Origin of the sequence: Micromonospora sp. LOL_025 (assembly GCF_048060285.1) — a bacterium.
GTDB lineage: Bacteria > Actinomycetota > Actinomycetes > Mycobacteriales > Micromonosporaceae > Micromonospora.
On sequence record NZ_JBHMIR010000012.1, the window covers coordinates 114974 to 159144 of the forward strand.

General features: G+C 73.4%; 34 protein-coding genes. 18 read left to right on the forward strand and 16 right to left on the reverse strand.

The features are described from left to right. The first annotated feature begins 247 nt into the window (after positions 1–247). Together ACFHW0_RS17470 and ACFHW0_RS17475 are read left to right on the forward strand one after the other, a co-directional pair. Positions 248–916 carry a DUF899 domain-containing protein gene (locus ACFHW0_RS17470; protein WP_416608897.1) on the forward strand — a complete coding sequence of 223 codons (669 nt, stop codon included), beginning with the start codon at positions 248–250 and terminating at the stop codon, positions 914–916. Between the two features lie 30 nt (positions 917–946). Continuing rightward, on the forward strand, positions 947–2548 hold the full coding sequence (locus ACFHW0_RS17475) for an MFS transporter (protein ID WP_416608899.1): 1602 nt from the start codon (positions 947–949) through the stop codon (positions 2546–2548). A gap of 250 nt (positions 2549–2798) precedes the next feature. Here the strand turns inward: ACFHW0_RS17475 and ACFHW0_RS17480 are convergent, their stop codons facing one another. The 9 genes from ACFHW0_RS17480 to ACFHW0_RS17520 form a co-directional block, all read right to left on the reverse strand. Then, a complete protein-coding gene (locus ACFHW0_RS17480) occupies positions 2799–3785 on the reverse strand; it encodes an NAD-dependent epimerase/dehydratase family protein (protein ID WP_416608901.1) in 987 nt (328 codons plus the stop codon). Continuing rightward, positions 3782–5128, reverse strand: coding sequence for a nucleotide sugar dehydrogenase (locus ACFHW0_RS17485; RefSeq protein WP_416608903.1), 1347 nt, complete (start codon positions 5126–5128; stop codon positions 3782–3784). The genes ACFHW0_RS17480 and ACFHW0_RS17485 overlap by 4 nt, the downstream gene beginning before the upstream one ends. Before the next feature lie 51 nt (positions 5129–5179). Further along, positions 5180–6484 carry a lipopolysaccharide biosynthesis protein RfbH gene (rfbH, locus tag ACFHW0_RS17490; RefSeq protein ID WP_416608904.1) on the reverse strand — a complete coding sequence of 435 codons (1305 nt, stop codon included), beginning with the start codon at positions 6482–6484 and terminating at the stop codon, positions 5180–5182. Positions 6485–6542: 58 nt separating this feature from the next. Continuing rightward, complete coding sequence (locus tag ACFHW0_RS17495; protein ID WP_416608906.1) at positions 6543–7604, reverse strand: glucose-1-phosphate thymidylyltransferase; 1062 nt, start codon at positions 7602–7604, stop codon at positions 6543–6545. A gap of 63 nt (positions 7605–7667) precedes the next feature. Beyond that, entirely contained in the window at positions 7668–8822 is a 1155-nt protein-coding gene (locus ACFHW0_RS17500) for a DegT/DnrJ/EryC1/StrS family aminotransferase (RefSeq protein WP_416608908.1), read from the reverse strand. A 182-nt stretch (positions 8823–9004) separates the two neighbouring features. Next, positions 9005–10348, reverse strand: coding sequence for a nucleotide disphospho-sugar-binding domain-containing protein (locus ACFHW0_RS17505; RefSeq protein WP_416608910.1), 1344 nt, complete (start codon positions 10346–10348; stop codon positions 9005–9007). A gap of 57 nt (positions 10349–10405) precedes the next feature. Continuing rightward, positions 10406–11206: an SAM-dependent methyltransferase gene (locus tag ACFHW0_RS17510; protein WP_416608911.1), complete on the reverse strand. Its 801-nt coding sequence runs from the start codon at positions 11204–11206 to the stop codon at positions 10406–10408. Between the two features lie 71 nt (positions 11207–11277). Next, on the reverse strand, positions 11278–11763 hold the full coding sequence (locus ACFHW0_RS17515; protein ID WP_327028756.1) for an SgcJ/EcaC family oxidoreductase: 486 nt from the start codon (positions 11761–11763) through the stop codon (positions 11278–11280). A 36-nt stretch (positions 11764–11799) separates the two neighbouring features. Further along, positions 11800–12267 carry an SgcJ/EcaC family oxidoreductase gene (locus tag ACFHW0_RS17520; RefSeq protein WP_416608914.1) on the reverse strand — a complete coding sequence of 156 codons (468 nt, stop codon included), beginning with the start codon at positions 12265–12267 and terminating at the stop codon, positions 11800–11802. A gap of 449 nt (positions 12268–12716) precedes the next feature. On the opposite strand from ACFHW0_RS17520, the gene ACFHW0_RS17525 reads away from it, so the two are divergent. From ACFHW0_RS17525 to ACFHW0_RS17535, 3 genes are all read left to right on the forward strand, one after another. After that, positions 12717–13898 carry an acyl-CoA dehydrogenase family protein gene (locus ACFHW0_RS17525; RefSeq protein ID WP_416608915.1) on the forward strand — a complete coding sequence of 394 codons (1182 nt, stop codon included), beginning with the start codon at positions 12717–12719 and terminating at the stop codon, positions 13896–13898. 106 nt (positions 13899–14004) lie between these two features. Next, a complete protein-coding gene (locus ACFHW0_RS17530) occupies positions 14005–15597 on the forward strand; it encodes a GMC family oxidoreductase (protein WP_416608917.1) in 1593 nt (530 codons plus the stop codon). Between the two features lie 131 nt (positions 15598–15728). Next, positions 15729–16184: an SgcJ/EcaC family oxidoreductase gene (locus tag ACFHW0_RS17535; RefSeq protein WP_416608919.1), complete on the forward strand. Its 456-nt coding sequence runs from the start codon at positions 15729–15731 to the stop codon at positions 16182–16184. 416 nt (positions 16185–16600) lie between these two features. Here ACFHW0_RS17535 and ACFHW0_RS17540 read toward each other — a convergent pair whose 3' ends face one another. The 6 genes from ACFHW0_RS17540 to ACFHW0_RS17565 all read right to left on the reverse strand — a co-directional run bounded on the left by ACFHW0_RS17540 (position 16601) and on the right by ACFHW0_RS17565 (position 24344). Then, positions 16601–17395, reverse strand: a complete 795-nt coding sequence (locus ACFHW0_RS17540; protein ID WP_416608921.1) for a TIGR03084 family metal-binding protein — start codon at positions 17393–17395, stop codon at positions 16601–16603. Positions 17396–17558: 163 nt separating this feature from the next. Next, the gene (locus ACFHW0_RS17545; RefSeq protein ID WP_416608922.1) at positions 17559–19364 is read right to left on the reverse strand and encodes a DHA2 family efflux MFS transporter permease subunit; all 1806 of its coding nucleotides are present in this window, start codon (positions 19362–19364) and stop codon (positions 17559–17561) included. After that, complete coding sequence (locus ACFHW0_RS17550) at positions 19348–20442, reverse strand: hypothetical protein (RefSeq protein WP_416608957.1); 1095 nt, start codon at positions 20440–20442, stop codon at positions 19348–19350. Before ACFHW0_RS17550 ends, ACFHW0_RS17545 begins: the two co-directional genes overlap by 17 nt. 100 nt (positions 20443–20542) lie before the next feature. Beyond that, positions 20543–22177: an FAD-dependent oxidoreductase gene (locus ACFHW0_RS17555; RefSeq protein ID WP_416608924.1), complete on the reverse strand. Its 1635-nt coding sequence runs from the start codon at positions 22175–22177 to the stop codon at positions 20543–20545. After that, on the reverse strand, positions 22174–22743 hold the full coding sequence (locus ACFHW0_RS17560; protein ID WP_416608926.1) for a DUF5987 family protein: 570 nt from the start codon (positions 22741–22743) through the stop codon (positions 22174–22176). The genes ACFHW0_RS17555 and ACFHW0_RS17560 overlap by 4 nt, the downstream gene beginning before the upstream one ends. Positions 22744–23282: 539 nt before the next feature. Then, on the reverse strand, positions 23283–24344 hold the full coding sequence (locus ACFHW0_RS17565) for an SDR family NAD(P)-dependent oxidoreductase (RefSeq protein ID WP_416608928.1): 1062 nt from the start codon (positions 24342–24344) through the stop codon (positions 23283–23285). Between the two features lie 195 nt (positions 24345–24539). Here ACFHW0_RS17565 and ACFHW0_RS17570 point away from each other — a divergent pair, with 195 nt between their 5' ends. The 9 genes from ACFHW0_RS17570 (at position 24540) to ACFHW0_RS17610 (ending at position 37434) form a co-directional block, all read left to right on the forward strand. Further along, positions 24540–25613: a carboxymuconolactone decarboxylase family protein gene (locus tag ACFHW0_RS17570; RefSeq protein WP_416608930.1), complete on the forward strand. Its 1074-nt coding sequence runs from the start codon at positions 24540–24542 to the stop codon at positions 25611–25613. A gap of 112 nt (positions 25614–25725) precedes the next feature. After that, positions 25726–26304: a hypothetical protein gene (locus ACFHW0_RS17575; protein ID WP_416608932.1), complete on the forward strand. Its 579-nt coding sequence runs from the start codon at positions 25726–25728 to the stop codon at positions 26302–26304. Continuing rightward, positions 26301–26900: a copper resistance protein CopC gene (locus tag ACFHW0_RS17580; protein ID WP_416608934.1), complete on the forward strand. Its 600-nt coding sequence runs from the start codon at positions 26301–26303 to the stop codon at positions 26898–26900. Before ACFHW0_RS17575 ends, ACFHW0_RS17580 begins: the two co-directional genes overlap by 4 nt. 142 nt (positions 26901–27042) lie before the next feature. Continuing rightward, positions 27043–28038 (forward strand): DUF1702 family protein, encoded by a 996-nt coding sequence (locus ACFHW0_RS17585; protein ID WP_416608936.1) that lies wholly within the window; start codon positions 27043–27045, stop codon positions 28036–28038. Positions 28039–28219: 181 nt separating this feature from the next. Further along, positions 28220–29182, forward strand: a complete 963-nt coding sequence (locus tag ACFHW0_RS17590; RefSeq protein ID WP_416608959.1) for a DUF1702 family protein — start codon at positions 28220–28222, stop codon at positions 29180–29182. Between the two features lie 73 nt (positions 29183–29255). Beyond that, complete coding sequence (locus ACFHW0_RS17595; protein ID WP_416608938.1) at positions 29256–35078, forward strand: type I polyketide synthase; 5823 nt, start codon at positions 29256–29258, stop codon at positions 35076–35078. A 3-nt stretch (positions 35079–35081) separates the two neighbouring features. Next, complete coding sequence (locus ACFHW0_RS17600) at positions 35082–35522, forward strand: acyl-CoA thioesterase (RefSeq protein ID WP_132238187.1); 441 nt, start codon at positions 35082–35084, stop codon at positions 35520–35522. 20 nt (positions 35523–35542) lie between these two features. Beyond that, entirely contained in the window at positions 35543–36076 is a 534-nt protein-coding gene (locus tag ACFHW0_RS17605; RefSeq protein ID WP_416608940.1) for a flavin reductase family protein, read from the forward strand. After that, the gene (locus tag ACFHW0_RS17610) at positions 36073–37434 is read left to right on the forward strand and encodes a cytochrome P450 (RefSeq protein WP_416608942.1); all 1362 of its coding nucleotides are present in this window, start codon (positions 36073–36075) and stop codon (positions 37432–37434) included. Before ACFHW0_RS17605 ends, ACFHW0_RS17610 begins: the two co-directional genes overlap by 4 nt. Before the next feature lie 289 nt (positions 37435–37723). On the opposite strand, the gene ACFHW0_RS17615 is transcribed toward ACFHW0_RS17610, so the two are convergent. Further along, a complete protein-coding gene (locus tag ACFHW0_RS17615; RefSeq protein ID WP_416608944.1) occupies positions 37724–38500 on the reverse strand; it encodes a helix-turn-helix domain-containing protein in 777 nt (258 codons plus the stop codon). 459 nt (positions 38501–38959) lie between these two features. On the opposite strand from ACFHW0_RS17615, the gene ACFHW0_RS17620 reads away from it, so the two are divergent. The 4 genes from ACFHW0_RS17620 (at position 38960) to ACFHW0_RS17635 (ending at position 44041) form a co-directional block, all read left to right on the forward strand. Then, positions 38960–39637 (forward strand): MerR family transcriptional regulator, encoded by a 678-nt coding sequence (locus ACFHW0_RS17620; RefSeq protein WP_416608946.1) that lies wholly within the window; start codon positions 38960–38962, stop codon positions 39635–39637. Between the two features lie 413 nt (positions 39638–40050). Next, positions 40051–41958, forward strand: coding sequence for a CRTAC1 family protein (locus ACFHW0_RS17625; protein WP_416608948.1), 1908 nt, complete (start codon positions 40051–40053; stop codon positions 41956–41958). Continuing rightward, positions 41955–43010 carry an enediyne biosynthesis protein gene (locus ACFHW0_RS17630; protein WP_416608949.1) on the forward strand — a complete coding sequence of 352 codons (1056 nt, stop codon included), beginning with the start codon at positions 41955–41957 and terminating at the stop codon, positions 43008–43010. The genes ACFHW0_RS17625 and ACFHW0_RS17630 overlap by 4 nt, the downstream gene beginning before the upstream one ends. A gap of 59 nt (positions 43011–43069) precedes the next feature. After that, the gene (locus tag ACFHW0_RS17635) at positions 43070–44041 is read left to right on the forward strand and encodes a hypothetical protein (RefSeq protein ID WP_416608951.1); all 972 of its coding nucleotides are present in this window, start codon (positions 43070–43072) and stop codon (positions 44039–44041) included. Positions 44042–44171 lie beyond the last annotated feature (130 nt).

A 44171-nucleotide genomic window follows, 5' to 3' on the forward strand; every position in this document is an offset into this window, starting at 1 on the left:
GACGCGAGGGAGGCACACCGGATGTCGCAGCGCGACCGCAAGCGCGCCCCGGGTCGGCCGATGCCGGTCGACCGCCGCGAGCCGGCCGGAGGGCCGGACGACACCGGCGCGGGAGCGTGCCCAGGGCGTCGGTCGGCGTCCGTGCCGTGCGGCGGCCCGCGCCACCTCCGTACGCCGGAGAGCCCGCGCCCGTCGCCGCCGCTCCCGGGCAGGGGGCGGCGTCCGTGACCACGAATGGAGAGACCACATGAACCTGCCGACGATCGTGTCGCAGTCGGAATGGGAGACCGCCCGAAAGCGGCTGCTGGCCAAGGAGAAGGAGGCGACCCGGGCCCGGGACGCGCTGGCCGCGGAGCGCCGCAGGCAGCCCATGACACGGATCCACAAGGAATACGTCTTCGAGGGCCCGGGCGGCAAGGCCAGCCTGGCCGACATCTTCGACGGCCGGCGTCAGCTGATCGTCTACCACTTCATGCTCAGGCCGGGCGAGTCGCACTACTGCGAGGGGTGCTCGATGTTCGTCGACAACCTCGGCCACCCCGCCCACCTGAACGCCCGGGACACCACCCTGGCGCTCATCTCCCGGGCGCCGCTGGCGGAGATCACCCCGCTCAAGGAGCGGATGGGCTGGACGCTGCCCTGGTACTCGTCCCACGGCACCGACTTCAACACCGACCTCGGGCTCACCACGAAGGCGGGGGAGGCGTTCGGGCTGAGCGTCTTCCTGCGCGACGGCGACGAGGTGTATCGCACCTACTTCACGTCGGAGCGGGGCGTCGAGGCGCTCGGCAGCAACTGGTCGCTGCTCGACCTCACCCCGCTCGGCCGGCAGGAAACCTGGGAGGACACCCCGGACGGACGCCCGCAGGAGGAGCCGTACGGCTGGTGGCGGCTGCACGACGAGTACGACAACTAGTCGCCGCACCGATACGGAGGAAGGACCACGATGGATGTGAACGCGAGCGAGGCGGAACCGAGAGCGAGCCGGCGCGAGTGGATCGGCCTGGCCGTACTCACGCTGCCCACCCTGCTGCTGTCGCTGGACCTCAACGTTCTCTACCTGGCGCTGCCGCAGCTGAGCGCCGACCTGGCGCCGGACGCCGCCCAGATGCTCTGGATCATGGACATCTACGGCTTCATGATCGCCGGATTCCTGGTGACCATGGGGACCCTCGGTGACCGGATCGGCCGCCGCCGGCTGCTCATGATCGGCGCGGCGGCCTTCGGCGTGGCGTCGGTGATCGCCGCCTATTCGAACAGCGCCGAGATGTTGATCGCCACCCGGGCGCTGCTGGGCGTGGCCGGGGCGACCCTGATGCCCTCCACGCTGTCGCTGATCAGCAACATGTTCCGCAACCCGCAGCAGCGCACCATGGCCATCGGCCTCTGGATGAGCTGCTTCATGATCGGCGCGATCATCGGACCGCTGGTCGGCGGCGTGCTGCTCGAGTCGTTCTGGTGGGGCGGGGTCTTCCTGCTGGGCGTACCGGTGATGGTCGTGCTGCTGGTGGCCGCGCCGCTGCTGCTGCCCGAGTACCGCAATCCGGAGGCCGGGCGGCTCGACCTGTTCAGCGTGGTGCTCTCGCTGGCCACCATTCTGCCCTTCGTCTACGGTCTCAAGGAGCTGGCGAAGGACGGCTTCGGCGTCCGGCCGGTCCTGGCGATGGTCGCCGGTGTGGTGATCGGCGTGATCTTCGTGGCGCGGCAGCGCCGCCTCACCAGCCCGCTGCTCGAGGTACGGCTGTTCGCCAACCGGACCTTCAGCGCGGCCCTGGGCATCATGCTGCTCGGTGGGTCGACCATCGGTGGCATCGCGCTGCTCTTCGCCCAGTACGCCCAACTGGTCGAGGGCCTCTCCCCGCTGCGGGCCGGGCTCTGGATGCTGCCGTACGCGGTGTCCATGCTGGTCGGTTCGATGCTCGCGCCGGTGATCGCGCAGAAGTTCGCCCCGGGCTACGTGGTCGCCGGCGGCATGGCGATCGCCGCGGTCGGCTTCGCGCTGCTGAGCCAGGTGGGCACCGCCGGTGGGCTCGGCCTCGCGGTGACCGGTCTGGTGATCGTCTATCTCGGCTTCGGGCCCGGTGCCGTGCTGGGCACGGACCTGATCATCGGGGCGGCGCCGCCCGAACGGGCCGGCTCGGCGTCGTCGATGTCGGAGACGAGCACCGAGCTGGGGGTGGCGCTCGGCGTCGCCGTACTGGGCAGCGTCGGCACCGCCGTCTACCGCAGCGAGATCGCTCCGGCCCTCCCCGCCGACCTGCCCGCGCAGGCCAGGGAGGCGGCCGGCGATTCGCTGGCCGGCGCGAGCGCGGTGACCGGGCAGCTCTCCGAGCAGACCGGCAGCGCCCTGCTGGAGGCCGCCAGGACGGCGTTCACCAGCGGGTTCAACATGGCCGGGTTGGTCAGCGCGGTGATCGCGGTGATCCTGGCCGTGGCCTCGGCGCTGCTGCTGCGCCGAGTGCGCCCGGCGGCCGAGGAACCGGTCGTCGATGCCCCGGCGGTCCCGGCCGGTGGCACCGACGAGACGCCCGCGTCGGCCCGGCGCTGACGGGTCGGTCGCGGCGCGACCGTGCGGCCGGGGTGGAGCGCTCCACCCCGGCCGCACGCCGTTCGCGTACATCCGGGCGGCACCCGGAGCTGCCGCGGGTCGCCCGGCGGGCCCGCGTCCTCCGTAGGCGGCGCCGGCACTCATCGGGCCCGCCCCATCGTGGCAGCGTGAGTGTGGTCGGCGGACCGGGTGCGCGCACGACGGCGCCGCCCGACCCCGGCGGGTCGGGCGGCGTCTCCGTGTCGGTACGTCAGTTCGCGCCGGTGTCGGGCAGGGCCAACCACCACGGGTTCTCCCGGGCCCAGTGCACCGTCCGCTCCAGGCCGGTACGCAACGGCACCTCGCACTTCCAGCCCAGCAGCGTGCGGGCCTTCGTGGTGTCCGGGATCCGCCGGGCCAGGTCCTCGTACGCGCTGCCCAGGGCCCGGCTGGTGTCCACGTCGGTCACCGCGGCGGTGCCGGTGAGCGTGCCGATCATCTCCGCCACCTCGCCGATGGTGTTCTCCACCATGCTGCCGATGTTGAACGACTCGCCGAGCGCCGCCGGGCTGGTGGCGGCGGCGAGCGTACCGGCGACGGCGTCGTCGACGAAGGTGAAGCAGCGGGTCTGCCGCCCCTGGTCGTAGACCACCACCGGGCGCCCGTTCAGCGCCCGGTGCACCGAGCGGCTGACCAGGTACGCCGGGCGCTGCCGGGGGCCGTAGACGTTGAAGTAGCGGACGATGGTGGCCGCCAGCCCGTGTTGGCGGGCGAAGGCGTACGTCAGGTGCTCGGTGAGGGCCTTGCTCGACGAGTACGTCCAGCGGTCGGCGGACGTGGCGCCGAGCACCCGGTCGTCCTCCTCCGCCCACGGCACCGCCGGGTTCTTGCCGAAGACCTCGCTGGTGCTGGCCAGCACGACCCGGGCGCCGGCCCGGCAGGCCAGGTCCAGCACGTTGCGGGTACCGGTGAAGTTGATGTCGACGACGTCCAGCGGGCGGGACAGGTACTGGTCGACGCCCACCACGGCGGCCAGGTGGTAGACGACGTCGACACCCGAGGTGATCGCCTCGGCCAGCCGGCCCGGGTCGCGCACGTCGCCCTCCACCAGCCGGGCGTGCGCCGCGGCCGGCGAGCGTCCCACCGGCGGCGCCGGGCCGTCGAAGACGGTGACGTCGTCGCCGCGCTCCAGCAGCCGGTCCACCAGGTGCCCGCCGATGAAGCCGTGCCCGCCGGTCACCACCACCCGCGCGCTCACCGGCCGATCCCCCGGTAGTGGTACCCGGCGGCCCGCAGCCCGGCGATCCTGTCCTTCGGGAAGTACGCGCGCCCGTCGAGCACCAGGCAGGGCCGGGCCACCGGCAGCGCGGCGTAGTCGATCCCGGCGAACCGCCGGTGGTGGGCCAGGACGGCCAGGCAGTCCGCGCCCCGCACCGCCTCGTCGAGGCTGGCGACCGGCCGCAGGCCGAAGAGCTTCTCCGCCTCGTCCGGGTCGACCAGGGGGTCGTGCAGGCGGACCTCGCAGCCGGCCTCGCGCAGGGCCGCGACGGCCGGCAGCGTCGGGGTGGCCCGCAGGTCGCCGGTGTCGTTCTTGAACGCCAGGCCCAGCACGGTCACCGTCGCCGTCTCCGCCGACCTGCCGAGAGCGGCCAACTCGTCCAGGACCAGCCGCGCCGTGTAGGCCGGCATCCCCGCGTTCACCTGCCGGCCGGCCGGCGCGGTGAGGATCTCCAGCCCCCGCTCCCGCGCCGAGTGCCAGACCATCCAGGGGTCCTTGGTCAGGCAGGAGCCGCCCACCCCGACGCTGGGCAGCAAAATGTTGATGTTGCTCTTGCCCTTCGGGATGCTGTTCGCGGCGGCGATCACGTCCAGCACGTCGACGTCGAACAGCGCGCTGAACTTGGCCAGCTCGTTGGCGAGCGCGATGTTGAGGTCGATCCACCAGTTGTCGGCGAGCTTGACGATCTCCGCCGCCTCCAGCGAGTCCACCGGGATCACGTCCACCCCCAGCGCCCGCTGCCAGAACCCGCCGGCCGCCCGGGTGCTGTCGGCGTCCAGGCCGCCGGCGACGATGGGGAAGGTCCGCAGCTCCCGCAGGGCCGTGCCCTCGGCGAGCCGCTCGGGGGTGAAGGCGATGCCGAAGTCCCTCCCGCCGCGCAGCCCGCCGCGCTCCAGCAGCGGCAGGACGAAGTCCCGGGTGGTGCCCGGCGGCACCGTGCTCTTGATCACGACCAGTTGGCCGGGTCGCAGGTGGCGGGCCAGCTCGACGCAGGCGCCGCGGAGCTGCTCGTCGGCGAGCGAGCCGTCGCGGCGCACCGGCGTACCGACGGTGACGAGGACGACGTCGGTCTCCGCCAGCGCCGCGTAGTCGGTGGTCACCCGCAGCCGGCCGCCCTCGATGCCGTCGCGGACCAGCTCCGGCAGGCCGGGCTCCTCGAACCGGCAGTGCCCGGCGCGCAGCTCGTCGACCAGGTGCGGGTCGACGTCCACGCCCACCACGTCCAGGCCGCGTTCGGCCAGGACCGCGGCGATGCAGGACCCGACGTAGCCGAGCCCGATGACCGCCACCCGAGGATCTCGTCGGTCGGACAGAACACCCATCTGTGCTCCAATCAGGGAAGCTGCCGGGTCCCAGGTCCGGGACCCCGCCGGTCAGCCGTAGGTCTTGACGAACTCGCGGATGGACGAGACGACGTAGTCGATCATCTCGTCGGTGAGCCCGGGGAAGACCCCGACGTGGAAGGTCTGGCTGGTCACGATGTCGCTGTTGGTCAGCTCGCCGACGACCCGGTACTCCTGGTCGGCGTACGCGGGATGGCGGGTCAGGTTGCCCGCGAACAGCCGCCGCGTGCCGATCTTGCGGTCCTCCAGGAAGCCCACCAGTTCGGGCACGTCGAACGGCGCCCCCGGCTCCACGGTGATCACGAAGCCGTACCAGCTCGGGTCGCTGCGCGGCGTGGCGTGGGGCAGCAGCAGGTGCGGCACCCCGTCCAGGCCCTCGCGCAGGCGCCGCCAGTTGTGCCGCCGGGCGGCGCAGAACTCGTCGACCCGGGCCAGCTGGGCCAGCCCCAGGGCGGCCTGCAGGTCGGTGGTCTTCAGGTTGTACCCGACGTGCGAGTAGATGTACTTGTGGTCGTAGCCCTCCGGGAGGGTGCCCAGCTGGTGCTCGAACCGCTTCATGCAGGTGTTGCTCTTGCCCGGGTCGCACCAGCAGTCCCGGCCCCAGTCGCGCAGCGACTCCACGATCCGGGCCATGGCCAGGTTGGAGGTCACCACGCACCCGCCCTCGCCCATCGTCATGTGGTGCGCCGGGTAGAAGCTCGCCGAGGCCAGGTCGCCGAAGCTGCCGGTGGGTCTACCGTCGTAGAAGGACCCCACGGCGTCGCAGTTGTCCTCGATGAGGAACAGGCCGTGATCCTTGGCGAGCTGCGCCATCTCGGCCACCGCGAACGGGTTGCCCACCGCGTGGGCCAGCATGATGGCCCTGGTCTTCGGGCCGATCGCGGCGGCCACCCGCTCGACGGTGGCGTTGTAGGTGCCCAGCTCGATGTCGACGAAGACCGGCACCAGCCCGTTCTGCAGGATCGGGTTGACCGTGGTGGGGAACCCGGCCGCCACCGTGATCACCTCGTCGCCCCGGCGCAGCCGCCGGTCGCCGAGCTGGGCGGAGGTGAGCGCGGAGACCGCCAGCAGGTTGGCCGAGGACCCGGAGTTGCACAGGTGCGCCTTGCGGACCCGCAACTTGCGGGCGAAGGCCGACTCGAACCGGCGGGCGTTCTGCCCGGACGCGATGCGCAGGTCCAGCGCGGCCTCGACCAGCGCCACCCGCTCCTCGGCGCCCAGCACCGCGCCCGAGGGCCAGATCTCGGTCTCGCCCGGGACGAACGGCCGCTCCTCCTGGACCTCCTGGTGGTACTTGCGGACGCTGTCCAGCAGCAGTGCCTTGGGGTCGCTCATCCCATCTTCCTCTCGGATCGTGCCCGGCAGCGGGCGTATGTCGGCGGCCGTACGGGCGTCATGCGGCGAACTCGATCCGGCTGTGGTCGCCGACCACGAGCCGGCTTCCGGCCGCCGGACTGAGGCTGACCGTGGCGGAGCGGCCGATCAGGCAGCCGCGCAGCCCACGGACGGCGGTGATCGAGGCGTCCGCGAGCACGATCGAGTCGGCCACCTCGGCGTCGACGAGCCGGCAGCCGGGCCCGATCGCGGTGTGCGGGCCGATCCGGCAGCCCTCGACCACGGCGCCCGCGCCGATGACCACCGGTCCCTCGACGCGGCTGGCGACGATGCGGGCGCCCGGCTCCACGACCACGGCGCCGGTCAGCTCGCTGGCCGGATCGACGGTGCCGGCGATCGCGCGCGGCTGACCGTCGAGCAGGTGCCGGTTGCAGGCCAGCAGGTCCGCCACCTGGCCGGTGTCGCGCCAGTACCCGTCGTACTCGCTGGCGCGCACCTCGGCGCCGCTGGTGACCAGCCACTGCACCGCGTCGGTGATCTCCAGCTCGCCGCGCGCGCTGGGCGTGATGGCGTCGACGCCGGCGTGGATGGCCGGGGTGAAGAAGTAGACGCCGACCAGGGCGAGATCCCCGCGTGGCTGCCGGGGCTTCTCCACCAGGCGGCGTACCGTGCCGTCGGGGCCCAGCTCGACGATGCCGAAGGCGCGCGGATCGTCCACCTTGTGCACGAGCACCTGGGCCGCCGGTCGGTGGCGGCGGAACTGGTCGGCGTACCGGGCCACGCCGTCGGGCAGCATGACGTCGCCGAGGTACATGACGAAGTCGTCGTCGCCGAGGAACGGCCGGGCCAGCCGGACGCAGTCGGCCAGCCCGCGGGGCCGGTCCTGACGCAGGTAGGTCAGCCGCACCCCGAGGCGGGAGCCGTCGGCGAGGACCTCGCCGATCTGGTCGGCCCAGGCGCCCACGATCACGCCGATCTCGGTCACGCCGGCGTCGCGGACGTTCTCCAGCACGTGCTCCAGGACCGGCTTGTTCGCCACCGGGACGAGCTGCTTGGGCATCGAGTGGCTCAGCGGGCGCAGCCGGGTGCCGGCGCCGCCGGAGAGCACCAGGGCCTTCATCGCGTCCCCCCGGCGTCGGCGCCCCGTCGCCCGGGCGGGCCGGCCACCGGCCGTGGCGTCCGGTCAGTCACCGGTGCCGCCCTGCCGCTGCTCGACGGACTTGCGCAGGCCGTCGACGACCGTTCGTACGTCTGCATCGTCCAGTCCCTGGTGGAGCGGTAGGAGGAGGGTGGTCCGCGCCGCCTCGTCGGCGCCGGGCAGGTGCCGGCCGCCGCCGTACGCGGACACCTTGTGCAGCGGCGCGTAGCGGAACGTGGTGTAGATCCCGACGTCGAGCAGATCGGCGGCCACCTGGTCGCGGATCGCCGGGTCGAGCTGCACCCAGTAGAAGTAGTGCGAGCTGCGCTGCCCGGCGGGCAGCGGCGGGGGGAGCCGGACGCCCTCGACGTCGGCGAGCAGCCGGTCGTACTCCGCGGCGATCTCCCGCCGGCGCGCGACGAACCCGGGCAGGCGGCGCAGCTGGACCAGGCCGATCGCCGCGGTGAGGTCGTTGCCGACCACCCGGCGGCCGAACTCCCGCACGTCCAGCTCCCACCAGCGGTGCGGCACGCCCTTGCCGGCGGCGGAGAAGCCGCTGGCGTGCTCCAGGCCGTGGTACGCCAGGCGGTGGGCCCGCCGGGCCAGTTCCGCGTCGCGTACGTGCAGCATCCCGCCGTCGCCGGTGACCAGGATCTTCATCGCGTCGAAGCTCCACATGGCGATGTCGCCGAAGCTGCCGCAGGGACGCCCGTCGACGGTCGACGCGACGGCACACGCCGCGTCCTCCACCAGCGCGACCCCGCGCCGGCGGCACAGCTCGGCGATCTCGGCCACCTCGCCCGGAACGCCGCCGTAGTGCAGCAGGATCACCGCCTTCGTGGTGGCGGTCAGGGCCCGCTCCACGTCGGCGACGGACGGGTTGAGCGTGCGCGGGTCGACGTCGCAGAAGACCGGCCGGGCACCGGCCGAGGCGATGGCGTTGGCGGCGCCGACGAAGCTGATCGAGGGCAGCACCACCTCGTCGCCGGGCCCCAGGGCCAGCAGCTCCACGGCGAGGAAGAGCCCGGCCGTGGCCGAGTTGATGAAGATGGTTCGCTCGGGCACCAGCCCGGCGTGCGCGGCGAACTCCTGCTCGAACTCCCTGGTACGCGGCCCGTGCCCCAGCCAGCTGCTGTCGAAGACGGCGCGCACGGCGTCGAGCTCCTCGGCGCCGAGGGTCGGCTGGAAGACGTTGATCATCGCTTCTCCTGTGGTCGAGGACGCCCGTGCACCGGCGGCGACGCGGGGCGGCGGCGGGCAGCCGGCAGCGGGGCGGCGCGGGGCGCGCCACCCGGGTGGGCCGCGGGCGGGCGGTGCGGGACCGGACGGTGCCGGCGGGCGTCCGGAGGAGCCCGCCCGCCGGCGGCGACGGCGGTGTCAGGTCAGGCCCGATACCGCCGGGTGAGCTTCTCCAGCACCGGGACGGTCTCGGTCGGGCTGGGCGTGGCGAGCAGGTCGTCGTAGAGGGAGTCGGCCCCCTGCCGGAACGCCGGCTCGTCCAGCACGCGGACGAGCTGCTTGCGCATCGCGTCCACGGAGAGGTTCTTGATGTCCAGGACCAGCCCCGCGCCGCGCGCGGCGACGCAGCGGGCGGTCACCGACGACTCGATGTGCTTCGTGGCCATCGACCACTCCAGGCCGTCGGCCTCGATGGTGATCATGCCGTTGTCGTCGTCGGAGTCGGTGATCAACTGCGGCACCCGCAGCGCCACCGCGCTGGCGAAGGTGCCCATGCCGCCGTGGTGCACCATCGCCGAACAGGACGGCAGCAGCTGGGTCAGGGGCAGGTAGTCCACCGCGCGGACGTTCTTCGGCAGGGTGGGCATGCCGGCCAGCTGGTCGGCGTTGAGCGTGGCGACCACCTCGACGTCCAGGTCGGAGACCATCTCCAGCAGGCCGGGCACGTGGTCCCAGCCCCCCTTGAAGTACATCCGCTGGGACAGCCCGAGGGAGAGCGCGACGCGGGGCCGCTCCGGCCGGTGGTGCAGCCACCGGGGCAGCACCGTCTGCCCCGAGTAGGGCACCCAGCGCGTCGGCACGGTCCTGACGCTGGTCGGCAGGCGTACGCCCGGGGGAGTGGGGTCGACGGTCCACTGACCCAGCAGCAGCTCGTCGTCGACCTCCAGCCCGTACCGCTCGGCCGCCGGCCGCATGGTCTCGACCAGCGGGTTCTCCTCCGGTCCCGGTCCCGGCCGGGCGGCGGCCTCGGCGAAGCGGTCCATGGTCGAGGCGAAGTAGTCCAGCCCCCAGAGCAGCCGCGCCTGCGCCGCCCCGGCGACGCGCGCCGCCACCGCGCCCGCCGGGAAGCAGGGGTCCCAGAGCACCAGGTCGGGCTGCCAGTCGCGGGTGAAGGCGACCAGGTCGTCGAGGACCGGGTGCGGGTCGCGGGCGGTGGACCCGACCGGGTGGAAGTCCCACATGGACGGCAGCATGAACTGGTAGAAGACGTCCCAGACCTCCTTGTCCGCCGGCGTCAGCTCCAGCGCCTCGGTGATCCGGTCGAGCCGCTGCTTGACGCTGCGCGGCTGCGGCCGGCCGGGACCCATCGGCATGATCTCCGGGTCGCCGACCGCGACCGGGGTGAGCCCGACCGCCAGCGTGCTCTCCGCCAGGACGGGGTGCGACGCGACGCGGACCTCGTGGCCGGCGCTCTGCAACGCCCACGCGAGCGGAACCAGCGGGTACAGGTGGGCCGGGTTGGGCCACAGGGCGAACACGACGCGCATGTCTCTCCTCGGTTGTGCGGGTCCTGGTGGGTGCGGTGCGGCGGTCGGCGGAACGGGTCAGAGCTTGCGGGCCACCCCGGCGTACATCCGGTCGGTGGAGGTGGCGTCGGGGTCGTCCTGCCGCCAGCGGCCGGTCGGCACGAGCCCCGGCGCGACGAGCTCGAAGCCCTCGAAGAGGTCGGCGATCTGCGCGGCGGTCCGGTAGACCATGGGCGCGGTGGCGTTGCGGTAGCTGTCCTCCATCATCCGGCGCTCCTCGTCCGGCCCGCCCTCCACGCAGAGGTGGGACAGGGCCAGGTAGGAGCCGGGCGCCATCCGGTCGCGGAAGGCCCGGATGATGCCCTTCGGGTCCTCGCTGTCGCGGATGAAGTGGAAGACCGCGATGAACAGCACCCCGACGGGCTGGGAGAAGTCGATCAGGGACTTGGTGTCCGGGTGGTCGAGGATCGAGCCGGGGTCGCGCAGGTCGGCGGTGAAGATCCCGGTGTTGGCCCGCTCGTCCTCGGTGAGCAGGCGCTTGCCGTGCTCGGCCACCGCCGGGTCGTTGTCCACGTAGATCACCCGGGGCTGCGAGACGGCGCGCCGCGCCACGTGGTGGGTGTTCTCCTGGCTCGGCAGGCCCGCCCCGACGTCGATGAACTGCCGGATCCCGCACTCCTCGGCGAGGTGCCGGACGGCGCGGCCCAGGAACCGCCGGTTCTCCCACACCACGTCGCGGGTGAGCGTCTGTCCGACCCGCCCGATCACGGCCTCCGCCGCGGCCCGGTCCACCGGGTAGTTGTTCGTGCCGTGGAGGAAGTAGTCGTACATCCGTGCCGGCGACGGCCGCTCCACGGACTGGGCAGGTTCTGTCGACATCGGTCTCTCCTCGTGCGTCGCTGGTTGGGAGTGCGGGTGGGGGCCGGCCCCGACGGGGCCGGCCCCCGGGGTCAGCCGGTGACGGGGCTGCTCTGGTGCGAGAGGAGCAGCGGGCGGCCGTCGTCCTGGCGGACGATGATCCAGGTGGCCCGGATGTGCCGCTCGGGGGCGACCTCGCTCTCGCCGGCGAGGATGATGCCGCCGCCGGTGACCACCATGGCGACGTCCGGGTGGAGGAAGTTCACCGACACCGGGTAGCCCTTGACGTAGGCGCCCCGGTACGGGCCCGCGAACCCCTTGGTCATGAAGGCGCGGATCTCGTCGCGGCTGGTCAGCTGCTCGTCGCCCATGAGCAGGCTGCCGTTCTCCGCGAAGAGGTCGGCGAAGAAGTCCGGGTCGTTGGCCTTCCACGCCGCCTGGATCAGCTGCGGTACGGCCAGGACGGCCTTTTCGTCGTCACTGACGAATTCCCGGTAGTAGGAGTGGTCCTCCGCGACGCGGGCGGCCTCGAGGATCTCCGTCGCGTCGCCCCACCGCGACGCTGCCTTGGTGGTCATGGGTGCTCCTTGCCGATCGTCACGGGGAATGGACGGTCACCAGCGCAGCGTCGCGCCGGCGCCGCGCGGGCTGTTCTGGTAGCCGGCGAGCTTCCACTCGCCGTCGCGCTTGACGACGACCCACGTGGAGCGGACGGCGAGCTCCGGGGCGATCTCGGTCTCGCCGGGGGCGAGGATGCCGCCGTGGGTGCGCAGCAGGGCGACCTCGTCGTTGACGAACCGCACGTCGACGGGGTTGCCGGTGACGCCGGTGCCCTTGAACGGGCCGGCGTACGCGGCGGCCATGAACGAGTAGATCTCGTCGCGGCCCTTCTTGTAGACGTCGCCGGGGAGGATGAGGACGCCGTCCTCGGTGAAGCTGTCGGCGACGCCGGCGGCGTCGTTGCGGCTCCAGGCGGCGACCAGCCGCAGCGGAACGCCGAGGGCCTCCTTCTCCTTCTCGCTGGTGAAGGGCCCGTAGTAGGCGTCGAGGTCGGGTCGGTTGGCCTGGGTGGTCGTGGTCATGGGGGTGCTCCTTCGTCGGTTCGGGCGGCGGGATGCGCCGACGCCGGGTACCGGTCGTGATCGCTACCCCGAATCGTTGCCGGGGCCCGTCACCGACTGCATCTCTCTGATTGCGCTGCCGCGCCGGCCGGGGCACGCTGCCGCGCCAACCGGGGGGCACGGGGCACGCGGCGGTCCCAGCCGTTCGGGGCGGAACGGGGGTGGGCGGCGGCGAATCCCGCGAGACCGCACTTGCGGAGATGCGTCGACCTCCGGCGGGAGCAGACGATGCCAGGGCCACCCCAGGCGGGGCGCGCCCCGAGCGACCGCGCCGCCCGCCGCCGGTGACGGACGGCCGGACCGGACGCGACCGGGGCGGATGCCCCCGCTGGCCCGGTCCCGTGCCGTGCGCCCGGCGGTCACGCGGCGGTGGTGTAACCGCCGAACCGACGATTTTCGAGGAGGTCAGGGTGGACGTCACCCAGACGGTGCCCGGCACGGAACTGGTGCGTCGCGCGACGGAGCTGGTGCCCCTGTTGCAGAAGCACGCGAGCTGGTCCGAGGAGAACCGCCGCATGCACGACGAGGTGGTCGAGGCGATGGCCGACGCCGGCCTGTTCCGGATGCGGATCCCGAAGCGCTACGGGGGGTACGAGTCGGACACCCGGACGCTGACCGACGTGACGGCCCAGCTGGCCCGGGGGGACGGCTCCGTCGCCTGGACCGCCTCGGTGTGGTGCATCCCGGGCTGGATGGTCGGGATGTTCCCCGACGAGGTGCAGGACGAGGTCTTCGGCACGCCCGACGTGCGGGTCTGCGGCACGCTGAGCCCGACCGGCAACGCGCAGCCCCGGCCGGGCGGCGTGCTGCTCAACGGCCAGTGGGGCTTCATCAGCGGTGCCCTGCACAGCCAGTGGCAGGAGATCATCGCGATGGGGGCGGCGCCGGACGGCACCCCGATGCCCCTCATGATGCTGGTGCCCATGTCGGACCTGGAGGTCGTCGACGACTGGCACACCGCGGGGATGCGGGGCTCGGGCAGCGTCACCACCGTCGCCCGGGACGTCTTCGTGCCGCAGGAGCGGGTGCTGCCGCTGCCGGCCGTGCTCCAGGGCCAGTACGCCTCGAAGCTCAACGCCGAGTCGCCGATGTACCGGGCGCCCCTGCTCGGCGTCGCCGCCGCGTCCTCGGTCGGCACCGTGATCGGGCTGGCCAGGGCCGCCCGGGAGGCGTTCTTCGAGCGGCTGCCCGGCCGGAAGATCACCTACACCGACTACGCCAGCCAGGCCGAGGCGCCGGTGACCCACCTCCAGGTGGCCGAGGCGACGCTGAAGGCCGACCAGGCCGAGTTCCACGGCTACCGGGTCGCGGACCTGACCGACAGCAAGGGCCGCTCGGGTGAGCCGTGGACGCTCGAGGAGCGGGTCCGTTCCCGCGCCGACGTGGGCGCGGTCTGCCAGCTGGGCCGCGAGGCGGTGGAGGTGCTGGCCCTGGCCAGCGGCGGTTCCTCGGTCTACAGCTCGGTGCCGATCCAGCGGATCGCCCGGGACGTGCACACGGTCAACCTGCACGCCCTGATGACCCCGCAGACCAACTTCGAGCTCTACGGCCGGGTGCTCTGCGGCCTGGAGCCGAACAGCTTCTACATCTGACACCGGGCCCGGGCGGCGGCACCCGGCGACGCCGGGTGCCGCCCCGGATCCGTACCAGCTGCGCTGATGTCACGCCTGCGGGCGGGCACGCGACGAGGAGGGGTGGATGTACGACTATGTAATCGTCGGGGCGGGATCGGCGGGCTGCGTGCTGGCCGCGCGACTGAGCGAGGATCCCGACGTCCGGGTCTGCCTCGTCGAGGCCGGCCCGGCGGACACGGCGCAGAACGTGCACGTTCCGGTGGCGTTCGGCCAGCTGTTCCGTACCCAGCTCGACTGGGACTACGACACGCACGACGAGCCGCACCTGCACCGTCGCCGGATCTACCTGCCCCGCGGCCGGGTGCTGGGCGGCACCAGCTCGATCAACACGATGATCTACATCCGGGGCCACCGGTCCGACTTCGACGGGTGGAACCAGCCCGGGTGGAGCTTCGACGAGCTGCTGCCGTACTTCAAGCGGTCGGAGGACAACGAGCGCGGCGAGTCGGCCTACCACGGGGCGGGCGGGCCGCTGCGGGTCTCCGACGGCCGCTCCCGCAACCCGATGTCCGCCGCCTTCGTCGCCGCCGCCCAGGAGGCGGGCTTCGGCGCCAACGACGACTTCAACGGCGCCGAGCAGGACGGCTTCGGGCTGTTCCAGCTCACCCAGCGCGACGGCCGGCGCGCCAGCAGCGCCACCGCCTTCCTGCACCCCGTGGCCGACCGGCCCAACCTGACCGTCGAGGTCAACCTCCAGGTGCACCGGGTGCTGGTCGAGAACGGCCGGGCGGTGGGCGTGGTGGGCCAGCGGCTCGGCGAGGACATCGAGATCCGGGCCGAGCGGGAGGTGGTGCTCTCCGGCGGGGCGTACAACTCGCCGCAGCTGCTCATGCTCTCCGGCATCGGGCCGGCGGCGCTGCTCACGGCGCTCGGCGTGCCGGTCGTGCTGGACCAGCCGCAGGTCGGGCAGAACCTCCAGGACCACGTCCTGGTGCCGTTGATCTACGCCCACTCGCACCCGGTCAGCCTGATCGCCGCCGGCACCCCGGACGATCTCGAGCAGTTCATGTCCGAGGGACGGGGGCCGATGACCTCCAACGGCCCGGAGGCGGGCGGCTTCGTCCGGACCTCCGACGGCCTGGCCGCGCCGGACGTGGAGTTCCTCTCCGCGCCGGTGATGTTCGCCGACAACGGCCTGGGCACGCCCACCGACCACGCCCTGTCCTACGGCCCGTCGATGCTGGCGCCGCGCAGCCGGGGCAGCGTGCTGCTCGCCCTGGCCGATCCCACCGCGAAGCCGAAGATCGTGCACAACTACTTCGCGGAGGAGTCCGACCTGGACGACGCGGTGGCCGCGCTGCGGATCGGGCTGGACATCGCCCGGCAGCCGGCCCTCGCGCCGTACACGGAGCGTCCGTTCCGGCCGCCGGCGTCGGCGTCCGACGCCGACCTGCGGGACTACGTCCGCCGGTACGCGCACTCGATCTACCACCCGGCCGGCACCTGCGCCATGGGCGCCGTGGTCGACGCGGAGCTGCGGGTCCTCGGCGTCGACGGGCTGCGGGTCGCGGACGCGTCCGTGATGCCCCGCCTGGTCAGCGGCAACCCGAACGCCGCGACCATCGCCATCGGCGAGAAGGCCGCGGACCTGATCAAGGGGGTGGCCGCGGCCACCGAGCCGGCGCTGGCCGCCGGTGCGGCGGGCCCGGCGCGGTAGCGCGTCGGGCGGGGCCGCGGCCGGCGACGCGACCGGCCGTGGCCCGAGGCGGTGACCCCAGCGGTACCCGCGCCGGCGCGACCGGAGCGCCGGCGACCACTCACATCCGACACCCGGCAGAGGAGCACACCATGACCAACAAGGCAGCGTCGCTGGTCGAGCAGTCCAAGCAGTGGGCGAAGCACTACGGCCCGTACAGCAACGGCGAGGAGGGCCACGCCTTCACCGCGCCGCTGCGGGTGCGGGCCAACTGGGACGCCAACGACGCCGACGCCATCGCCGAGATGTTCACCGACAACGGCAGCATGCTGATGGGCGACGACCAGCTGACCACCCGCGACGAGATCCGCGCCTGGCTGACCGACGCGTTCGCCGGCCCGTACAAGGGGGCCCGGATGACCTTCGAGCCCGTCGAGATCAGCATGCTGCACCGGGACTCCGCCCTGATCGTCGCCGAGGGCGGCATCCTGCTGGCCGGCGAGACCGAGGTCACCCCCGAGCGGAGCAGCCGCATCGTCTTCGTCACCGTCCGCGTCGACGACGACTGGCGGGTCCTGTCCTACCAGTCGAGCCCGGTCAAGGGCTGACCCGACCACCCCGTCGACCCGGGCCCGGGCGCGGGAGGCGACGACCGGCTCCGGCCGGCGGCGTCCCGCTCCCGGGCCCGGCCGCGTCGTACCCGCGTCCGCCGCCGGCCCGCAGCCGGCGGCGGTTCGTCGTACGTCCCGTTCCCGGGCCGCCCTTCGTCGCCCACGGCCCGGCCGCCCTTCGTTCCGTCTCACGACGAGGACCGCCGGGGCCGGTGGTCGGCGTGCTCGCGGCACCGTGGCCCCGGCCCGCGGCCGCGCCCGGCCCTGGTGCCGACCCGGCCGGGCGCCGCCGGCGGTACGGCCGTGGCGGTACGGCGGTGGCGGGGGCCGCGCACACGGAAGCGACCACGGCGCTCGGCCGTGGTCGCGGGTGGCCCGTGCGCCCCGGCGGTCCGGCCGGGGCGCACGGGACGTCAGGAGGTGGCGAACTGTCCCGGCCGCCGCCCCGGGCCGGCCGGCCCCCGGTACGCCTGGGCGATGTCCAGCCAGTGGTGCGCCTCGGCGCCGATGGCCTTCAGGGACAGGTCGTCGCGGTGCCGGCGCCGGGTCACCAGGAGGCAGAAGTCCTCGGCGGTGCCGTTGACGATCTGCTCGGCGTCCGGCGGCCCGAAGTCCCAGACCGCGCCCGACGGTGCGGTGATGACGAAGCGGAACGTGCTGGTGGGCACCTCCAGCCCCCGTGCCAGGTAGCCGAAGTCCCAGGTGCGGACCGCGAACTCGACCAGCGGCCGGAGCCGGTCGGTGCGGCGGCGGCGTACGCCGAGGGCGTCGGCGATGTCCTGGCCGTGCCCGAACAGCTCCATCATCCCCGCCGCGGCGAGCACCGGCGCCGGGAGCGGCCGGACGAGCCAGGGCACCGGCTGTCCGACCGGTACGGCGGCGAGGGCCTTCTCGGCGGAGGCCCGCTCCTCGCGCCACCGGGCCAGCAGCGCCGCCGGCGCCTCCGCCAGGTACGGAGCCATCGCGGCGTTCACGTTCGCGTCGAAGTCGCCGCTCATCCGCGACATGAGGGCCTTGAAGCCGTCCGGGTCGGCGGCGGCCAGGCCGGCCATCCGGAAGGTGGCGGTCAGGTGGGCGATCTGGTGCGCGACCGTCCAGCCCTCGGCGGGGGTGGGGGTCCGCCACCCGGCGTCGTCCAGCTCGGCGACCATGCGGTCGACCTCGTCGCCCTCGGCCTCAAGGGCGGCGAACACGTCCTGTTCTGCCACGCGCTCATCCTCTCGCTGCGGTGCCGCCCCGACCCGGACGGACGATGTGGACCCCGGGCGTCGTCGCGGGGGGTGACCTCGACCGGTGCGGTGGCGCACGTCGCCGGCGCCGTACGGCCGGCGGTTGACGGGGGAGCCGGCCGATCGGGTCGGTGCCGGCGCCTCAATCATCGGCGGGTGGCGTGGCGGGTGTCTTCTCCCACTGTGCGGAGCGCGACCTGCGTCCACGTTCCGGTCCGCCGCCGGGCGGGACCTCGCGGCCCGGCCCGACCGTCTCCGGGACCTCGCGGCCCGGCCCGCCGTCGGGCGGCGGGGTGGCGTCGACCGGCGGTTCCACCTCGTCGCCGGCCGGGCGCCCGCGCAGCCTCAGCGCGAACAGGCCGCCGAGCAGCAGGACGCCCACCACCACCCCGAGGGCCGGCCGGACGGCGGGCAGGAACGCGTCGGCGAACGCGCCGGCGGCCACGTCGCGGTACCGGTCGGCGAGCTCCGGCGGGGTCCCGGGCGGCACGACGAACCCGCCGGCCTGGCCGGCGCCCAGCTTGACGCCCTCTCCGGCGGCCCCGCCGAAGCCGTGCAGGAAGTCCGCCCGGGTCTCGGGAGGCAGCTGCGCCGCGCCCGCCCGGGCGGCCTCGGGCAGGGTGTCGGCGAGCCGGTGTTGCAGGACGGCGCCGACGACGGCCGCGCCGAGCGCGCCGCCGACCTGGCGTGCGGTGTTGAGCACGCCCGCGGCGGCGCCGGCCAGCTGGGCGGGGACGTGGCGCATCGCCTCGGTGGTGGTCGGCGCGATGGACGCCCCCATGCCGATGCCGACGGCGATCAGCGGCAGGACGAAGGTGCCGGCCGTGGAGTGCGGCGTGACCAGCAGCGCCATGCCCAGCACGCCGAGCGCGTACACGGTGAGGCCGACCGCGAGCAGGCGCCGGCCGCCGAGCCGGTCGGTGAGCCGCCCGGCGACCGGCGCGACGGCGCTGAGCACCACCGTCCACGGCAGCGCGGCGAGGCCCGACTCCAGCGGGCTCATGCCGAGCAGCGCCTGCGTCTCGATCACGAAGACCAGCAGGAAGCCGTACAGCCCGAAGGAGCTGACGAGCGTGATCAGGGTCGCCGGGCCGAAGTTGCCGAGGCGGAACAGCCCGGGCGGGACGAGCGGCTCCCGCTGCCGGCGCTCGCGCAGCGCGAAGGCGATCCCGCACAGCCCCGCGGCGGCCAGGATCGCCGGGATGCTCACGGGCCCGCGTACCGTGCCCCAGTCGTGCCGCTCGCCCTCGATGAGGGCGTACATGAGGCCCACCAGCGCGGCGGTGGCCAGGAGTACGCCGACCACGTCGAGGTGGCGCGGCCGGCGGGTGCGCAGGTCGGGCACGAGCCACCAGGCCAGGGCGACGCCCGCCACGCTGAGCGGCACATTCAGGTAGAAGATCCACTCCCAGCCGAGCCGGGTGATCACGAGACCGCCGAGGGTGGGGCCGCTGACGGCGGCCACGCCCGCGACGGCGGTGAAGATCCCGAAGGCGGCGCCCCGTCGCGCGGCCGGGAAGATGCCGGAGATGAGGACCAGCGCCTGCGGCAGCAGTGCCGCGGCGCCCACGCCCTGCACCACCCGCGCGGCGATGAGCTGCCCGGGGGACTGGGCCGCCCCGCAGAGCACCGAGGCCACCGCGAACACCGCCATGCCGGCCATGAAGACGGTACGCGGGCCGAACAGGTCGCCGAGGCGTCCGGCGACGATCAGCAGCGACGCCAGCGCCAGCAGGTAACCGTTCAGCACCCAGAGCATGCTGTCGATCCCGGTGTCCAGGGAGCGCATCATGTCCGGCACGGCGGTGTTGACGATGCTCGTGTCGAGCAGGATGAGGAAGTTGCCGAGGCACAGCACCAGCAGGGCCGCCCACGGGTTGACCGGTCTCGGTCGCGGCGGCGTCGTCACCGGGTCGACGCCCCGCTCCGGGTCACGGCTCGTCCGCACGCGACGCCTCCTGCTCGACGGCGGCGTCGGCGCCGGGTACGCCGAGCGGGGCGGGCCGGAGGCCGTCCCCGTGCAGGGCCGCGCCGATCCGGCGGGCCGTGGCGAGGCTCGCCCAGGCCGTGACCGTGACCAGCGTGGCGTCGTCGGCGCCGCCGTCGCGGCAGGCGGCGACGTCGGCGTCGGTCACCCGGTACGGCGCGAGCGCGGTCAGCAGCGCCAGCCGGGCGACGGGTCGCTCGGCCGGCGCCAGTTCGGCGACGGCGGCGTCGAACCACCGGCCGCCGCCCGGCTCCGGCGGCGGCGGGTCGGCCAGGCAGGCCAGGATCCGCCGCCGGACGTGCTCCGGCAGGGCGGCCCGCCCGGCGTGGTGGACCGCCTGGCCGGCCCGGGCGAAGGCGGCGGCCACGTGCGGCTGGCCGACGGCCCAGGCCAGGTCGGCCTCCGGCGGCGCGGGCGGCAGCAGCTCCAGGGAACGGCCGGGCGGCCGTCCGGTGCGCGCCAGCGCCCCCATGATGCGGGCGGCCGTCCGCCGGACCCCGGCGCGGATCCCGGCCGGCGCCGGCGGCAACGGGGAGTCCTGGACGAAGACGCTCACCATCCGGTTGAGGTAGTGGAAGGCCACCGCCACGCCGATCAGTTCCGGCCCGTGCGCGGCGGGGAACGGCGGGGGACGGCGGCGCGCCGTGCTGCCGTCCCCGCTGTGCCGGGCCCACTCGGCCAGGGCCCGTAGCCGGGGGTCGCCGATCCCGCCGATCCCGGCGCCCAGCCACCCGCCCGGGTCGCCCAGCAGCCCGGCCGCCGTGGCGCCGTGCACCTCCACGCAGTACGGGCACCGGTTGCTCTCGGAGACGGCGGCGGCGACCACCTCCTTCGCCTCGCGACCCACCAGCCCCTCGGCGAGCAGCGTCTCGCGCAGCATCAGCCAGCAGGCTCGCAGCACGTCGGGGGCGGGGGAGTGCAGCAGCACCGGGGGCGCGAGGACGCCGAAGTCGTCGGCCATCTGCCGGTAGACCCGCGCGACGGGCCCGTCGGCGGCCTCCGGGGCGACCGGCGTCACGTGTCGGACGTGGGTCAGCATGGTGCGGCTCGTGACCCGAGCCAGTCGCCTGCCCATCGGTCTCCTTCCTGGTCGGGTGGACCGGGGCCGGGGGCGGGTGCTCCCCCGGCCCGCCGTGGTCCTAGCTGGGCACGACCTGGGGCACCGCGGTGACCGTCCCGTCGGGCAGCGAGCCGTGGTAGGTGACCGGTACGCCGCGCTCCTGCGCCGCGCGGACGATGCCGGGCACGGCCCGTTCGGCGAGCGCGGCGATGGTGAGGGCCGGGTTGACGGTGAGCGCGCCCGGCACCGCCGAGCCGTCGGTGACGAAGATGCCGGGGTGCTGCCGCAGCTCGTGCCGGTCGTCGAGGGCCGACGTCGCCGGGTCGTCGCCGATCCGGCAGGACGACAGCGGGTGCACCGTGTACGCGCCGACCACGTCGTTGGTCCACGGCATCACCCGGGCCAGCCCGTCACGCTCCAGGATGTCCCGGGCGTCCGCGTCGGCGGCGGCCCAGCCCCGCAGGGTGTTGGCGGTGGGCCGGTACCTCAGCGGCCCCCGGCCGAGCATCTGCTGGGAGATGCGGTCGGCGTTGCCGGTCGCCGGCGGCGGCCCGAAGACGCCCTCGTTGTCGTCCTCCGACATCGTGAAGAGCGTCAGCCACGACTGCCAGCGGCGCAGCATGTCCTTCTTGGCCAGGCCGAACCAGCTCGGACCCTGCGCGTCGGGCACCTGGGCGAGGATCGTGCCCAGTCCCAGCGGGAAGAAGAGCTGCTCCAGCGAGTACCGCTCGTACTCGGGCAGGTCCGGGTCGAGCCGGTCCCAGGTCGCCACCGTGGGCCCGCGGCCGATCTGGTTGGCGTCGTAGCCCTTTCCGTTGGGGCGGCTGAGCCCGAGCACCTCCCGGACCCGGTCGTCGTCGAAGACGGCCGTGTTGAGCCGCTCGCCGTTGCCGGAGAAGTACCGGCCGACGGCGGGGGGCATCGTGCCCAGGGTGGGCTCCGAGCGTTGCAGGATCACCGGGGTGGCCCCGGCCCCGGCCGCCACGATGACGATCTTGGCGTCGATCGTCCCGCTGTCGTGCAGGATCCGGTAGTCCTCCGCGTCGACGATGCGGTAGTGCACCCGGTACCCGCCGTCCTCGGTGCGGGAGAGGTGCTGCACCTCGTGCAACGGCCGGATCTCGGCGCCGTGCGCCAGGGCGGCCGGCAGGTAGTTGAGCAGCAGGGAGCGCTTCGCGTCGAAGCGGCACCCCGCCATCATCCAGTTGCAGTTGGTGCACTTGTCGACGTCCACGGCCGACGGCACCGGGTTGGCCGTGCGCCCGGCGTGCGCGCAGGCCGCCGCGAACAGGCCGCCGGCGTACGGCACCTTGTCCCAGCTCTGCATCGTCACCGGCAGCGACTCGCAGACCCGGTCGTACCAGGGGTCGAGCGTGGCGCGGGTGATGGCCGCCGGCCACATCCGGCGGCCGATGCTGCCCTGCCGCTCGAAGACGAACTGCGGCGCGCGCGGCATGGTGGCGAAGTAGACGACGCTGCCGCCGCCGACGCAGTTGCCGCCGAGCACGCTCATCCCGTCGCCGACGGTGAAGTCGAAGATCCGGGTGTACGACGAGCCGAGCTTGAAGTCGTGGTCGAACTCCTCGCTGGACAGCCACGGTCCGCGCTCCAGGACCACCACCCGGGCCCCGCCCGCGGCCAGGTGGTAGGCCGGGATCGCGCCGCCGAAGCCGCTGCCGATCACCACGACGTCGGTGCTTGCGCTACTGGTCATGCCGGGCTCCCTGTGGGGGTGGTGTGTGGGTGCAGTCGTGACAGCGGGCGTCCGTAGGAGTACTCGGGGAACCGCCACAGCCCGTCGGCGTCGGGCTTGGTGATGCCGATCGCCAGCAGCCCCGGGTGCCCGGCGGCGAGGGCGTCGACGGTGTTCATGTGCGCGGCGCTGTCGTAGGCCATGTTGCTGAACAGCGCGAGCCCCACCCACATCTCCTTCTCCGGGTTGTCCGGGGCGAGCAGGTGGCTCAGCAGCGCGGTGCGGTGGTCGAACGCGAGCGCGACGAAGGGCGGCACCGCCGGGTCGAGGGTCAGGCCGTTCGCCTCGGCGTACCCGGTCGCGTGCGCGTTGAGCGCCTCACTGAGCGTCCCCAGCATCAGCGCCAACCCGCCGGCCGGGTCCTCCATCAGGGCCAGCGCCCCGCTCTCGACGGCGCCGCCGTCGGCCGAGACGCCGGCGATCGCCCGGTCGTCGGCGGACCGCTTCGCCCCGGGGACGATGGTGTCGGCGAACGCTTCCAGCGTCAGCACGCGTGCCTGCTGCTCCTCGGGTGTTTCCGGTTGCACGGCGGCTACCTCCTTCTGGGGCGGGCGCGTCGGTTACCGGTCCCGCCATGACGTTTTTCGGGCAGCCTTGACCACCGCCCGCTAGGGCGACGGAGACAAGGGATGAAATGGTGGTCGCGCGGAATGCTCTCCGTGCGGTGTGGACGGTGCGCGAAGTTCTGCATCATCGTGGCTACCGACGCAGGTGGGACGCATCTTCTGTTTTGCTGAGGCCGATCTCCGACGGCCGGGGCGATTGGCGCGGAAATTGCGCGCACGGGAGGCGGGGGCGCAATTTCCGCGCCACGTTCCGCGCCGGGCGGCGGCGACCGATACCCGCGGTGGACGCGTCGGGCCGTCCCGGGCGGCGGGCACCGCGCTCCGGCCGCGGCGCACGGCGGGGCCGGACCCACGGGCGGGCCCGATGCGCCGGAGCTGCGGCTCGTCCCGGCGGTCCGGCTCGTCCCGGCGGCCCGGTCCGGCGGTCCGGCCCGCGCAGTCGGGGCGGCGGTCCGGACGTGTCAGGGGCCGGCCGGGGTGGGGGTCGGGCCGGGCGGGGGTCAGGCCGGTTCGGCGGCGCGGCGCGACGCGACGGTCGCCGGGAGCGCGGCGAGACCGGCCTGCCGGCGGCTCAGCCGCCCGGTCCGGTGCAGCCAGCGCACGGTGTCGGCCAGGGTCTCGTCCAGCGACCGGCTCGCCGGCCCGAGCAGCTCCTCGGTGGGCGTACCGTCCATCGGGCGGGCCGTGGCGCACAGGTAGATGGCGCCGTGCTCGGCGGGCAGGTGCACGGGCGAGAGCCGCTGCGCCGCGCTGACCAGATGGCCCATCGGCAGCAGGGCCGGGGCCGGCAGCCGGAGGGTGGGCAGGGCCCGCCCGGTGACCCGACGCAACGCGTCGACGAACTCCCGGGTCGTGACGTACCGGCCGGGGGCCGGGAAGCGGCGGGGACCGCGCCCCGGTTCGAGCACCGCCGCGTGCAGCCGGGCGACGTCCCGCACGTCGCCGACGGGGAAGCCGCCGGTCGGCCACAGCGGCATCAACCCGCGCAGCACGTTGCGCACCCGGGTCGTCTGGTCGCCCAGGTGCGGGTCGCCGGGTCCGAGCGAGGCCAGCGGGTAGGTGATCACCACCGGCGCCCCGTCGTCCTGGTGCCGGCGCGCGACGTGCTCGGCGGCGGCCTTGCTGCTCAGGTACGCCTCGCGGGGCGCGCCGACCGGCGAGTCGACGGTCAGCGTCGGCCCCGCGGCCGGCAGCAGCGCGCCGAAGGTGGAGACGTGCACGATCGGGTCGAGGCCCGCCGCCCGCGCCGCCCCGAGCACCAACTCGGTGCCGCGGAGGTTGACCGCCCGCATCCGCGCCCGGTCCCGCGAGTCGAAGCTGTACACGCCGGCGGCGTGCAGCGCGGCGGCGCAGCCGTCGGCGGCCAGGGCCACGTCGGCGGGGTCGGTGACGTCGCCGGTGACCAGCTCCACGCGCCCGGCGTCGGCGCCCAGCGCCGTCAGCACCCGGCGGGCGCGGGCCGGGTCGCGCACGAGCAGCCGGACCCGGTGCCCGGCGTCGAGGACGGCCGCCGTCGAGTGCGAGCCGATGAATCCGGTGCCACCGGTTACCAGGACCAGCATCGCGACTCCCGCGGGTGGGGGACTGGGTCGTCGCCCATCATGGGCGGGCGCCGCCGGGCCCTCCTTCTCCCAGGGTGCTCAACCGGCGTCGATGGCGTTGCCTGCGCCCCCGGACTCCCAATACTGGCATTGCCGCAGTCGTGGGAGCCGTCGTCGTGACCGCCCGGCGGGGCGGCGCAGAGCAGGAGGCAGATCATGATCGCTCGTCGGGTGGCCTCGTCGGTGGTCCAGCGCCAGGTCAACTACGTCACGCCGGTGCCGCAGGGGTCCGCACGGGGCCTGGTGGACGCCGTCTACCGCCAGGTCGCGCAGGAGATGCAACTGGTGGTGCCGCCGGCGCAGCTGCACTCCCCGTCGCCGGAGGTGCTGGCGGCGTACTGGATGGTGATGCGGGAGCCGCTGCTGCCGACGGAGAACGTGGACCGGGCGACCAAGGAGGCGGTGGCCGCCGCCGTGTCCGTGGCGAACATCTGCCCGTACTGCGTGGACATGCACAGCGTCGGGCTCTACGAGCTCTCCACGGAGCACGACGCGGAGGCGATCGTGGCCGACCGGCTCACCGAGATCGCCGACCGGCGCATCCGCGTGGCGGCGGAATGGGGTCGTACGGCGCACCAGCCGCAGACCTCGCGGCCGGTCCTGCCGTTTCCGGAGCGGGACCGTCCGGAGCTGGTCGGCGTGGTGGTGGGCTTCCACTACATCGCCCGCGTGGTCAACGTGTTCCTCTCCAACTTCCTGCTCCCGCCGGGGCTGACGCCGCGGGCGCGCCGGCGCCTGAAGCGGGGCATCGGCTGGGTGTTGCAGGGGACGCTGCGCGACGCCCGGGAGCCGGGCCGCTCGGTGGAGCTGCTGCCGTCGGCGCCGCTGCCGGCGGAGGCCGCCTGGGCGGCGGGCAGCCCGCACGTGGCCGGGGCGATGGCCCGCGCCTACGCGGCGTTCGAGGCGGCCGGCGAGCGGGCGGTCCCGCCGGCGGTCCGGGAGCTGGTCGCGGAACGCCTCGACGCCTGGCGCGGGGAGGAGACCGGCCTGAGTCGACAGTGGTGCGAGCGGCTGATCGCGCCGCTGCCCGAGGCGGAGCGGGCCGCCGGCCGCCTGGCCCTGCTGACCGCGTTCGCCTCCTACCAGGTCGACGAGGAGGTGGTCACGGAGTTCCGCCGCCACCGGCCAGGCGACGCGGCCCTGGTCGACGCGGTCGCCTGGGCCAGCTTCGCGGCGGCCCGCCGGGTCGGCACCTGGTACGCCCCCGCCGGCTCGCCCGAGCCGGTCTGACGTGGTCCCGACACGATCTGCGCAACATTGGAGACGCGTCGGCGTGTCCGAGCCGACACGCTGGGTGAGGGGCGTGGTGTTCTCGCGCCCGTGACCCTTCCAAGGAGGAAACGTGACGAGCTACCAGGCGACCCTGCCCGGAGCGTCCGGGCGGTGGGCGGCACTCAACGGCGCGCACCATCGGGCGGCCCTGAACGCCTTTCTCGTGATCGTGCTGGCGCACTGGGCCGAGCACCTGGTGCAGGCGTACCAGATCTGGGGCCTGGGCTGGTCGCGGCCCGAGGCGCGCGGGGTGCTCGGCATGCCGTTCCCGTGGCTGGTCAGCTCGGAGTGGCTGCACTACGGCTACGCCATCGTGATGCTCGTCGGGCTGTGGATGCTGCGCCCCGGCTTCGTCGGGCGCAGCCGGAGCTGGTGGACCGCCGCCCTGGCGATCCAGTTCTGGCACCACATCGAGCACCTGCTGCTGCTGTTGCAGGCGCAGACCGGCCGGCACCTGTTCGACAGCCCCGTGCCCACCAGCCTGCTCCAGGTCGTGATCCCCCGGGTCGAGCTGCACCTGTTCTACAACACGGTCGTCTTCGTGCCGATGGTGATCGCGATGTACCTGCACCTGCGGCCCTCCGCGGCGGAGGCGGAGCTGATGTCGTGCAGCTGCCGGCAGCCCGAGGCCGCCGCGCAGCCGTCATGACCACCGTGGACGACGCCCGTCCGCCCGCGCCGCCCACGTCTGCCGGGGCGGTGCGGCGGGCGGCCGTCGTCGTCGCGGTGGGCGTCGTGCTGTCGATCGTGGCGCTGCTGGCCTTCGGCACCCCGGCCGCCAGCCGCAGGATGATGCTGAACCCGGGCGACGGGTCGGTCGTCGCTGCCGCGCCCGCCGAGGTGTCGCTCACGCTCGGCGGCGCCGAGTCGACCGAGAACCCGCACCTGGCGGTCACCGGACCGACCGGGGCGACCGTCTCGACCGGGAGGCCGGCCTTCCGCGACGGCCGCCTGGCCGTGCGGGTGCGCGACGCCGGGCCGGGCGCCTACCGCGTCGCCTACCGCGCCCTGTTGCCCGACAACCGGGAGGTCTCCGGCCTGGCCGGCTTCACCGTGACCCCCGGCGCCGTCCCGGCCGGGCCCGTCGCCGCGCCGGTCGGGGACGTGACCGCCGGCCACGACCACGCCCGGATCGACGGCATCAACGGCGTGCTCCTGCTGCTCGACCTGGGCCTCGTCGCGGTGGCCCTGCTGCTGATGTTCCTCCGGCCGCAGCGGACGAGGGGACCCGTCGCAGGTCCGTGACCCGCCCCACGGGCGGCCCCGCGGGGCCGCCCGTGGGGCGGATGAGCGCACAGCAGAAGAGGCGGCCCCGACCGGCGCGAGGTGACGATGAAGTCACCCGCCGGCCGGGGCCGGCGTCGTCGTACCGACAGGGGGATCTGCCATGCCGACGGTACTGGGCTCCGTGCGTCGACTGCTGATGGCGCCGACGCTCGCGGAGGTGACCTTCGCCCGTCGGGGCTTCCCCGGCCCCGCCACGGAGGTCACCCGCCGACTGGAGGCGGTTCCGCAGTCGGTGGTCTGCGGATTCGAGTGGGGCATCGACACCCGCGACCCGTGGGAGCTGGAGCGCCGGCTCGCGCTCGTCGACCGGGAACTGCTCGGCTTCGCCTACGAGGGCGCCACGATGGCCTGCACCATCCTCGACGTGATGGGGCCCCGGCGCGGCACCCGCACCCGCGACCTGCTGCGGGGCCCCGGCGCGCCGCACCTCTTCCTCGCCTACATCGGCATCGGGTTCGCGATGGCACGCCTGCCGCGACCCCTCTGGCGGCACGTCGTCCCGGACCTGACGGGCTCCCCGTACCACCCGACGATGACCTGGCTGGCCGTGGACGGCTACGGGTTCGACCGCGCCTACTTCGACCTCGACCGGTGGGTGACCCGGCAGGAGCGGCTGGCGACGTACCCGTGGCAGGGTCACGGGGACTACTTCCTCCGGGCCACCGACCAGGGCCTCGGACGGGCGCTGTGGTTCATCCACGGCGCCCGCACCGCCGACGTGGCCGGGGCCGTGCGGGCCTTCGCCGCCGACCGGCACGGCGACCTGTGGAGCGGGGTGGGGCTCGCCGCCACCTTCGCCGGGGGCGCCGACGCCGAGGCGCTCGACGCGCTGCGCGCCGACGCCGGCCCGTGCGCGCCGGACCTGGCCCAGGGCGCGGTCTTCGCCGCCAAGGCCCGCAGCCACGCCGGGCACGTGCCGGCGCACAGCGAGGCGGCCATGCACGCGCTCGGCGGACGGTCCGTGGCCGCCGCCGCCGCTCTCGCCGACGACGTCGCGGTCAGCGCGGAGCCGGCCGGACGGCTGCCCGCGTACGAGATCTGGCGGCGCAACGTCCGCGCGCACTTCGAGCCGGCCGGCATCGGTCACGGCCGCTGAGCACCGCCCGCGTCGTCCCCCGGGCGCTCGCCGTGCCGCCGCGCGTCAGCGGAACGTGAATGTTCCTGATAGTTGCGACGAGTGCGCAAGGTTGAAGAAATCAATCCTTCTCGCGCTTGCCATCATCGAATTGGATGTCATCCCGGTAAACGGAAACACCGACCCTTTGGGGGAACGTGCGATGCAGAGCCTGCGTGATCTGCGGCGCAGAATCCTGACGCCAAATATCTCCGAGACGAAAATGGACGTGCGCGGATTCCACGTGAAGAACGAGGAATCGAAGGCACTGCTCGAAACCGTCGGCGCCTCATTCCTCGCCGGTTACGGATACGCCGCCGAGGCGCCGACGACCGCGGCGGCCGAACGCCGTCTGGAAACGGTGCCGTCGCGTTTTCGCGGCTTCGCGTACGAGGGCGCCGGGATGGGCTTCGCCGTCCGGGACGCGCTGCGGCCGGGCCGCCCCCGGCACGTGGCGGGCCTGCTCGCCGGCCGGGGCGACGCGCACGTCTACATGGTGTACGTCGGCGTGGGCTGGGCGATGGCCCGGGTGCCCCGGGTCCGCTGGGGCCAGCTGTACGCCCCGGACCCGCTGCTGCGGTGGCTGGTGCTCGACGGCTACGGCTTCCACCAGGCGTACTTCCACACCGACCGGTACGTGTACGGGCAGTACCGCCACCCGCGCTTCCCGTGGCCGGCCGAGGGCCCGCGCGAGTACGCCGACCGGGTCATCGACCAGGGCATCGGGCGGGCCACCTGGTTCGTGGGCGGCACCGACGTGGACCGGGTCACGGAGATCTTCGCCGCGTTCCCCGCCCACCGGCGGGCCGACCTGTACGCCGGTGCCGGCCTCGCCGCCACCTACGCCGGGGGAGCCACCGAGGCGGACCTGCACCGGTTCCGCGACCGTGCCGGCGACTACCGCGTGGACCTCGCCCAGGGCAGCGCCTTCGCGGCCGGGGCCCGGGTGCGCGCCGGCCTGGTCGTCCCGCACAACGAGATCGCCACGCAGGTGTTCTGCGGCATGTCCACCGCCGAGGCGTCGAAGGTGACCGACGTGACCCTGCCCCGCGGGCAGGACGGCGGCACGCCCGCCTACGAGCGGTGGCGCCAGGCCATCGCCGCGGAGTTCGAGGGGCGGTGCTGATCGTGGCGCCCCACCCACCGGCCAATCCCGCGCCCCGGCGGTCCACCACCGCACGCAACGAAGGAGAGACCTCGTGACAAGGATCGCTGTCGTGGGGATGGCGTGCCGCTACCCGGACGCCACGTCGCCCCGTGAACTGTGGGAGAACGCCCTCGCCGGGCGGCGGGCCTTCCGCCGGCTGCCCCAGGTGCGGATGAGTCTGGACGACTACTGGGATCCGGACCCGGCCACGCCCGACCGCTTCTACGCCCGCAACGCCGCGGTCATCGAGGGCTACGAGTTCGACCGCATCGCCTACAAGATCGCCGGTAGCACCTACCGTTCCACCGACCTCACCCACTGGCTCGCCCTCGACATGGCCGCCATGGCGCTGGCCGACGCCGGGTTCCCGATGGCGGAGGGACTGCCCCGCGAGCGCACCGGCGTGGTCGTCGGCAACACGCTGACCGGCGAGTTCTCCCGGGCGAACCAGCTGCGGCTGCGCTGGCCGTACGTGCGTCGCATGGTCGCCGCCGCGCTCAAGGAGCAGGACTGGGACGACGACCAGCTCACCACGTTCCTCGACGACTTCGAGGCGACCTTCAAGGGCCCGTTCCCGGAGGTCGACGAGGACACCCTCGCGGGTGGGCTGTCCAACACCATCGCCGGGCGCATCTGCAACCACTTCGACTTCAAGGGCGGCGGCTACACCGTCGACGGCGCCTGCTCCTCGTCCCTGCTCTCCGTCGCCACCGCGTGCAAGACCCTCTCGGACGGCGAGGTCGACGTGGCGGTCGCCGGCGGGGTCGACCTGTCCATCGACCCCTTCGAGATCATCGGTTTCGCCAAGACCGGCGCGCTGGCGCGCGGCGAGATGCGGATCTACGACCGCGGCTCGAACGGGTTCTGGCCCGGCGAGGGCTGCGGCATGGTGGTCCTGATGCGCGAGGCGGAGGCCCGCCAGGCGGGGCACCGCATCTACGCCACCATCGCGGGCTGGGGCATCTCCTCCGACGGCAAGGGCGGTATCACCCGGCCCGAGGTCGCCGGCTACCAGCTCGCCCTGCGCCGGGCGTACGACCGGGCCGGGTTCGGCATCGAGACCGTCGGGCTCTTCGAGGGCCACGGCACCGGCACGGCGGTGGGCGACGCCACCGAGCTCCAGGCGCTGTCGCTGGCCCGACGCACCGCCGACGAGAACTCCCCGCAGGCCGCGATCAGCTCGATCAAGGGCATGATCGGGCACACCAAGGCGGCGGCCGGCGTCGCCGGCCTGATCAAGGCCGCGATGGCGGTCCACCACGAGGTGCTGCCGCCCACCATCGGCTGCGTCGACCCGCACGAGATCCTCACCGCCGAGCAGTCCGCCCTGCGGGCCCTGCGCAAGGCCGAGGCGTGGCCGCGCGAACTGCCGGTGCGCGCCGGCGTGACGGCGATGGGCTTCGGCGGCATCAACACCCACATCGTGCTGGAGAACGCGCAGCCGCGTCGCTCGTCCCGGCTGGACAGCCGCTTCCGCAACCTCGCCGCCTCGATGCAGGACGTGGAGCTCCTGCTCGTCGACGGGGGCAGCTCGCAGGAACTGCGTGAGCGGTTGCAGCGCCTCGTCGAGTTCGTGCCCACGGTGTCGTACGCCCAGCTGGGCGACCTCGCCGCCACCCTGCACCGGGAGCTGCGCGACCTGCCGTACCGGGCGGGCGTGGTGGTCTCCTCGCCCGAGGACGCCGAGCGGCAGCTGCGCCGGATCTGCGACGCCCTCGACGCGGGCGAGGTGCGCCTGTTCTCCTCCGACGGCCGCTGCTTCCTGGGCCACGTGAGCGGTCCGGGCCGCATCGGCTTCCTCTTCCCCGGGCAGGGGTCCGGCAAGGGCACCTCGGGTGGCGCGCTGCGCCGCCGCTTCGCCGACGTGGAGGAGGTGTACCAGCGGGCGGCGCTGCCGCGCACCGGCGACATGGTCGCCACCGCGGTGGCCCAGCCGCGGATCGTCACCGGTTCGCTGGCCGGCCTGCGGGCGCTGTCGCTGCTCAACCTCGACGCGACGGTCGCCGTCGGGCACAGCCTCGGCGAGATCGCCGCCCTGCACTGGGCCGGCGTGCTCGACGAGGAGGCCCTGCTCCGGGTCGCCGGCGTGCGCGGCCGGACGATGGGGGAGCGCAGCGCCTCCGGCACGATGGCCAACATCGGTGCCCCGCCCGAGCGGGTGGCCGGGCTGATCGCTGGCCTGTCCGTGGTGATCGCCGCGTACAACGGGCCGGAGCAGACCGTGATCGCGGGCTCGGAGGCCGCGGTGGAGGACGCCTGCGAGCGGGCCCGCTCGGCCGGCCTGCGGACCACGGGGCTGTCGGTGTCCCACGCCTTCCACTCCCCGCTGGTCGAGCCGGCCGCGGACGCCTTCCTCGAGGCGCTGGCGGGGGAGCGGTTCGGGCCCGTCACCCGGCGGGTCGTCTCCACCGTCACCGGCGAACCGCTCGCCCACGACACCGACGTCTCCGCCCTGCTGCACCGCCAGATCACCGACCCGGTGCTGTTCAGCCAGGCCGTGGCCCTCGCCGCCAAGGAGGTCGACCTCTTCGTCGAGGTCGGCCCGGGGCAGGTGCTCTCCGGTCTCGCGGCGGCCAGCACCGACCTGCCGGCGGTGGCGCTCAACACCGACGACGAGTCGCTGGCGGGCCTGCTGCGCGTCGCGGCGGCCGCGTACGTCGTCGGCGCCGGCGGCGTGGAGGGCACCCTCTTCCACGACCGGCTGGTCCGGCCGCTGGAGGTGGGCCAGAACTTCCGCTTCTTCGCCAGCCCCTGCGAGTCCGCACCGGTGGTGAGCCTGCCCAAGGGCACCGGCGTCCGGGCGGCCGGTCCGCCGGCGGCCGACGGGCAGCGGCCGGAGCCGGAGCAGCCGGCCGGCGAGTCGAGCCTGCAACTGCTGCGCCGGCTGGCCGCCGAGCGGGCCGAGCTGCCGCTGGAGATGGTGCACGACGGCAGCCAGCTCCTCGACGACCTGCACCTCAGCTCGATCACCGTCGGCCAACTGGTCAACCAGGCGGCGCAGCAGCTCGGGGTGCCGGCCGCGCAGACCCCGACCAACTTCGCGACGGCCACCGTCGGGCAGCTCGCCGAGGCCCTGGAGCAGCTCGCCCGGACCGGTCGGGAGACCGACGCGTCCGGCCCGACCATCGTGCAGGGCGTCGCCGACTGGTGCCGGGCCTGGTCGGTGGATCTCGACGAGGCGCCGGCCCCGGTCGCCGCCCGGACCGAGGCCGACGGACCCTGGCAGCTGTTCGCCCCCGCCGGCCACCCGCTCGCCGAGCCGCTGCGCGCGGCCCTGCAGGCCGCCGGCCTCGGCGCGGGCGTGCTGGTGTGCCTGCCGGAGGAGTGCGCGGAGGCCGATCTCGAACTGGCCCTGCGCGGTGCGCAGGCGGCGACCGCCGCCGCCCCCGGCACCCGGTTCGTCCTCGTCCAGCAGGGCGCGGGCGCGGCCGGGCTGGCCAAGACGCTACGGCTGGAGGCGCCGCAGCTGCGGACCACGATCGTGCACACCCCGCCGGTGCCGGAGGCCGTGGCCCGGGTGACGGCGGAGGTCGCCGCCACCGACGGCTTCGCCGAGGTCGACTACGACGCCGCCGGGCGGCGCCGGGTGCCCACCCTGCGCGGGCTGCCGGTGCGCCCGGCCGAGACGCGGCAGCCGCTGGGCGCCGAGGACCTGCTGCTGGTCACCGGCGGCGGCAAGGGCATCACCGCGGAGTGCGCCCTGGCGATGGCCGTCGACAGCGGCGCCAGCCTCGCCGTGCTCGGCCGCTCCGACCCCGCCCAGGACGACGAGCTGGCCGCGAACCTCAAGCGGATGGCGGACGCCGGCGTGCGGGTGCGCTACGCCCGGGCCGACGTGGCCGACCCGGAGCAGGTGCGGCAGGCCGTCGACGGGCTCGTCGCCGAGCTGGGACCGGTCACGGCGGTGCTGCACGGCGCGGGCCGCAACGAGCCGGCGGCGTTGACCGGCCTCACCATGGACGCGTTCCGCCGCACGTTCGCGCCGAAGGTCGACGGCCTGCGCGCCGTGCTCGACGCGGTCGACGGCGACCGGCTGCGCCTGCTGGTGACGTTCGGCAGCATCATCGGCCGGGCGGGCCTGCGCGGCGAGGCGCACTACGCCACGGCCAACGACTGGCTGGCCGAGCTGACCGTCGACTTCGGCCGACGCCACCCGAACTGTCGCAGCCTCTGCCTGGAGTGGTCGGTCTGGTCCGGCGTCGGGATGGGCGAGCGGCTGTCCGTGGTCGAGGCGCTGACCCGCGACGGCATCACCCCGGTCACCCCCGACCAGGGGGTGCAGATGCTCCGGCGCCTGCTCGCCGACCCGCACGTACCGTCGGTGGTGGTGGTCAGCGGGCGTACGGAGGGCATCGACACGGTCCGGGTGGACAGTCCGGAGCTGCCGCTGCTGCGGTTCGTGGACCGCCCGCTCGTGCGCTACCACGGCGTCGAACTGGTCGCCGAGGCCGAGCTCAAGCCGGTCACCGACCTCTACCTCGACCACCACCGGCTGGACGGCAACCTGTTGTTCCCGGCGGTGTTCGGCATGGAGGCGATGGCCCAGGTCGCCGCCGCGGTGACCGGACGGGACGACACACCGGTGGTCGAGCGGGCCGAGTTCCTGCGGCCCATCGTGGTGCCGCCGGAGGGCAGCACCACCATCCGGATCGCCACCCTCGTGGTCGAGGACGACGTCGTGGACGCGGTCATCTACAGCGCGGAGACGGAGTTCAGCGCGGCGCACTTCCGGGCGCGGCTGCACTTCACCGGCACGCGACCGCCGGCAGGCCCGCCCGAGCAGGTGCCCGCCGGGCTGCCGGCGGTGCCGCTGGATCCCGCCACCGACCTGTACGGCGACATCCTGTTCCAGGGTGGACGGTTCCAGCGGCTGCGCCGCTACCACCGGTCGGCCGCCCGGCATGTCGACGCCGACGTCGTCACGGCTCCCCGGACGCGCTGGTTCGCCGACTACCTGCCGGACAACCTGCTGCTGGGCGACCCCGGCGTGCGGGACGCCCTCATGCACGGCAACCAGGTCTGCGTCCCCGACGCGACGCTGCTGCCGGCGGGGATCGAGCGGCTGCACCCGGCGGGTACCCGCCTGACCGAGACCGAGGAGCTCCGCTACTGCGCCGAGGAGCGCAGCCGCGACGGCGACACCTACGTCTACGACATCGCGCTGCGCTCCGCCGACGGTGCGGTCGTGGAGCGGTGGGAGGGCCTGCGGCTGCGGGCGGTACGCAAGAAGGACGGCCGTGGCCCGTGGGTGGCGCCGCTGCTCGGCTCGTACCTTGAGCGGGCGGTCGGCGACCTGGTCGGCGGCGCCGTCGCCGTCGCCGTGGAGCCGACCCCGACGGACCAGGGCGGACGCGGCGAGCCGTCCGGGCAGGGCACGCCGGACGAGACCCGTCGGCGCCGGGCCCGGACCGCGGTGGCCGCCGGCCGGGCCGCGGGTGGGCCGGTCGAGGTCGCGTACCGGCCCGACGGTCGCCCCGAGCTGGCCGACGGGCGGTCCCTCTCCGCCGCGCACGCCGAGGACCTCACGCTGTGTGTGGTGGGGGCCGGGCCGCTGGCCTGCGACGTGGAGGCGGTACGCGCCCGGGAGGAGTCGGTCTGGCAGGGGCTGCTCGGCGCGCACGTCGACCTCGCCCGGCTCTGCGCCGCCGACGGCGGGGAGTCCCTGGACGCGGCGGCCACGCGGGTGTGGGCGGCGATCGAGTGCCTGCGCAAGGCGGGGCTCTCGCACCGGGCGCCGCTGGTCGCGGTGCCCTCGGACCGGGCCGGCTGGCTGGTCTTCGCCTCCGGCGACCTGCGGATCGCCACGCTCGTCACGACCGTGCGGGACCTGCCCCAGCCGATGGCGTTCGCGATCCTGACGGAAGGACGGGCCTAGGCGATGGACAAGTACTTCGAGTACCTGCACACGGTGGGCTTCGAGGAGACCAACCTCGTCGGCAACGTGTACTACGTCAACTATCTGCGCTGGCAGGGGCGCTGCCGGGAGATGTTCCTGAAGGAACGGGCGCCGGACGTGCTGGCGGACGTACGCGACGACCTGAAGCTGTTCACCCTCCGCGTCGACTGCGAGTTCTTCGCCGAGATCACCGCGTTCGACGAGCTGTCCATCCGGATGCGCCTGGTGGAGCTGGCGCAGACCCAGCTGGAGTTCAGCTTCGACTACGTCAAGCTCGACCGGGACGGCGGCGAGACGCTGGTGGCCCGGGGCCGGCAGCGCATCGCCTGCATGCGCGGCCCGAACACCCGCACCGCGCCGGCGAGGGTGCCGGAGGCACTGGTGACGGCGCTCGCGCCGTACACCTCGGCGCGGCGCACCTGACGGCGCGAGGAGGAGACGTCGTGGACGTACAGCGAACACTCACCGTCGGGACGCCCGACGTGACGGCACTACGGCGGGCGTACGGCGCATTCGCGACCGGCGTCACGGTGGTGACCGTCGGCGGTGCCACCCCGCACGGGATGACCGCCAACTCGTTCACCTCGGTGTCGCTCGACCCGCCGCTGGTGCTGGTGTGCGTCGACCGCAACGCGGTGATGCACGCCTGTCTCTCCGAGACCCGGGAGTTCGCGGTCTCGGTGCTGACCGACGACCAGGAGAGGGTGGCCCGGTACTTCGCCGACGGGCGGCGACCGCTCGGCGGTGAGCAGTTCGACCAGGTGGACTGGCGGCCCGGCGCGACGACGGGGGCGCCGCTGATCAGCGGCGCCCTCGCCCACTTCGAGTGCGAGGTGTGGCGTTCCTACGACGGCGGCGACCACACCATCTTCCTCGGCCGGCTGCTCTCCCTGGAGCGCCGGGCGGACGGGGAGGCCCTGCTCTTCCTCTCCGGACGGTTCCGTCAGGTCGAGCGGGAACGGAGTGAGGCGGCATGACGACGATCGAGGGAGCGGCCCGGCGCACGCCGCCGGGCCCGCCCCGCTCCGCCGGCCTGCACATGCTGGTCCTGATGGGCCGGGACCGGCTGCGGATGATGACCCTGGCCGCGGAGCGGTACGGCGACGCCGCCCGGCTGCCGGTCGGTCCCAAGCAGCTCTACTTCTTCAACCATCCCGACCACGCCAAGCACGTCCTGTCCGACAACAGCGCCAACTACCAGAAGGGCATCGGCCTGGTGCACGCCCGCCGGGCGCTCGGTGACGGCCTGCTCACCAGCGAGGGTGAGCTGTGGCGCAAGCAGCGCAAGGTGATCCAGCCGGCGTTCCAGAAGGGACGGCTCGCCCAGTACGCCGGGGTGATCGGCGAGGAGGCCGCGCTGCTCGTCGAGCGGCTGGTGGCGCGGGCCGGCGGCCCTCCGGTCGACGTGCTGGAGGAGATGACCACGCTGACCCTCGGGGTGCTCGGGCGGACCCTGCTCGACGCCGAGCTGAGCGGCTTCCACGGCGTCGGCGCGTCGTTCGCGGCCGTGCAGGACCAGGCGATGTTCGAGCTGGAGACGCTGAGTGCGGTGCCGCCGTGGATCCCGCTGCCCCGGCAGCTGCGGTTCCGGCGCGCCCGCCGCCACCTCCAGCAGGTCGTCGACGAACTCGTCGCCGGTCGGGGCCGGAACGTGGACGGTCGGGACGACGTGCTCTCGCGCCTGATCATCTCGACCCGGCTCGAGAAGGACCCGCGGGTGGCCCGGCAGCGGCTGCGCGACGAGCTGGTCACGCTGCTGCTGGCCGGGCACGAGACGACGGCCAGCACGCTGGGCTGGAGCCTGCACCTGCTCGACCGGCATCCGGAGATCCGGCAGCGGGTCCGCGAGGAGGCCGTGACGGTGCTGGGCGACCGGCTGCCCGGGTACGAGGACCTGCACCGGCTGCGGTTCACGGCGATGGTGGTGGAGGAGGCCATCCGGCTCTACCCGCCGGTCTGGCTCCTGCCCCGCAAGGCCCAGGAGGACGACGAGATCGGCGGGTACCACGTGCCGGCCGGGGCCGACATCCTCATCTCCCCGTACACCCTGCACCGGCATCCCCGGTTCTGGGACGAGCCGGAGCGCTTCGACCCGGACCGCTTCGACCCGTCGCGCAGCACGGAGCGCCCCCGGTACGCGTACATCCCGTTCGGCGCCGGCCCACGGTTCTGCGTGGGCAACAACCTGGGCATGATGGAGGCCACCCTCGTCCTGGCCATGCTGCTGCGGGACGTGCGCCTGGCCGGGGTGCCGGGCCGTCCGGTGGTGCCCGAGCCGATGCTGTCGCTGCGGGTGCGCGGCGGGCTGCCGATGACGGTGCACAAGGTCGACTGATCCCCACGCGGCGGTCCCGCGGGCGCCACGGCGTCCGCGGGACCGCCGCGTGTCCGCCCGGGTGGCCGCAGCGCCCCGGGCGCCGGCTCCTCGGCTGCCTACGGGGTCGACGACGAGGGTTCGGTGCGGTGGCGTGGCCGGGGGCGGTCCCTCTGCGGACATGCGGACACCCCGGCCGCCGACGCCGTTGCGGGCGCCGGCGGCCGGGGTGCCCCGTGGCCGACCACGGGTGGACGCGGCGGTGGGGAGCATCGCCTGAGGGGTACGCGGTGCTCCGCCCGTGGGCGGGTCAGGCCGCGTACACCTCGGCCCGGTTCTCCCTCTGCGCCTGGCGTTCGCTCGCCGCCTTCCGGCTGTCGAGCAGGGCCAGGAGCACCGGTGGGTCTATCTTGGAGACCTGCTTGAGGTGCGCGTCCGCGGTCAGGGTCTGACGGCCGCGCACCACCAGCGGGCCCACCGCGGACACCATCATCGTGTCCTGCTCGAGCCGGAGCACGTCGCCGGAGACCGAGTGGCACAGCAGGTACCAGGTGCCGTCGGGCACGTTCACGAAGCGGTAGACGCCCGGCGACTCCAGGATGGCGCAGCGTACCGGCGGGCCCTCCGGGATGCGGTGCTGGAACAGGCCCATGAAGATGAGCCCGGGCACCGGCCCGCGGGCGGGGGCGGTGACCCGCCCGGTGATGGTGCCCTGCGTCAGGCCCGTCGGGCGTTGGGTGGGGATGCGCGGCGTGAAGCCGCCCATCCGCCGGTACGTGGTTGGTGGCAGGCCGACGCTCTTGGTGAACCTGGTGCTGAACGTGCCGACGCTGTTGTAGCCCACCCGGAGGCTGATGTCCGTGACGTTGAGCCTGGTCGTGGTGAGCAGCCGCTTGGCCTCCTGCAGGCGGATCGCGGACAGGAACCGACCGGGCGAGATGCCGGTGACCCGCTGGAAGATCCGCGTGAAGTGGAACTTGCTGAACATGGCTGCGCGTGCCATGTCGTCCACCGTCAACTGCTCCGATAAATTGCTGCGCATCGTGTCGATCGCCCGTTCCACTGCCTGCTCTGCGCTGTCGTGCATTTGTCTCCCCCGGATTGCGGACAATCCCAATGTGTGGATGTGGCGAATTGGGCCGAGTCATTTGGGAGCATCGACCGCCACTATTCCCCGCTAACCGCAGTCGATGCTAGCCCAGGCCGGTCGGCCGGTCAACACGTTCTGCGTTCGGAGAGTAGCGCGGAGTGACGACGGGGGGCTTATCAATTCTTGCCCAGAATTGGCACGTGCCACTGTACGTTCCGAGTGGAGATCGCTAAGATTGCACTTCGTATTGTGGAACTCGCCAGTATCCGCGCCGCCGTCTATCAATCCTTAGCGTAATTTTTCGGACATCGGCGGCCCGTTCCGATGCGTGGCGATCGAGCGGCCGGGTGCCCCCGTCGCCGGCGTGTCCGATCCGCCGTTGATGAACATCTATCAATGGCTAGCGATCGATCTCTATGGCAAGATTGCCCAAACGTTCGCCAGGGCGGAGGACGCGTGCGTATCTCGGAGCTCAGTCGACAGAGTGGCGTGTCGGTCCCGACGATCAAGTTCTATCTGCGTGAGGGATTGCTCCCGGCGGGCCTGCCCACGGGCCGTAACCAGGCGGACTACAGCGAGCGGCACCTGCGACGGATCCGACTGATCCGGACCCTGAGCGGGATCGCCGGGCTCGACCTCTCCTCGGTCCGGGAGATCCTGGCGGCCATCGACGACGACGAGGTCACCCTGCGGGACGCGTACCAGGTGCTGGACCGCGCCCTCTACCTCGACGGGTCGGAGACGCTGGGCCGGGCGGCCGTGGACTGCGCACGGGCGGAGGTGGCCGAGTTCGCCGACGCACTCGGCTGGTCCCGCGAGACCAGCGCCTCCGGCGGCGAGGTGCTGGCGCAGGTGCTGGCCGGGCTGCGCAGCCTGGGCTGCGAGGCCGACGCACCCTTCTTCCTCTCCTACGCCCGCGCCGCCGAGCAACTCGTCGTCGCGGAACTCGACCTGCTCGCCGGCGACGGCGGGACCGAGAAGGGTCCGGCGATCGTGCGCAGCGTCCTGTTCGGGGTCGCCCTGTCCGCCCTGCGCCGCATGGCGCACGAGCACCACGCCGCGCTGCGATTCCCACTAAATACGGTTGAGTGCGCTCCTGGAACGGGTGAGATGCCGGATCCGACCGGCCGGTAACGTGCGCGTCCTCCTCGGCCACTGAGCAACTTTTGAGAAGAACTCAAGCCGTGCTCCCGCGACCATAAGTGAGCCGGCGGCGACTTTCGCGGCCGGTTCACCAGGCATCGTGAAGGGACCGCACGCCATGCCTCGATCGGCTGAGAATGGGCAGCGCCGGCCACGTACGCCGTAGCGCCCCGCGTGGGTGAATGCCCCGTTCCGACGGCGATGAACTGCTGAAGGATGACAGCGATAAAATTGTCGCCGGGACAATTCACTCCATTTCTCGGTCGGCGACACTGCCCGTCGCCAGGCCCGGCCGCACGGCGAGACCAGCCGTTGCACGGCACGGGTGGTGGCCCAATCTGGAGGGGAACCCCTTGCCATCCCAACCCGTCGGCGCCATCCGCCGAATCATTCCCGCTGTCTTCGTGTTGGTCCTCGTGGCCGCGTTCTTCGTCGTCGCCCGGCTGCCCAGCGCGTCGGCCGAGGAGCGTCAGACGCTGGCGTCGCGGTTCGGCTTCACCGAGCTGCCGATCGCGCTGCCGCCCGGCCTGCCCGAGCGCACCGTGCGGCCGGTCAATCCCGAGTACGAGCACATCCGTGCCTGGGTCTCGTCGGTCGGCGCCGCCGTCGCGGCCAACGACCTCGACGGCGACCTGATCGCCAACGACCTCTGCCTGGTCGACACCCGCAGCGACAGCGTCATCGTCACGCCGTCGCCCGACGGGCCCGCCCGGTACGCGCCCTTCGTGCTGGACCCCGCGCCCCTGCCCACCCACAAGGCGATGGCGCCGATGGGCTGCGTGCCCGGCGACTTCAACGGCGACGGCCGCACCGACCTGCTCGCCTACTACTGGGGTCGCACGCCGGTGCTGTTCCTGCACCGCGCCTCCGCCACGGGACCGCTGGCCATGGGAACCTTCCACCCCACCGAACTGGTCGGCCAGCCGTCCTCCTCCGGCGGCGAGTACCAGGGCAAGCTCTGGAACACCAACGCGGTCGCGGTCGCGGACTTCGACGGTGACGGCCGGCCCGACATCGGCGTCTTCAACTACTTCCCCGACAGCCAGGTGCTCGACCCGGCCGGCCAGCCGAACGTCGAGATGAACCACTCGCTGTCGAGGGCGCAGAACGCCGGCGGGGCGCACGTGCTGCGCTGGACCGCCGCCACGAGCGGCGACAACCCGACCGCGACGTACGTCGAGCAGTCGGCCATCCCGCCGGAGTACGCCACCGGCTGGACCCTCGGCGCCGGCTCCGCCGACATCGACGGCGATCTGCTGCCCGAGCTGTACCTCGCCAACGACTTCGGGCGGGACCGCTTCTTCCACAACGTCTCCACGCCGGGCCAGATCCGCTTCGCGATGGCCGAGGGCCGCCGCGGCGCGCTCACCCCGAAGTCCATGGTGGTCGGCCACGACTCGTTCAAGGGCATGTCCATCGAGTTCGGCGACCTCGGCGGCACCGGCAAGTTCGACATGTTCGTCAGCAACATCACCACCTCCTGGGGCCTGGAGGAGAGCAACTTCGTCTGGCGCAACAACTCGTCGAGCCTGGCCGACGCCCGCAAGCGGTTGAGCGAGGGCAAGGCCGTCTTCGACAACAAGGCCGCCGAACTCAACATGGCCTGGGTCGGCTGGGGCTGGGACGCCAAGATCGCGGACTTCGACAACAGCGGCGAGATGTCGGTGGTCCAGACCGCCGGATTCGTCAAGGGCAAGATCAACCGTTGGTCCTGGTTGCAGGAGCTGGCCATGAGCAACGACCTCATGCTCCGCAACCCGGCCATGTGGCCCAAGGCCGAGCCGGGCGACGACATCGCCGGCTCCGAGCCGTTCGCCTTCTGGGTCCGGGAGAAGAACGGGCGCTACGCGAACATCAGCGCCGAGCTCGGCATGACCGACAGCACCCCGAGTCGCGGCGTGGCCGTCGCCGACACCAACGGCGACGGGGGTCAGGACTTCGCGGTGGCCCGCCAGTGGGGCGCCCCGTCCTACTACCGCAACGACAAGCCCGGCAGCGGCAACTTCCTCGGCCTGCGGCTGTGCCGCCCCGGTGAGGACGGCCGCGGCACGCCCGCGTACGGCGCCCAGGTCCGGGTGAAGACCGCGGACGGTCGTACCCGCGTCGCCCAGCTCGACGGCGGCAGCGGCCACTCGGGCAAGCGCAGCTTCGACGTCTTCTTCGGTCTCGGCGACGCCGGCGCCAAGCCGGTCTCGGCGGAGATCGCCTGGCGCGACCTCAACGGTGGCGTGCACAAGCAGACCCTCGACCTCGCCGCGGGCTGGCACACGATCATGCTCACGGACAAAGCCCAGGAGATGAACGCCAAATGACCGACGTCCGAGACAGCGCCCGCACCGACACCGACGTGAGGGGGGTGGGGGGCACCGCGGTCGCCGACGCCCCGGTCGGCCCGGCGCCGACCGTCACCTTCGACCGCAACGCGTCGGTGGCGGCCACCCCCGGAGCGCCCCCGCGGGTCGACCGGCGGGACCCCCGCTACCTGGCCCTGCGCAACTTCGCCATCTCCATGAGCATCTTCAACATCCTCGGCTACACGGTGCTCGGCTTCGAGCAGCCCTGGACCTGGCCGCTGCTCGCCCTGGCGGTCGGTTACGCCACCGAGATCGTGGTCGAGCTGGTCACCGCCCGCGCGAACAAGCGCCCGCCCGCCTTCGTCGGCAACGGCGCGTGGGGGATGTACACGTTCCTGCTGCCCACCCACATCACCGCGCTCGCCGCGAACATGCTGCTCTACGCCAACGACAACTTCTGGCCGATCGCCTTCGCGGTGGTCGTCGCCATCGGCCAGAAGGCGATCTTCCTGGCACCGATCAAGGGCCGCATGCGGCACTTCATGAACCCGTCCAACTTCGGGATCACGGTGACCCTGGTCGCGTTCTCCTGGGTCAACATCGCCCCGCCGTACCACTTCACCGAGGACGTCCCGGACATGATCCGGATCTTCGTGCCGCTGATCATCCTGACCGCCGGCACGGTGCTCAACGGGGTGCTGACGAAGAAGATCCCGCTGATCGTGGGCTGGGTGGGCGGCTTCGTCATCCAGGCGCTGGTGCGGCACTTCATCTGGGACGTCGCGCTCTGGGCGGCCCTGCTGCCGATCACCGGTGTCGCGTTCGTGCTCTTCACCAACTACATGATCACCGATCCGGGCACGACCCCCAGCTCGGGCCGGGCCCAGTTCATGTTCGGCGCGAGCGTCGCCGGCGTCTACGGCGTGCTGATCGCCTTCAACGTCGTCTACACGCTCTTCTTCGCCGTGACGATCGTCTGTCTCGCCCGGGGTCTGCTCTGGTGGGGCATCTGGCTGCGGGACCGCTCCCGGCGTACGAGCACGCCGGCGGCGCGGCCCGCCGTCACCTGACGCACGGCCGGTCCGTCGCCGGCGCGGCCCCGGGTGGGCGCGCCGGCGACGGACGCCGGGTGACCGACCCCACCACGGACGGAAGTGAGGCGATCCACGTGCACCCCACCCCGGAGGCCCCGGCGCGACGTGCGCCGGTGGAGCCCGTAGCCCCGCCGGCAGGCCGCCGACGGACGGCGGTGATCAGCGCCGCGGCGGGCGTGCTGCTCGCCGTGCTCTGGTCGTTCGAGCTGGTGGACTCGGTGATCGGCGACACCGTCGCCGACACCCTGCTGGGCCACGACGCGAAGGGCGCCGCCATCAGCGGTACGGCCGCGGGGCTGCTGTTCGCCTTCGTGTCCGGCTTCGCCGGCACCTTCACCGCCTGCAACATCGCGATGGCGGCCTCGGTCGGCCCGATGAGCCAGGCCGGCGCGACCGGCCGCCGCCACGGCGTACGGTCGCTGTTGCGCCCCGTCGCCTGGCTGACCGTCGGCATGTTGGCGGTGTCGGCTACCTACGGCGCGCTCGGGGTGCTCCTCGGCGAACGCCTGCCGCAACTGTCCACGGACACCGTCGGCGGGATGCCCGTGCGCCTGATCCAGTCCTCGGTGGTCTTCGGGCTGATCGGCCTGGCGCTGACGTACCTCGGGCTGGCGGCCCTCGGCCTGCTGCCCGACGTCTTCGCGGCCCGGCCGGTGGCACGGGTGGTCGTCATGGGCGCCCTGGTCGGGGGCTTCCTGGTCGGCCGGCCGTACCCGCTGTTCAACAAGCTGTTCCACTGGGCGGTCGACACCGGCAACCCGGGATACGGCGCCCTCGCCTTCGCCCTCCAGTCGCTGGGCAACATCCTGATCGTGGCGGCGCTCTTCGCGGTCCTCATCCTGGTCAGCCGGGGGCGGTTCCTCGGCTGGATGGCGTCGCCGCGGCGCGCCGCGACCGTGACCGGATCGCTGCTGGTCGCGCTGGGCGTCTTCACCGTCGTGTACTGGGACCTGCGCGTGCCGGCCATCTTCGGGGTGGGCTGGTTCCCGACGATGCCGTACAACTGACCGGCGCCGCCGACGACGCCTCCCGGTCCGGGACGGACCGGGAGGCGTCGTCGGATCGGCTAGACGAGTAAGTCCTAACGGCCCCGGGGCTGCGGCATAGGCGAAGGGTGTTGAAGATCCGTTTGTGACG

Bases quoted from the DNA above. Each gene is read 5' to 3' on its own strand.
- ACFHW0_RS17470 (WP_416608897.1), top strand. From the start codon at position 248: ATGAACCTGCCGACGATCGTGTCGCAGTCGGAATGGGAGACCGCCCGA.
- ACFHW0_RS17475 (WP_416608899.1), top strand. From the start codon at position 947: ATGGATGTGAACGCGAGCGAGGCGGAACCGAGAGCGAGCCGGCGCGAG.
- ACFHW0_RS17485 (WP_416608903.1), bottom strand. From the start codon at position 5,128: ATGGGTGTTCTGTCCGACCGACGAGATCCTCGGGTGGCGGTCATCGGG.
- rfbH (WP_416608904.1), bottom strand. From the start codon at position 6,484: ATGAGCGACCCCAAGGCACTGCTGCTGGACAGCGTCCGCAAGTACCAC.
- ACFHW0_RS17495 (WP_416608906.1), bottom strand. From the start codon at position 7,604: ATGAAGGCCCTGGTGCTCTCCGGCGGCGCCGGCACCCGGCTGCGCCCG.
- ACFHW0_RS17500 (WP_416608908.1), bottom strand. From the start codon at position 8,822: ATGATCAACGTCTTCCAGCCGACCCTCGGCGCCGAGGAGCTCGACGCC.
- ACFHW0_RS17505 (WP_416608910.1), bottom strand. From the start codon at position 10,348: ATGCGCGTCGTGTTCGCCCTGTGGCCCAACCCGGCCCACCTGTACCCG.
- ACFHW0_RS17510 (WP_416608911.1), bottom strand. From the start codon at position 11,206: ATGTCGACAGAACCTGCCCAGTCCGTGGAGCGGCCGTCGCCGGCACGG.
- ACFHW0_RS17515 (WP_327028756.1), bottom strand. From the start codon at position 11,763: ATGACCACCAAGGCAGCGTCGCGGTGGGGCGACGCGACGGAGATCCTC.
- ACFHW0_RS17520 (WP_416608914.1), bottom strand. From the start codon at position 12,267: ATGACCACGACCACCCAGGCCAACCGACCCGACCTCGACGCCTACTAC.
- ACFHW0_RS17530 (WP_416608917.1), top strand. From the start codon at position 14,005: ATGTACGACTATGTAATCGTCGGGGCGGGATCGGCGGGCTGCGTGCTG.
- ACFHW0_RS17535 (WP_416608919.1), top strand. From the start codon at position 15,729: ATGACCAACAAGGCAGCGTCGCTGGTCGAGCAGTCCAAGCAGTGGGCG.
- ACFHW0_RS17550 (WP_416608957.1), bottom strand. From the start codon at position 20,442: ATGCTGACCCACGTCCGACACGTGACGCCGGTCGCCCCGGAGGCCGCC.
- ACFHW0_RS17555 (WP_416608924.1), bottom strand. From the start codon at position 22,177: ATGACCAGTAGCGCAAGCACCGACGTCGTGGTGATCGGCAGCGGCTTC.
- ACFHW0_RS17565 (WP_416608928.1), bottom strand. From the start codon at position 24,344: ATGCTGGTCCTGGTAACCGGTGGCACCGGATTCATCGGCTCGCACTCG.
- ACFHW0_RS17570 (WP_416608930.1), top strand. From the start codon at position 24,540: ATGATCGCTCGTCGGGTGGCCTCGTCGGTGGTCCAGCGCCAGGTCAAC.
- ACFHW0_RS17580 (WP_416608934.1), top strand. From the start codon at position 26,301: ATGACCACCGTGGACGACGCCCGTCCGCCCGCGCCGCCCACGTCTGCC.
- ACFHW0_RS17585 (WP_416608936.1), top strand. From the start codon at position 27,043: ATGCCGACGGTACTGGGCTCCGTGCGTCGACTGCTGATGGCGCCGACG.
- ACFHW0_RS17590 (WP_416608959.1), top strand. From the start codon at position 28,220: ATGCAGAGCCTGCGTGATCTGCGGCGCAGAATCCTGACGCCAAATATC.
- ACFHW0_RS17600 (WP_132238187.1), top strand. From the start codon at position 35,082: ATGGACAAGTACTTCGAGTACCTGCACACGGTGGGCTTCGAGGAGACC.
- ACFHW0_RS17610 (WP_416608942.1), top strand. From the start codon at position 36,073: ATGACGACGATCGAGGGAGCGGCCCGGCGCACGCCGCCGGGCCCGCCC.
- ACFHW0_RS17615 (WP_416608944.1), bottom strand. From the start codon at position 38,500: ATGCACGACAGCGCAGAGCAGGCAGTGGAACGGGCGATCGACACGATG.
- ACFHW0_RS17630 (WP_416608949.1), top strand. From the start codon at position 41,955: ATGACCGACGTCCGAGACAGCGCCCGCACCGACACCGACGTGAGGGGG.